Origin of the sequence: Teichococcus aerophilus, assembly GCF_014490485.1 — a bacterium.
Classification (GTDB): domain Bacteria; phylum Pseudomonadota; class Alphaproteobacteria; order Acetobacterales; family Acetobacteraceae; genus Pseudoroseomonas; species Pseudoroseomonas aerophila.
Genome location: NZ_JACTVA010000016.1, coordinates 1 through 56,460 on the forward strand (window position 1 = coordinate 1; position 56,460 = coordinate 56,460).

Below are 56,460 nucleotides of genomic sequence, written 5' to 3' on the forward strand. Positions count from 1 at the left end.
TCCGCCGGCACGTCCAGCGCGGCGGCCCAGCCCAGGGCGGGGCTGGCGTCCAGCGCCAGCCCGGGGCCGCCGTCGTGCTGCCCGGCCAGGAACGTCTCCATCCGGGTCAGCCAGCGGGACGGCACGGTGGGGGAGCCGGCGCGCTTGCGGGCGCGCGCCAGCACCGCCTGCGGGGCGGAAGCGGCGGCCAGCAGGAAATCGGCGGCGACGCGGCCGATGCGGGCCTCCGGCGCCGGCAGGCCGAAATCGGCGCGCATCGGCCGGCTCATCCACGGCCCCGGGTCGGTGGCCTGGGGCCAGACGCCTTCCTCCAGCGCCCCCAGCACCGCCAGGTCGAAATGCTGCAGCCGGGCTTCCAGCAGGCCGAGGATGGCGACGCGCGGATGCCGCCCGCCCTCCCGCCCCCGGCTGATGCGGATGCTGGGGGCCAGCGGCCCTTCCAGCGCCACGTCGAACAGCGCGGGCCAGGAGGCCGGGCTCATCGGCGCCAACTCGCGGAAGGCCGGCGGCAGGCTGGCGAGGTGCACGGCCAGCGGCTCACCCTCCTCGCCCGCATAGAGGCGCAGGCCGCCCGGGCGGGTGTCGGTGGAAGCCAGCGCCTCGGCGGCGATCAGGTGCGCGTCCAGCAGGTCGGCCGGCGGGCGGGCGGGGCTGTCCGGCAGCTCGCTGAAATCGGCGAGCGCGGCTTCCAGCGCGTCCAGCAGGCCGAGGGCGCTGGCCAGCAGCGCGGCATCCCGCTCCCGCCCCAGCGCCTCCAGCACGCGGGCACGCAGGCCGGGCAGGCCAGGGGCGGGGCGGGGGCCGCGCAGGGCCCGGCGTTCGATCAGCCGCACCGCCTCCATCCACGCCGCGCGCTGCATGCCGCCCGCAGCCAGCGGGTGCTTGATCAGTGCCAGCAGGGGCACGGGTGCGAACCCTTCCGCCACGGCGCGGGCCAGCAGGCGCAGGAAGGCGCCGGCCGGGGTCTCGCCCAGCGGCTGGCCGGCGGAATCGTCGGCCAGCACACCATGCCGCGTCAGCTCGGCGGCCACGCGCCGGCCGAGGTCGCGGTCCGGGGTGATCAGCGCGGCACGGGCGCCGGGCGTCTCCAGCGCCTGGCGCAGCAGCAGGGCGATGGCCACCGCCTCCGCCTGCACATCGGCGGCTTCCAGCAGCGACAGGCCGGCCAGCGCCGGCTTCCAGTAATCCGGCTGCCGGTCCAGCCAGGCGCCGATGCCGGCGGCCGGGCGCATGACGCGGCCCAACAGTTCCGCCCGCCGTGCCAGGCCAGGGTCCCCCACCGGCACGCCCGCCGGTTCCAGATGCGCGCCGCCCAGCCCGTGCCAGGGCCGGATATCCGCCGGCACCGCGCCCATGTCCTGCAACAGCCTGCTCTGGCCGAACAGCGGGTGGGTCGGGCTCTGGCAGATCGCCTCCCACAGTTCCGGCGTCATCTTCTCCATGCCGTCATGCAGCACCACGGCACCGCGCGGCAGGCCCGCGATCACCTTCAGCAGCGCCGCGGCGGCGGGAATGGTGCCGCCGGCGCCGATGCCGGCGGCGAAGACCGGGTCGGCCGGCGGGTTTTCCCGCCATGCCTCCGCCTGCGCTTCCAGCGCTGCGACGCGGCGGGGGCCGATATCCATCAGCCCCTGCTCCTCCAGCCACTGGTTCCAGGCATCCAGCACGCCGCGCAGGAAGGTGATGGTCACCTGCCAGTGGGTGGCGAATTCCTCCGGCACCAGGCCGGGCAGCGCCAGGGGGTCGCAGCCCTCCAGCGCCATCTCGTCCAGCAATTCGGCCAAGGCCGTCGCCAGCCGCCAGGCCTGCTCCGGGCCGCTCGGGCCGCCGTAACGGGGGGGCAGGCGCAGCACCAGCGCGGTCAGCACCGCCTGCCGGCGCGGCGCGTCCACCGCCGGCGGCAGGTCCAGCAATCCCGGCAAGGCCAGTTCGTCCGCATCCTCGACCGACAGGCCGGTCAGCGCCCGCATCGCCGGCAGCAGCAGGGTGCGGCCCCCGGCGGCGCGCAGGAAGGCCTCCCGCAACGCCATCGCCGCACGCCGTGTGGGCAACAGGATCGTCACGCGCGCCAGCGTCGCCGGGTCATCCCCCAGCCCGCCCATCTCCTCGATCACGCCCTGGGCCAGGGTGTCCAGGAAGGGCAGGTGCGCCGGGATGTTGTAGAGGCCGAGCACATGGCGCGGGCGGGGCGGGGCGCTGGGGTCCGTGCTCGCGGGGGCTTCGGCAGAGGCGGACGTGGAGGCGGGGGGAGAAGGCTGGGGAAGGAATTCCCCAGACCCCATCTTCTTTTCCTCGAGTTTTTCCGCATGCGCGGAGGACGGCGGCAGGTCTTCCTGGGCGGGGTTGCGCCGGAGATCTTTGGCCTGCGGCGGCTGCGCGTGCAGCCCACGTTGCCGCTTTGATGTTTTCGCGGCGCCGCCTTCAAGCGGCGCAGCCAGATCCTTCGATGTTCCGTCGGCCTGTCCCACCTCGGCCGCCCCCGATTCCAGCGCAGCTTTTTCTGGCAAAATGGAGGAAGGGGCCTGGGGAATTCCTTCCCCAGCCTTGCCGCTCGCCCTGCCAGCAGATGGCGGCGGCGACCCGAAATCCAGCTGCGGCTGCACGGCAGGGTCGGGCCGGGGGCCGCGTGGCATCAGAACAGAACCCGGGTCAGCCCGGTGGCCAGCGCCACTTCCGCCCGCCGCAGGTCGATGGGGCGGGAGAGGTGGAACCACGCGCCGTCATGCACCAGGCCGAACAGCCGCCCGGCCTCCATGGCGCGGGCCCAGGGCTGGCGCATGCTGAACGGGCCTTCCGTGCTGCCGTCCAGCAGGCGCGGATGCACGACCTGCAGCCCGCCGAAGACATAGGGGGCCACTTCCTTCTCCTTCGGCCAGCGCACGTGGCCCAGCGGGTCCAGCAGGAAGTCGCCGTTCCCGACCTCGGCATCCACCTGGGCGGAGCGCACCATCAGCAGCAGCGCGTCCATCTGCTCCGGGTCGAAGCGCCCGGCCAGGCGCTGGATGGTGGGCACGGGGCCGTCCAGCCAGAAGGCATCGCCGTTGACGACCAGGAAGGGCTGGGTGCCGAGCAGCGGCAACGCGTTCTTCACGCCGCCGCCGGTCTCCAGCGCCGTCTCCTCCCGCAGCACGGTGGGGGGGTGGGTGCGGGTGGCGCACACCTCCTCGATCAGGTCGGGGAACCAGTGGGCGTTGACCACCACGTTGCCGATGCCGGCATCCTCGATCCGGTCCAGCGCGTGTTCCAGCAGGGTGTGGCCGGCCAGCGGCAGCAACGGCTTCGGGCGTGCCTCGGTCAGCGGCCGCATGCGGGTGCCGAGGCCGGCGGCGAGCACCATCGCGGAAGCCAGGGGCGCCGGGTCCTGAAGGGTGGGGGAGGAAACGGTCAAGCAGCGTGTTCCTTGAGAGCGGCGGGGTTCTGGCGCAGCGGGAGCGGCACGTAGCGGTCGAGGAAGCGGGTCAGCGGCGCGGTGGAGGGATGATGCAGCGCCTGCGCCAGCAGCCCCCAGCAGCGCGGGCCGTGGCGCAGATAGCCGAACTTGCCATCCCGTTGCGCCAGCCGCACCCACAGCGAGGCGACGCGCAGATGCCGCTGCGCCGCCATCGCCGCCGTGGCGGCGGTGAAGGACGCGACATCCACATCGGGGCGGGCGGCGAAATAGGCTTCGGTGGCCGCCTGCCGCACCGCCGGCGCCACGTCGCGCCGGGCATCCTGCAGCAGGCTGACCAGGTCGTAGGCCGGATGGCCGCGCGCGGCATCCTGGAAGTCGATGATGCCGACGCGGCGCGCGCCCGGCCGCTGCGGCAGGTGCAGCAGGTTGGCCGGGAAATAGTCCCGGTGCACGAAGCCGCCGGCGCCCAGGAAGGGGTCCAGCATGGCGCGCATCGCCGCCTCGAATTCGTCCCGCACCTCCGGGCTGGCGGGGGTGCCGAAGGTCGCGGGCCACCACCAGTCCAGGAAGGTCAGCCCGGCCATCCGCGTCATGGTCGGCGCCTCGTAATCCGGCAGGCCGGCGGGGGGCGGGGCGGCATGCAGCGCCGCCAGTGCCTCCGCCGCGCCGACATAGAGCGGCAGCGGGTCGGCGCCGGCATCCAGCAGCGCGGCATGAGTGTCGTGGCCCAGATCCTCCACCAGCAGCAGGCCGTTGGCACGGTCCTCCGCCAGGATGGCGGGGGCGGACAGGCCCAGCCCGCCCAGATGCGCGGCGACGCGCAGGAACGGCACCAGATCCTCCTCCGGCATCAGCCCGACCTTGGCGGCATCAGTGCAGTCCATCAGCAGGGCAGGCCGAGGCACCGCGCCGGAGAGGCGGGTGTAGCGGCGGTGCCCGGCATCCTGCGGCAGGGCGGCGCGACTGGCCTGGGCGTAGCCCTGGGTGTCCAGGAAGGTGTCGATGGCGTTCATGCTGCGGCAGGTTCCTGGCGGCGGCGGGCGGTTTTGCCAAGGGAAGGTTGCATGTACCGGCGCGTCATGCCGCCAGCGCCTCCAACCGGCCGGCCCATCCGGTCAGGGTGGCGGTGCGCTGGTCGCCCTCCCCGGGCTCCAGCGCCAGGCACAACGCGTCCGTGGGGGCCAGGTGCTCCAGCCGCTGCGGCCACTCGACGATGACGATGCCGTCCCGCGCCTCGTCCCACCCCAGCTCGATCAGCTCATCCGGGCCGGAGAGGCGATACAGGTCGAAATGATGCGCCACGCCCGCCGGCAGCTCGTAGGCCTGGACCAGGGTGAAGCTGGGGGAAGGCACCTCCAGCCCCGAATCGCCGGCGGCGGCCCGCAGGAAGGCGCGGGCGAAGGCGGACTTGCCGGCCCCAAGCGGCCCCTCCAGCAGCAGTGCATCGCCCGGCCGGGCCAGGGCGGCGGCGCGGGCGGCCAAGGCCTCGGTCGCCGCCAGATTGGGCAGGGAAAGGGTCAGGACAGGGGGCGCGAGATCATGGGGCATCGGCCCCCCAATCTGCCCCGCCGCGCGCCCCGGCCACAAGGGCGGCGGCTTGTTTGCCTGACCAGGGCTTTGTGAGAGGGGCGGTGCCCCTCTCACGCTCTCCCCGCCAAAGGACTGAGGCCTTTGGAAACCCGGGTTTTGGCACGCGTCAGGGATGCCGGCTGCCTGTCGAGACAGATATTTATACAATTTCAGTGCGTTGATCCCTCAGCCTAGGACCACGGGCTTCGGCGCCTGTTCAGTTCATCTCAGGGACCAGGATCCTGTTCCGCCGACCACCGGCTTGCCGCCAGGCTGCAACCGGCGCTGTGCTATCCGACCGCCACCCATTCGCCAGGCGCGGCACCGCTCACCGAAACAGCGCACCCCTCCAACACCCGCAAACTGGCAGAAAAAAGGAAGGGGGTCCGGGGGAATTCATTCCCCCGGCCTTCACATACGCCCCGGTTCGCGTGGTGCATCGCGAAAGCGCGAGCATCCCGCAAGGCGCACCTTGCGCGGCCACCTGCCCCCCGTCTTAATCCGCGCCCCAGCGTTGCGAACCAGCAACGCCTGGTTCGGGAGGGAACAACCCATTATGCGCCTGCTGGCATCCACCTGCCTCGGCGGCTTTGCTGCTGCCTTCGCCCTGCTCGCCACCCCGGCCGCTGCCCAGCCAGCGACCGACGCGCTGGGTGCCATCCGCGCGCGGGGCGCCCTGGTCTGCGGCGTCACGCCCTCCACCGTCGGCTTCGCGACGCCCGGCAGCGATGGCCGCTTCCGCGGCATCGACGCCGATTACTGCCGCGCCATCGCCACGGCGATCTTCGGCGACCCTGACAAGGCGCGCATCGTCCCCACCACCACTCAGCAGCGCTTCACGCAGTTGCAGTCGGGCGAGATCGACGTGCTCTCCCGCGTCACGACCCAGACGCTGTCGCGCGAGGCCTCGCTGGGCCTGGCCTTCGTCGGCACCAACGTGTTCGACGGCCAGGGCTTCCTGGTAAAGAAGTCCCTCGGCATCTCTTCGGCGCGGGAGCTGAACGGCGCCACCATCTGCATGCAGCCGGGCTCCACCACCGAGCTGAACGCGGCGGATTGGTTCCGCGCCCAGGGGCTGACCATGACCCCGCTGCTGATCGAGGATGTGGAGGAAGTCCGCAAAGCCTTCTTCTCCGGCCGCTGCGACGCCTACAGCACCGATTCCACCACCCTGGCTGCGCTGCGCTACAACCAGGGCGCCAATGCCGACCAGTTCGTCGTGCTGCCGGAGATCATCTCGAAGGAGCCGCTGAGCGTGGCCATCCGCAAGGGTGACTGGCGCTTCTTCGACATCGCCCGCTGGACCCACTTCGCCCTGCTGACGGCGGAAGAGCTGGGCCTGACGGCGGCAAATATCGACAGCCACGCCAACAGCACCAACCCGGACATCCAGCGCTTCATGGGCCGCACCGGCGACCTGGGGAAGATGATGGGGCTGGAGCCGGACTGGGCCGTGCGCATCATCAAGGCACTGGGCAACTACGGCGAGATCTGGGACCGCAATCTGGGTCCGATCGGCATCCCCCGCGGCGTGAACAACCTGTGGACCAAGGGCGGCATCCAGTACGCGCCGCCGATGCGCTGAGCTGTACTGGGACTGAATGGGGGCAGGCCAGGGGGCACCGCCCCCTGGACCCCCGCCGGGGTGGAAAGTCCACCCCGGACCCCGCTGATCGTTTTGCCTTGGGTCTGGGTGTCTGGGCGATGCGGGGGTGAAGGCGGGCTCTCCGTGGATTTCCAAAGGGGATGCTTGCCCGGATCCGGGACGGTCGGCCTATGCATGGCGCTGTGCCGGGGCTCACCAGCGTCCCGTGAAGTTCGGGGATGTTTCTGGCCAAATGCATGCATGCTTCCGTTCGGCCTTCGGAACTACAAGGCGAAGCCTGGATCAACACAAAAGCCGCGCGAGCTGAAGCTTCGGCCGTCAGTGACAGGCGCGATCCCAGCCGGGCTTAAAGACGAAATCCGGCCAGGCCCACCGAAACTCATGCATTCGAGAAGGATCAAACCTGCAGGTTTGATCGGTGGCATTCCTTCTCGCCTGACTTGTCGCCTCTTCCTGGAACGTCGGCCAGCCGCCGTTCCAGGGAAACGCCTCCGCGGTCGCTGAGGCTCACGCCACCTCGACATCACCCATGGCTCTCTTGAACTCATGGCGGGGCCTGGGGTGGCCCTGCCACCCCAGCGGGGGCGTCCAGAGGGGCGGCGCCCCCTCTGGCCCCGGGCCACCACATCATCCCCCCGGTTCCGGCGCGGCGCGATATGCCCTATGCACTCGCCCCTCGACACGCGGAGAGAGACCCGATGGCCGACGCCACCCACCCCGCCGCCGTTGCGCATGAGGCCGCCATCCAGGCCGATGTCGCCGTCATTGGCGCTGGCCCGACCGGGCTGTTCGCCGTGTTCGAATGCGGCATGCTGCGGATGAAATGCGTAGTGATCGACACGCTGGAGGCCATCGGCGGCCAATGCGCCGCGCTGTACCCCGAGAAGCCGATCTTCGACATTCCCGCCCACCCCGCCATCGCCGGCGCGGAGCTGATCGCGCGGCTGGAGGAGCAGGCCCAGCCCTTCGCCCCCATCTACCTGATGGGCCGCCGCGTCGACGCACTGGCCGATGACGGCGAGGGCGGCTTCGTGCTGCGCACCAGCCAGGGCGAGCAGGTGCGCGCCAAGGCCGTCATCATCGCCGCCGGTGCCGGCGCCTTCGGCCCCAACCGCCCGCCCCTGAACGACCTGGAGGCCTACGAGGCCACCGGCGCCGTGCGCTACATGGTCTCCCGCCGCGAGGAACTGCGCGGCAAGCGCGTCGTCATCGCCGGCGGCGGCGATTCCGCAGTGGACTGGGCGCTGAGCCTGAAGGACATCGCCGCGCGCGTGACGGTCGTGCACCGGCGCCCCAAGTTCCGCGCCGCGCCCGAGACCGCCGCCCAGATGGAAGCCGCCGCCGAGAGGGGCGAGATCGACCTGGCGATCCCCTACCAGCTACACGGCCTGCAAGGCACCGACGGCAAGCTGGACCACGTGGTCCTGGCCACGCTGAAGGGCGAGGAGCGCAGCATCCCCGCCGACCACCTGCTGGCCTTCTTCGGCCTGTCGATGGAACTGGGCCCGATCGCGGAATGGGGGCTGGGCCTGGAACGCAGCCACATCACGGTGGACCCCGCCACCCTTTCCACCAACCGCCCGGGCATCCACGCCATCGGCGATATCGCCACCTATCCCGGCAAGCTGAAGCTGATCCTGCAAGGCTTCTCCGAAGCCGCCATGGCCGCCCACGCCATCCACCCCCGCATCTTCCCGGGCGAGGCGCTGCACTTCGAGTACAGCACGTCGAAGGGCGTGCCGGGCTGATTGCTCAAGGGAAGTGAAGGCCGGGGAAGGAATTCCCCGGGCCCCTTCTTTTTTCTGCGCGTTTGGCGGGGCGCCTTGCGGTGGAGGGACGCGCCGGAAGATGCCGTAGCGGCACCGCCGAACCAAAGGCCTGACGGATTCAGGCGTGACCGCAGCCAGCAGGCGCACCAGCCATCGTCAAAAAGGCCACGGGCGCTGAACCCTCAGTCGCCGAAGGTCCTAGACCTCTGGCGCGCCCCGGCCCTGTCTCCAACCAGACCGCCCCTCAACAGCCACAGCGACAAAAACTCGGAAAAGAAAAGAAGGGGCCCGGGGAATTCCTTCACCGGCCTTTCCTCGTCCTCACCCCAGGCGCGGCATCGCCCCACCATGCCGGCGCAGCACGGGCTGCGGCGGGGGCTCATCGTCCTCCAAGGCCGGCAAGGGCGGGGGTAGCGGTTCGGCCACGGTGAGGCGGACGGGGTCATCCGTCAGCGTCAATGGCGGGGCTTCGGCGATCATGGCCGGCTCCGCCGCATCGGGATCTCCTGTGCCGAGGTCGGGGCCGGCGAGAGTAGCGTCGGCGATGGTGGCGTCGGGCGGAGATTCTTCCTCCGGCTCCTCGGGGGCGCCAATGGCCTGGGCCAGCAGCTTCTTCAGGTCGACATCGCCCAGGTCCAGCGCGAAGCCAGGCACGCCGTTGGGGTCGTTATAGTTCCAGGCGTAGTCGGCCGGGCCGGTGAAGTCGCGGATGCCGGGGTCGGCGGCCCAGACGCGGCGCAGGGCGGCCTGGCGCAGCAGCGCCGGCACCTTGGCGTGCAGGAAGGCGGACAGGTCGCTGCCCGCGCCCAGGCTTTCCAGCGGCGGCAGGGTGGAGAGGTCGAACTCTTCCTCGGCAGGCGGTTGCGGGACGGCGGCGGCGGGCGGCGCTAGCGGCGCCGGGGCCTCCGGTTCCACGCCCCGCTTGCGGCGGGACCAGCGGCTGAGGAAGCCGTCGCTCATGAATCGTCCCGGGGGCGCTGCCGGCGGGCCAGGGCCTCAGGGTCCGCGCGGTCCCGCCGGCGCTTGTGGAAGCCGCGGTCCTTGTGGTGGCGGGCGATGAAATCCAGCGCCGGGGCGTGCAGGAAGGCGGGCAGGGGCAGGCTTTCCAGCGTGTCGTTGCCGACATCGGCGTAGAGATGCGCCTCGCCCGGGTCCAGCGTCACCAGGTGCAGCACCATGCCGGGCGCGGCGTCGGCGGGCCGCAGCACCACCCAGACGCGTGGGTCCGGGCCTTCCAGGTTGTGCTTGTAGTTGTCCGTGTCGGTGGGATGCAGGGAGAGGGTGGCGTGCCCGGCCAGGAACAGGGTGCGGCCGGCCTCCTGGCGCAGCTCGGTCCAGGGCGGCAGGGCGGGCGCGTCCTCCAGCACCTCCACCACGCGCCAGACATGGTCGATCCAGCGGCTGGTGGCAGGGCGGCGTTCCGCCACGACGGCCAGGTCGATGCGCAACGTGTCGGGGGTGCCGAAGGCGTCGCTCATGGCCGCGCTCCCAAAAGCAAGGTCGGGGGAATGAACTCCCCCGAGCCCCCTCCTTTTTCTGCCTGTTTGCCGCAGGCTTCAGTGGCACGCTTCGGTGCCGCGCGGAGGCCTACCTCCCGCGCAACCCAAAACTGACAAAAAGAAGATGGGGTTCGGGGAATTCCTTCCCCGACCTTGCGTGCCACCCCTGTCACGACGCGGCCTCCGCCTGCAGCAGCGGCAGGCCGGTCAGCAAGTTCTGCGGCTTCAGGCGTACCCGCTGCGCCGCGTCCATCGCCAGCGCCAGGTACACCGGCTGGCCGGCGGCGCGCGGCAGCACGCGGCTGGGCTCGGTGAACTCCAGCACGCCGAGCCAGAGGATGCGCGCCAGCCGGGTCTGCGACACTTCCTTGCCGTGCCAGAGGTCGTTGGCGAGGGCGGTGGCCTCGGTATCCAGCCCGACATGCCAGGACCAGTTCTGGTCCTCGATGACCATGGCGGGGCGGATGCTCACCTCCTCGCCCATCACATGCGCCAGGAAGCGCTCCAGGGCACGGGCCAGGGCGTGCTGGCCGGGGCGGGTCTCGGCGATGTCCAGCGCGTAGTCATGCGCATCGGCGCGGGCGGCGTAGGGGGCGGGGTCGGGCGCGCCCAGCACGTCCAGCTCCACCTCGCGCGGCGGCGAGCCGGCTTCGGCCAAGAGTTGGCCCAGCGTGCCGAAATCGCCATCCTGCGCGCGGGCATCGACGGTTTCCTCATCCGCCAGCAGCAGCGCGCCCTGGTGAATGGCGGCGCGCTGCGGCCGGAACAGGCATTCGGCGGCGCGCAGGACATACGCATCCTCCACCCCCTCCATCGCGGCGCGGGTGACGAGTTGCGTGAGCATCTGCAGGAACAGCGGCGGCACACCCTGCACGCCGGCGCGATACAGGCCGATCCAGGCAGCCTCCAGCGTCGGGTGCGCCATCACCCGGTCGCGGAAGCCGAGGAAGACCTGCCAGTTCTCGGCGGCATCGGGGTCGGCCAGGCGGGCCAGCGTGGCGGCGTCCACCGGCCGCAGCGGGTCCCGCAACAGGGCGGCGTGCAGCACGCGCTCGGCCTCGCAGGCTTCCTCCGGCGGCAGCAGTTCCGGCCGGGCCAGGAAGGCGCGCCACAAATCGGGCGTCGGCATCAGCCTTCCCTGCGCGTCCCGGTCGCAGAGATGATGGCCGGAGGCGACCCAGAAATCGGGCCACAGGGCGCGGGGAGAGGGAGAGGGAGAGGGAGAGGGAGGGGCGTTCATCGGCGCGCCATCGCGCTCAGGTCGGGGGTCTCCATCGGTTCGTCCTCTCCCTCCACCTCGACCACGCCGAAGACGGGCAGGCTGCCGAAATCATGATGCGGGTTCTCCCGCCGGTGCAGGGTGCGGAAGCGTTCCCGCACCGCGCCATCCTCGATGCTGCGTGCCAGCGCCAGCACGGTGCCGGGCGGATGGTCGCACAGCGATTCCGCGAAGCGGATCTCTTCCTGCGCGGCGGCCTCCGCCGCTGCGTCGTCCGGCGCGCCATAGGCCTGGCGGATATGGCTGGCCAGGGCGGCCACGGCCGCGGCGCGCTGGTCGGGAGTCGCCTCCGCCACCTCCACCAGCGTCGACCAGCCGAAGCTGCCGAGGCCGAGGAAGCCGGCGCGGAAGGCCTGCCGCCGCTTGCCGGCCAGGCCGGCCGGGTCCTCGTCCCAGAAAGCGAAGCCGCCGGGCACGGCCCACTCGCCGGGCTCGGCGGCGGCGTCGAACACCACGGCGTCCGAGGCATCGAGGCGCAGGGTACGGGGCAGGCGCGTCATGGGCTGGTCGCCTCCAATGCGTGGCGGCGGCGCTGGCCGTCGCGCTCCAGCAGCAGGGCGCCGGTACGGGGGTCCAGCGCCCGGCGGGCGCCCTCCATCCAATCCTCCGGCTCCAGCCTCGCCAGGGTCTTCTCGGCCAGGCGGCGGATGCCGTCGTCCTGCCACTCCGCCAGCCCGGCCATTAAATGGCGCGCCCAGGCGGCCACCAGTTCCGGCACCGGCACCTCGGTGAAGCCTTCCTCGCACAGCACGGTCCGGCCGGGGTGCAGGCCTGGCTCCGCCGCCTCCGCCTGCCGCATCCGCAGCCGGACGCCGACGACGATCCAGGCGGGCACAGCGTCCGCTGCCGCGCCCTGCGGCACGGCCAACACGGCCTCGCCGACCTGCCCACCATTCACCAGCAGCGTGGCGGGCCAGCGCAGCGTCACCGGGATTTCCGGTGGGCCGAGCACCACCAGCGCATCGGCCATGGCGTTGGCGGCCGCCAGCAGGGCGGGGTGGGCGGCCTCCAGCGGCGTTTCCGGCTCCAGCACCACCGCGGCGTCGATGCGCCCGGCGGAATCGGCCCAGACCAGGGTGCCGGCGCCATGGCGCGGCGCCATCGCCACAGCCTCGGCCACCGCATCGGCCGCCGCCGTCAGGGCGTGCGGGGTAAAGACGCTGGGCAGGGGCGGCAGGGTGGCGGACGGTTCCAGCGGCATCAGGCCGGCCCCTGGCTCAGAGACTGTTTCAGACATCGGCTGGCTAGGGGCGCGGTCGGGATTCTTCGTGCCGGCGCGGAGGCGGCGCCGGCCCAAGCAGTACCGGCCCGTTGCGCGGCGAGGCAGGGCAACGCCCCGGGGCGTTCCCGCCCCGGTTGTCCCGCTTTCCGGCTGGCGGCCCAAGGCGGCGTGGGCAGAGGCTGTCCTGGCGATCCGGGCATCCAAGCCATATATGCCCGGGTGCATCATCTCGCCACAGCGGCGTGGAAGGGTTCTGCACGATATGGATAACACCACGCGCCGCACGGTCTTCGCCTGCTCCTGCGAGGACACCATGCTGCTGGATGACGGCGCGCTGGCGAAGGGCTGCGGCGGCCGGCTGAAGACGGCCGAGCAATTGTGCCGCAGCCAGTTGGACCGCTTCCTGGCCGCCATGGGCACCGACGCGGTAACGGTGGGCTGCACCCAGGAAGCCCCCCTGTTCCGCCAGGAGGCCGAGACCGCCGGCCATACCGGCCAGCTGGACTTCGTGAATATCCGCGAGCAGGCCGGCTGGTCCGAGGACGGCGCCGCCGCCGGGCCGAAAATGGCCGCCCTGCTGGCCGCCGCCGCCGTGCCCATGCCGCCGACCCCTTTGGTGCCGCTGGCCAGCGAGGGCGTGACGCTGATCCTGGGCCGCGACGCCACGGCGCTGCGCCTGGCCGAGAAGCTGAAGGGCAGCCTGGACCTGACCGTGCTGCTGACCGGGGAGGAGGAGGTGGAACCGCTCCGCCAGGCCGACTACCCGGTGCTGCGCGGCCGCGCCCGCGCCGCCGCCGGCTGGCTGGGGCAGTTCGAGGTGACGGTGGATGGCCATGCCGCCGCCTCCCCCGCCTCCCGCGCCGCCTATCGCTGGGGGCGGGCGCAGGACGGCGCCGTCAGCCGCTGCGACGTCATCCTGGACGTGACCGGCCGGGCGCCGCTGTTTCCGGCCGACGAGGTGCGGCTGGGCTACCTGCGCGCCGCGCCGGGCGACGACGCCGCGCTGGAGCGCCTGGCGACCGAGGCCGCCACCCTGACCGGCGCCTTCGACAAGCCCCGCTTCGTCACCTTCGATGCCGGGCTGTGCGCCCATGCGCGCAACCGCCGCACCGGCTGCACCCGCTGCCTGGACCTCTGCCCCACCGGCGCCATCACCCCCGGCGCCAAGGGTCATTGGGACAGCGTGGCCGTCAGCGCCGAGATCTGCGCCGGCTGCGGCGCCTGTGCCGCCGTCTGCCCCACCAGCGCCATCACCTACGCCCTGCCGCCTTCGGACGCGCTGTTGCGCCGCGCCCGTACCCTGCTGCGCGCCTACCACGCCGCCGGCGGCACCGCCCCCACCCTGCTGCTGCACGGGGAGGACGGCGAGGCGATGTTCGACGCTCTCTCCCGCCACGGGCCCGGCCTGCCGGCGGACGTGCTGCCGCTACGCGTCGGCCAGGTGACGGCGATGGACCTGGCCATGCTGGTCGCCCCCTATGCCTGGGGCGCCGGCTGCGTGCGGGTGCTGATGCCGGGCCGCCGCCCGCATGGCGCCGACGGGTTGCTGGGCAACCTGGATACCGCCATGGCGCTGCTCGGCGGGCTCGGCCTGTTCGCCGGCCCCGGCGCCATCGAGACCGACGACCCCTTCACCCTGCTGGACGCCCTGCACGCCGGCCCCCGCCGCGTGCCCCTGCCGCGCGAGGCCGACTTCCTGCCCATGGGCACGCCACGGGAGATGCTGAAGGCCGCCATGGCCTCCCTGCGCGACGCCATAGCGGTGCCGGCCACCAGCATCGCCTTGCCCGCCGGTGCCGCCTTCGGTGCCGCGCATGTGGCGGATGGCTGCACGCTGTGCCTGGCCTGTACCATGGTCTGCCCCGCCGGCGCCTTCGCCGCCAACCCGGAACGGCCCGAGCTGTCCTTCCTGGAAGATGCCTGCGTGCAGTGCGGCCTGTGCGTCGCCACCTGCCCGGAGAAGGTCATCAGCCTGGAACCGCGCCTGAACCTGCTGCCGGAAGCCGGCGCCCGCCAGGTCGTGCGGCAGGAACAACCGGCGGAATGCGCCGCCTGCCACAAGCCCTTCGGCACCCGCGCCTCGATCGACCGGGTGAAGGCGAAGCTGCAGGCCACCGGCCACTGGATGTTCGCGGATGATTCCCGTCTCGCCCTGCTGGAACTCTGCGAGGATTGCCGCGTCCACGCGGCCACCGACGCCGCCATCGACCCCTATGCCGGCCCAGCCCGGCCGCGGCCCCGCACGGAGGAAGACTACCGGCGCGAGGCGGGCGAACAAGGCTGACGGAAGGCTTCGGGGGAAAGGGAAGGCCAGGGAAGGAATTCCCCGGACCCCTTCTTTTCTTTTTTCGAGTTTTGGGTGGGGGTGGTCTGGCTTGGCCGGCGGGGCGTTTGGGAGGTCCGGGGCTTCCTGCGACTGAGGGGCAACCCGCGTGAGATTTTTGGAAATGGCTGGTGCGTCTGCTTGCTGAGGGCGCGGTCGGAATGCTCGTGCCAGCACGCAGGCGAATGAGAGACATTGGTCCAAGCCACCGACAATGTTGGCGCCGAACGGGTCGTTGCAACCGACGCCACAGGCTTCTGAAACAGCTCCAAGAATTTTCCCGTGCCATGATTCGCCTGTCAGCGACGAATGGCGCTGCGAAACCTCCCCTCGCGCCACCCCTCCATCGTGAAGCGCAACGCCAAACTCGCAGAAAAGAGATGGGGTATGGGGAAATCCTTCCCCAGCCTTCCACCTTCCATCCCGGTCTCAACTCCGCAGGCCGGCCCAGGCGGAACCACCGTGGAAGGGCGCCATCACGCCGTCGCCGCCCGCTCAGCTTACGTCCGTTTCATCTGCGGACGTATCGCGAAACCGCTGGCTGGGGGTGCATGTTGTGCGCCTGTCCTTCAAGGCCCGCATCCCCGATGAACCCTTCCATGTTCTGGCCCCCGCTGCTGCTGGTGGGTTCCAACATCGTCATGACTTTCGCCTGGTACGGCCACCTGAAGCGTCCGGGCTGGGGCATGGCGACGGCGATCGTCATCAGCTGGGGCATCGCCTTCTTCGAGTACTGCCTGGCCGTGCCCGCCAACCGCATCGGGTATGAGAGCGGCGCCTATACGGGGCAGCAGCTCAAGGTGATCCAGGAGGTGATTACCCTGGCGGTCTTCGCCGGCTTCTCGGTGACGGTGCTGGGGGAGCCGCTGCGCTGGAACTATGGGGCGGCGATGCTGTGCCTGGTGGCGGCGGTGGGGTTCATCTTCCTCCCCGCGAAGTAACCGGCAGGGGCGGTCGGTTCTTGCCTGCTCATGCATGGGCAGCCGGTGGCCATGCCAACCCAAGGCATCGGTGGGCGGGGCGCCAATGCGGCCGGCGCCGCTTGTAGGCCAGCCAGCGACGGTGCTGGCGGTTGGCCGCCAAGGCATTCCGCTGGTCCGCCCCCTTGGCCTGCTTCCCGCCAGGCCGTATCCGTCTGCCCATGGCCCAGAATTCGCTCCGCATCGTCACCTGGAACATCAACTCCGTCCGCCTGCGCCTGCCGCTGCTGGCCGATCTGGTGCGGGACCTCGCGCCCGATGTCCTGTGCCTGCAGGAGACGAAGTGCCCGGACGAGTTCTTCCCGCATGAGGGGGTGGAGGCGCTGGGCTTCCCCTACCGCGCCATTCGCGGGATGAAGGGCTATAACGGCGTCGCCGTACTCTCCCGCATCCCGTTCACGGTGCGGCATGACGATCCGGACTGGTGCGCGCGGGGGGATTGCCGCCACCTGGGCGTGGACCTGGACGTGCCGGGCGGGCTGGAACTGCACGACTTCTATGTGCCGGCCGGCGGCGACATCCCGGACCGCGCGGTTAACCCGAAATTCGCCCACAAGCTGGATTTCGTCGCCGAGGCCACCGCCTGGAACCGCGAGCGCGGCCCGACGAAGCGCTCCGTGCTGGTCGGCGACCTCAACATCGCGCCGCTGGAATCCGATGTCTGGAGCCACAAGCAGTTGCTGACCGTCGTCTCCCACACCCCGGTGGAGGTGGAGGCGATGACGGAGTGGCAGAAGGCGGGGGCATGGCATGACGCCATCCGCCACTTCGTGCCGCCGCCGGAGAAGGTCTACACATGGTGGTCCTACCGCAACAAGGACTGGGAAGCCTCCAACCGCGGCCGGCGGCTGGACCATATCTGGGTCAGCGGCGACCTGGTGGGGAAGCTCTCCAGCCACCGCATCCTGAAGCCGGCGCGCAACTGGACGCAGTCCAGCGACCATGTGCCGGTGATGGTGGAACTGGCGCTCTAGGGATGCCTCGGCTGGCGCCGGGTTGATCTGAAGCGAGCGCCGCAGGCGGCGTGAGGGCGCCTTCCCGGACGCTCCGCCGCTTTTGGCAGGACGGCGCTGGCGGCGAGAGCACGTGCTTGCTGCCGCAGGCTCTGCGGGCGTGACGGAGCTCGCCGTTGGGAGGGAACGGGAGGCCCCGGCCTTGCTGCCGGTCCCAGTTGTCGATGGCTACCGACACCGACACCGACACCGACACCGGTTTCGGTCGTCAGATCTGCGTCCTTCGCCCCCGCCTCGGTATCAGCCCTGGCCGCTGGCTGAAGCAGAGCCACGCCAGCAAACGCGAGCCTCCCCTGCGGCAAAAGCCGCTTGCGAGCGGGCAGCGGGTCAGGCAATTGTTATGATATAACATGACTGGACACCACCCGATGCAACGTCGCGCCCTGCTGGCCCTTTCCCTCGCCACACCGTTCCTGGGCCGCGCGGCCCTGGCGCAAGCGGCGCCGCTGCCCGTGGTCGCCTCGTTCTCCATCCTGGGGGACATGGTGAAGCAGGTGGGCGTGGACCGCGTGGCGGTGCGGACCATCGCCGGGCCGGACGTGGATGCCCACAGCTTCCAGCCCCGCCCCTCCGACGCCGAGGCCGTGCGGCAGGCCAGGCTGGTCGTGCGCAACGGGCTGGGCTTCGACACCTGGCTGGACCGGCTGGTCCGCTCCTCCGGCTATCGCGGGACGGTCGCCACGGCCAGCCAGGGCGTCACCCCGCGCGCCATGCAGGACAGCGGCCATGGCGGCCACGGCCATAGCCATGCCCAGGACCCGCATGCCTGGCAGGATTTGCGCAACGGCCAGGCCTATATCCGCACCATCGCCGCCGCCCTGGCCGAGGCCGATGCCGCCGGTGCCGACACCTACCGCACGAATGCCGACGCCTACCTGGCCAGGCTGGCCGCGCTGGACGCCTGGGTACGCGCACAGGTGGATACGGTGCCGCAGCCCCGTCGCCGAGTGGTGACCAGCCACGACGCCTTTGGCTACTTCGCCGTGGCCTATGGCGTCGAGTTTCTGGCCCCGCAGGGCGTCAGCACCGAAAGCGAGCCCTCCGCCGCCGAGGTCGCCCGGCTGATCCGGCTGCTGAAGCAGCAGAATATCTCCGCCGTGTTCCTGGAGAACATGGCCAACCCCGCCACCCTGCAGCGCCTGGCCACGGAAGCTGGCATCACGGTGAAGGGCCGCCTGTTCTCCGACGCCCTCTCCACCCCCAGCGGCCCGGCCCCGACCTATGAGGCGATGTTCCGGCACAATGTCGGGCTGCTGATCCCGGCGATGAAGGGCTGACAGGCGAGGACAGGAAGGAAGGCCGGGGAAGGAATTCCCCGGGCCCCTTCTTTTCTTTTTTCGAGTTTTGGCTGACGTGGCTGTTGAGAGGTTGGTCAGCGTCTCAATGCGCCAGTTCGCGCCGGAGGTCCCAGACTTCAGCGCCTGACGGTTCAGCTCGCGTAGCCATTGTAAAAAAAGCCATCGAAGAGCATCGCTCTCAGGCCCAAGCCCAACGCCAAACGCGCAAAAAAGAAGAAGGGGTCCGGGGAATTCTTTCCCCGGCCTTCCCCTCCAACAAAAATCTTACCATTCCCTCATGTTGCGAGATCACATCGCCCCTCCGCCCATATGAAAGAGCGGGGCAAGGAGGCGCTGCCCGTCCGGCCAGGGCGGAGGGGGGGTTTCCGTGCCCCAGAGCTGCCCCAGTGCTGCGGCAAAGGGGCTGAAGCGAAAGGCCGTGGCCCGGGTGCGGCGGCGGCCTGGGCAACAGCCTGCCTTGCGGGCCTGGTACGGAAAGATTGACTGCGATGCTGACCAGCCTTCCAGACACGCTGCTGGCGACGGCCCTGCTGCTGATCGTCATCAGTGCCATCCAGCCGCTGGCCAGCCGCCTGATGTTGTCCAGCACCGTGTTGCTGGCGGTGGTCGGCGTCCTGCTGGGGGGTGGCGCCACGCTGGTGCTGAACACCTTCCACACCCAGGCGGTGGACGACGCGGCGAAGGTGCTGCTGCACTTTCCTATCAATGCCGAGGTGTTCCTCTACCTCTTCCTGCCGCTGCTGGTCTTCCACGGCTCGCTCTCCATCGACGTACGGCGCCTGGCGCGGGATGCGACGCCGGTGCTGGTCATGGCCGTGGTGGCCGTGCTGGTTACCACCGCCGCCATCGGCTTCGCCCTGGCGCCGATCGCGGAAGTGCCGTTGACGGTGTGCCTGATGCTGGGCGCCATCGTCGCCACGACCGACCCTTCCGCCGTCGTCGGCATCTTCCGGGAAATCGGCGCCAACAGCCGGCTGACGCGGCTGGTGGAGGGCGAGAGCCTGCTGAACGATGCCGCTGCCATCTCCATCTTCACCATCCTGCTGGCGCAGGTGGTCAACCACCAGCCGGTGGATGCGACGGGCGCGGTCAGTAACTTCGTCTTCTCCTTCGCCGGCGGCATCGCCGTGGGCTTCGTGCTGGCGCGGCTGATGGTGGCGGCGGTGCCGCTGCTGGGCGGCAACCGCACCGCGGAAGTCACGCTGACCCTGGCGCTGCCCTACGTGGCCTACATCGTCTGCCACCAGTTCCTGCATTCCTCCGGCGTCGTCGCCGCCGCCGTGGCGGGGCTGACGGTCAGTGCCATGGGGCCTTCCACCTTCCGGCCGCAGAGCTGGCAGTTCCTGCAGGATGTGTGGGCGCAGCTCTCCTTCTGGTCGAGCTCCATGGTGTTCATCCTGGCCTCGATGCTGGTGCCGAAGCTGCTGCTGGGGGCCACGCAGTGGGATGCGGTGCTGGTCGGCGTCGTCGTCATTGCCGCCATGGCGGCGCGCGCGGCGGTGCTGTTCGGCATCCTGCCGCTGCTGGAACGGACCAAGCTGGCGCAACGCGTGCCGACGCCGGCCAAGGCCACCATGCTGTGGGGCGGGCTGCGCGGCGCCATCACCCTGGCGCTGGCGCTCTCCGTCACCGAGAATTACGGCGTCCCCGCCAACGTGCAGCGCTTCGTCGCCATCCTGGCCACCGGCTATGTGCTGTTCACCCTGCTGGTGAACGGCACCACGCTGCGCTGGCTGGTGCGCGCGCTGAAGCTGGACCACCTCTCGGCCTCCGACCAGGCGCTGCGCAACCAGGTGGTCGCCATCGGCCTGGGCGAGGTGCGGGACAAGATGCGCCAGACGGCGGCCGAGTTCGGCTTCTCCGCCCCCGCCAGCAGCCACGCGCTGGAATCCTATGACCGCCGCATCAAGATGGAGACCGCCGCCAATACCTTCGATACCGCGATCGGGGACCGGGAGCGGGTGACGCTCGGCCTGATCACCTTCGCCAGCCAGGAACGCTCCGTGCTGCTGGAGATGTTCGAAGACCAGGTGCTCTCCCGCCGCGTCATGGAGAACCTGCTCTGGACCGCCGAGAGCATGATTGACGGCGCCCGGGCCGAGGGCCGCTACGGCTACATCCAGGCCGCCCGCCGCCGCCTGCAGCCGACGATGCGCTTTGTCTTCGCGCAATGGCTGCACAAGAAGTTCCGCATCGACACGCCGCTGATGCACTGCATGGCGGAGCGGTTCGAGACCTTGCTGCTCACCCACCTCGTCTCCGTCTCGATGAGCCGCTTCATGCACCGGAGGATGGAGCCTGTGCTGGGCCAGCGGGTGACCGAGGTGGTGGGCGACATCGTCGGCCGGCGGGAGGACCTGTTGCAGGACGCGATGGACGTGCTGCGCCTGCAATACCCGGGCTACGCCGAGGCGCTGGAATCCCGCATGCTGCGGCAGATCGGCCTACGGATGGAGGCCGAGGAATATGCCGGCCTGCGCCGCGAATCCCTGATCGGCGAGGAACTGCACGAGGAGCTGATGCGGGGCCTGGACATGCTGCGCAAGCAGATCTCCCGCCCGCTGCAATTCAACATCCAATCCGGCATCGACAACCGGATCAAGGAGTTCGAGGTGTTCAGCGGCCTGCAGGACGCGCTGATGCACGACCTGGCGATGAGCGTCTCCACCCGCTTCGTCGTGCCGGGGGAGCGCATCTATCGCGGCGGGCAGAAGGCTAACTCGGTCTTCCTGATCAGCCGCGGCATGGTGGCGGTGAAGCCCGGCGCCAGCAGCACCGAGGAAGTGGTGCTCGGCACCGGTGAGTTCTTCGGGGAGCGCGAGCTGCTGGACAGCCGCCCGCGCCGCGCCGGCCGCGCCCGCGCCGCCAGCTTCTGCCACCTGCTGGAGCTGAACGCCGCCGACTTCCTGCGCCTGCTGCACGAGGCGCCCGAGATCGCCGTACGCATGGAGCGCATCGCCATGAACCGGCAGCAAGCGGCGGCGGGCACGCCGGCGACGGGGCCGGAAAGCCGGGAATACATGAAGCTCGTCACCTTCGAAGGCGCCGCCCAGCCGGCCGTGCCGGCGCAGGGGGTGGAGACGCGGGCTTCGGCCGAGTAGGACCGGTTGAGAGGGGCGCTGCCCCTCTCAAACTCTCCCCGCCAAAGGCCTGAGGCCTTTGGAAACCCATTTTTTGGGTGCTGCGTGACACAGGTTTTCACGCGCTGACATCTTCGAGAGATCGACGTCGTGGGGGAGATGCGATGAGGACGCTCTCAAACCCTGTCAGGTTGCATGTCCTGCCGCGGCCAGAATCGATCGACCAGGATCGCGTCCCCACAGCCGTCGAGTCGAGCGCGCCTGCCGGCTAATGCCGCCGGCATCCTCTGAATTGTGGGTGCTCGGAACCTTGTCCCCTGCCGGGGGAATTTGAGAGGGCAGAGCCCTGTCTTGCCGCCCGGCGCCTCGAACCAGCCTGCCACACCGCCCATCTATGAAGGGGGCCGACCAGCGCCCCGGGCTGTTCCGCCCTCGCACCTCAGGCAAGGCCGCGCTGAAGCCTGGATGCAGACGAAGGCGGGGATTTCGTGTTAGCGTCGTTCAGGGCACTCCGCACGGGTGCCTCGAACTGGGCTAGAGGAGAGCCACATGGCCTATCGCCGGCTGCTGCTGCCACTGACCGGGACCGCTGCCGGGGAGGCGGCGCTCCATACCGCGCTGATGGTCGCCCGGATCTGGAACGCCCATGTGCATTGCCTGCACGTGCGCGTCGATGCCCGCGACGTGGCCCCGCTGGCGGGCGAAGGCCTCTCCGGCGCCATGATCGAGGAGATGATGGCGGCGACCGAGCGTGAGAGCGGCGAGCGCGCCAACCGCGTGCACGCACTGTTCGAGCGCTTCGTCCAGGGCCGCGACGTCACCATTGCCCTGAATGCCGAGAGCGCGCTGAAGGCCGAGGGCCCGACCCTCTCCTTCGAAAGCATCGCCGGGCGAGAAGAGGATGTGGTGGCGCAGCAATCGCGTCTCTACGACATGGCCGTGGTGCCGCACCCGGAGGCGGATGACGATGTCTCGTCCTCGGACGCGCTGCACGCGGTGCTGTTCGATTCCGGCCGCCCCGTGCTGATCGCGCCGCGCCAGCCGCCGGCCACCATCGGCACCCGCGTCTGTTGTGCCTGGAACGGCACGGCGGAAAGCGCCGCCGCCGTCGCCGCCGCGTTGCCGTGGCTGCACCGGGCGGAGCAGGTGCAGTTGCTGTACTCGGACGACTACCAGCGCCGTGGCCCCGCCGTGGAAGGCATCCAGGCCTATCTGCGCTGGCACGAGATCCAGTCCCAGGCCGTACCCTTCAAGCCGCAGACCCGCGAAGTCGGCGCCGGCCTGCTGGGCGCGGTGCGGGACTTCGATGCGGATTTGCTGTGCATGGGCGCCTATAGCCATTCCCGCCTGCGCCAGCTGATCCTGGGCGGCGTAACCCGGCATGTGCTGGAGAATGCGGACATCCCCGTGTTGATGTGCCGGTGAACTGAGCGTTACGGGCCCCGCACGGCGCGCGCTCTATAGGGCGGCGACATTCGCCGTACCACCCATGCCATGATGAAACGGCCCCGGATTCTAACCTCTCCGGGGCCGTTTCTATGGGAGCGACACGGATTTACGTTCACGTAAACAATCGACACGTTCCGCCTTGCAAATCACTTGTCACCTGCCATCCTGCAGTGCGGTAGCAGAGAGGCGGCGATGCTGACGGACGATGTGAGGTTGCGTGCGGATCATGCAGAACTTCGCTACGGACTGAACCTTCCGCCCGATGCCGCCATCTGGGCCATCCGCCTTCTATTGGGCCGTGAGCCGGAGAGTGACGACGAGGTGCGCCTCCTCTGCACCTGCCAGGATGCGGCAGAGTTGCGCGAGGCAGTGGGGCGCCTCTCCGCACCGGCGGATGTCGACCCCCAGGCGCCGGAGAAGCTGCTGTCAGCCGACCGACAGCACTGGCGTGACATGGCGGATTCACTGCACAGCCGTACCGGCTCACCCACTTCGCTCGACCAGGCAGCCTGGGCCATTCGACTGTTCCTGGACCGCGAGCCTCGGACCTTCGAGGAAATCCGCTATCACCGGCAGCACAAGGATGGCATGGCCCTGCGCCACGCCTTTCTGGACAGCCCTGAATTCGTCAACCGCCGCCTGTGGAAGCAGAAAAAGGATTTCCGCCTGCCGCTGTTCATGCTGCAGCCGCCGGAAGATAGCCGCATCCCCTGGCAATTCAGCCCGCCGACGATGGCGGCGCCCGTGACCCAGGTGGCCACCGAAGGCCAGTTTCACGAACCTGACTACAAGCGGCTAACGGCACTGTATCGAGTGGTTCCCAATCTGCACCGCAAGCAGTGGGAATTCATGTATATCCACCGGGTGCTGGAACAGGCTGGCATGTTGCAGCCCGGCCGAAGGCTGCTGGGCTTCGGCACGGGGAAGGAGCCGTTGCCCGCGGCTTTCACGGCCTGCGGTGCGGAAGTGATGGCGACCGACGCACCGGCGGAGGATGACAACCTGCAAGGCTGGTCCTCCACCAACCAGTACAGCACCAGTGTCGAAGACCTGTTCATGCCGCATCTCGTCTCGCGTGAGGTGTTCGACAAAGGCATCGATTTCCAGCCCGCCGACATGAACGCCATTCCGACAAACCTGCGTGGATTTGATGCCTGCTGGTCCGCCTGCGCCTTCGAACACCTGGGCTCAATCGAGCATGGCCTGCGCTTCTTTCAGAATAGCCTGGAGACGCTGAAGCCGGGCGGCATCGCCGTCCATACCACGGAGCTGAACTACAGCTCGAACGACGAGACATTGGAAAGTCGTGGCCTGTCCCTGTTCAGGCGCCAGGATTTTGAACGACTGCTATCCCGCCTGCTGGATGAGGGGCATGAGGTCGCACCGCTCAACCTGCATCCCGGGACCGGGCCAGCGGACCACCATGTTGATACGCCGCCATGGTCCCTGCCACATCTGCGCCTGGACGCAGGAAAATATGTGACAACGAGCATCGGCATCGTCGCGCGCCGTCGGCGCTAAAGGGACTTACGCTTTGCGGTAAACCCGCTTCAGGGCCGCATCACCCTGTAGCATGTCCGCCGCAAGCGAGCGCGGCGGACACCCCGTAAATGATGTGACCCACATCCCTGGCTGATCCCGCCTGACATCATCTGCAAGGCAGCCGGTTGACGGAAGGCGCGGGCAAACCCGCGCCCCCCTCCTCAACCCGAAGCAGCGGCGGTATCGATCCACCCCACATGCCCATCCGGGCGGCGATACACCACGTTCAGCTGCCCGCTGGCGCGGTTGCGGAACATCATCACCGGCTGCTGGCCCAGATCCAGTCGCATCACGGCCTCGCTGACGGTCAGGCGGGAAATCTCGGTCGGCGTCTCGGCGATGATGGCACCGCCGCCATCCTGCTTGTGCAGCAGGTCGTCATGCTCCTTCGCCGTCAGGCCATCGGCCACGGTACCGTCATCCGGGTGGGCTTCCACCAGCGCGTCGTCCTGGTCGTCCGGTTCCTCGATGGGGCCGGCCAGGATCACCTGGCGCGCGGTCTCGGCCGTCACCGGCAGGCGCTCATCGGCCATGTCGCGGGCATGCTCGTTCACCCGGCGTCGGTAGCGGCGCAGCCGCTTGCCGATATGCTCGGCCGCCACGTCAAAGGCACGGTGGGCATCGGGACCTTCACCCTCGCCCCGCACGCTCAGGCCACGGCCGGCGTGGACGTCGATGGCACATGTGAAGAAGGCTCGGTTCTTTGCAAAGGTGACGCGGGCTTCGAGGGCGTGATCGAAGTACTTCTTCGTCACGGCCTTCAGGCCATCGGAGACATGGACCTTCAGAGCGTCCCCGGTCTCGACCTGCTTCCCAGCGACAGTGATATGCATGGCGAGCTATCCCCTTTCCCAGATTGGGGAGGGGCCGCCCCGGAGGACGGCGAGCGGGCTCTTTCTCTGGCGCTGCACGCGCCCCAGCCCGCGCTCCGGATCAGGCCGGGACGGCCTTCTCCCGTTTGCGCTGCACCGAAGATGGAATGTGCAGCGCCTCTCGATATTTGGCCACCGTCCGGCGGGCGATGTCCACACCTTCTCTCTTCAACATGGCGACGATTGCGTCATCTGAAAGGATGTCGGCGGCAGATTCGGCATCCACCATGGTGCGGATACGGTGCCGGATGGCCTCCGCGCTGAAGGTTTCACCGCCGGTGCCGCCGATCGCCGTGGTGAAGAAGTACTTGAGCTCAAAATTTCCGCGAGGTGTCGCGATGTACTTGTTGGCAGTGACGCGGCTGACGGTGGATTCGTGCATCTCCACCGCCTCCGCCACATCGCGCAGAATCAGCGGACGCAGGTGCGAGACGCCGTGGTGGAAGAACGCGTCCTGCCGGCGGACGATCTCGGCCGAGACCTTCAGGATGGTATTGGCCCGCTGCTCCAGGCTCTTCACCAGCCAGTTGGCGGACTGGTACTGCTCCGCCAGGAAGGCCCGTACCTCCCGGTTGGCGCCGACCAGGGTACGGGCGTGGAAGCCACGGTTGACCAGCACGCGCGGCAGCGTCTCCGGGTTCAGCTCCAGGATCCAGTCAGGTGCATCGGGTTCGGGCGCGATGGGGGCGCGGCGCATCAGCACGTCCGGCACCAGCACCGGGGCGGGGTCGTCATCGAAGCCGGCGCCGGGCTTGGGGTCCAGCCGCTTCAGCTCGGCCACCATCTCGGCCATGTCCTCGGCGTCGACGCCGCAGATGCGCATCAACGCCCGCAGGTCGCGCCTTGCCAGCAGCTCGAGGTTGTCCAGCAGCGCCTGCATGGCGGGGTCCAGCCGGTTCCGCTCCGCCAGTTGCACCGCCAGGCACTCGGCCAGGCCGTGGCAGAACATGCCCACCGGCTCGAAGCGCTGCATGCGGGCGCGGATGGCGGCAACGCGCGCTTCCGCGCAGCCCAGCGCGGCGGCGATCTGCGCATCCGCCACGGAGAGCCGGCCGGCGGCATCCACCAAGGCCAGCAATTGGGCGGCGATCATCCGGTCGGCATGGTCGCGGAAGGTCAGCCGCACCTGCTCGGCCAGCTCCTCCCGCAGGTTGCGGCGGCGCTCTGCGGCCAGTTCGTCGATGCCGCGGTCGTCATCGGCGAAGTCGGCACGGCCGCCGCGCCCGGGGGCCTCGCTGCTGTCGTAGACATTGCTCCAGTCGCCGATATCCAGCGGCGCCTCGGCCTCCGCCGGCAGGGTGGCGGCGCCGGTGCTGTCATAGCTATCGGGCTGGGCGGGGGTGGCCACGGGCTGGGCCTCGCCGAAGGCTTCCCGCGCCCGCTGCTGCGCCTCGGCGCCCGGCTCGGCGGCGCCTTCGTCGCGCTCCAGCAGCGGGTTGCGCTCCAGCTCCTCCTCGATGAAGGCCGTGACCTCGATGTTGGAGGATTGCAGCAGCTTGATGGCTTGCCGCAATTGCGGCGTCATCACCAGCGACTGGGTGTGGCGCAGGTCCAGACGGGGGCCGATCGCCATCGTCGCAGCCCTCAGGGGCGGGGGGTCGCGGCCGCGCGGCGCGGCCCGACCCTGCTGCAGCATGACGGACAAGGGCGGAGGCGCCGGGAAGCCCGCATCATGCGATCACCCACGCGAGCGGCGTCTGCGGGGCGGCATCCCGGCCACCCTTACAGGCTGAACCGTTCGCCGAGGTAGACGCGGCGCACGCCTTCATGCGCCACGATATCCTGCGGCGTGCCTTCCATCAGCACCTGCCCGTCATGCAGGATGTAGGCGCGGTCGATGATCTCCAGCGTCTCCCGCACGTTGTGGTCGGTGATCAGCACACCGATGCCGCGGTTCTTGAGGTGCTTCACCAGGTCGCGGATCTCGCCCACCGCGATGGGGTCGATGCCGGCCAGCGGCTCGTCCAGCAGGATGTAGGCGGGGTGGGTGGCCAGCGCGCGGGCAATCTCGCAGCGCCGCCGCTCACCGCCCGAGAGCGCCAGGGCGGGAGCCCGGCGCAGATGCGCGATGCCGAATTCGGCCAGCAGAGAGTCCAGCATCTGCTCCCGCCGGGCGCGGTTCGGCTCCACCACCTCCAGCGCGGCGCGGATATTGTCCTCCAGGCTTAGGCCCCGAAAGATGGAAGCTTCCTGCGGCAGGTAGCCCAGGCCCATGCGGGCGCGGCGGTACATCGGCAGGGTGGTGACGTCCTGCCCGTCCATGAACACCCGGCCCTCATCCGGCCGGATCAGCCCGGTGATCATGTAGAAGCTGGTGGTCTTGCCGGCGCCGTTGGGGCCGAGCAGCCCGACCGCCTCGCCCCGCTTCACGCTGAGGGAGACGCCGCGCACCACCGGCCGCTTCTTGAAGCGCTTGCCGAGGCCGATCGCCACCAGGCCGGAATCGCCCGGCACCACCTTCAGGTTGGGGGCGGGCAGGGTGACGCCGGAAATGGTATCGCTCATCGGCTCTGGCCCTGCTGGTTCTGGCGTGGCTGGGCCCCCGGGGCCTGCAAGGCATCCCGGCTCTGCTGGTTGGGCACGATCAGGCCCTGCACGCGCTGGCCCGGCGTATTCACCAACCGGGCGACCCCGCTCCGCATATTCACAATGGCTTCCTGACCGTTCAGCTGGTTCTCGCCCCGGGTGATGCGCACGCCACCCAGCAGCCGCGCCATGCCAGTGACGGCGCTGTAGACACCCCGGTCGCCGCGCACGACTTCCGTGGGGGTGCGGATCTCAACATTCCCGAAGGCCTCGACACGCTCCAGCTGGCTGCCGGCGCCGGGTACCTGGCGGGGTGCGCCCGGGGTAGCGGCGGCATTCGCCGGGCGCTGCGCCGCGGCCGGGGCGGTCTGCCCCTGCTCCAGGAAATAGCCCACCAGCGTATCGGCCTGGATGCGTCGGTTGTCGCTGGTCACGACCACGGCGGCGCCGCGCGCGACGGACATGCGGCGGCCCGGCCAGTATTCCAGGCTGTCCCGCGCCGTCAGCACATCGGTCGGCGTGGTCAGCTTCAGGCCGTTGCCGGTCAGCACCATCACGCCCTGGTCCATGTCGTACACGGCGCGGTCGCCCACGGCGGTATCGGTCGCGGTGCTGATGCGGACATGGCCTTCCGCTTCCAGCCGCCAGATCTCGTTGCCGCCGCTCGGCCCCTCGGCCACGGCGGAAGGCGCGCCGGGTGCGGGCGCGGCCGGGTTCTGGCCGGCACGCGGGCGGTAGCGGGCGATCAGCCGGTCGCCCTCCAGCGTCACGCCCTCGCGGATCGCGCGGGCATTGCCGCGGGCGATGACGACCTGCTCGGCCTGCCGCCACTCGATGCCATCGGTGGAGGTCACGTCCACCGGGCCGCCCTGGGTCATGTCCAGCGCCTGCGCGGCAGCCGGGGCTGCCAGTGGGCCGGCCGCCAGCGCCATCAGCCCGGCGGCCAGGACAGGAGTGAGCAGGGGGGCAAAGCGGCGGGCCATCATTGGCGCCCTTCCAGGATCGCGTGGCTGCGGCCGGTGAAGATCACCACCTGGCCACGCTCCCGCAGCCGGAAGCCCTCGGCCTCCAGCGTGCCGAAGGGGCCCTGGGCGGTGGTCGGGCTGTCGCTGTCCGCCTCGGCGGCATGGACGTCGATATGGGCGGCTTCGGTCTTCATCGTGGTGCCGTTGTCATGCCAGAGCGTGACATTGCCCTGCAGGTTCAGCTGGCTCTGCGGGCGGTCGTACTGGCCCTGGTGGGATTCCAGCAGCATCCAGGCGCCGTTGGTCAGCAGGATGTCCGCGCGCGGCTGCGTCAGGTCGATCAGCCCGCTCTCATCCCGCTGCACGGCGGAGGTGGCGGTGACGTTGTAGGGGCGGTTCTGCTCGTCCACGCCTTGGTAGCGGGCGCCGGAAATCCGCATCGCATCCGCCGTGGTCTGGCTGACGCGGCGGAAGGCCATGCGGCCGCGATCCTCCGCGCTGTCGAACTCCGGCCACAGGGCGACCGCCGCCAGCAAAGCCAGCGCGCCGACCGGCAGCAGCAGCTTGGCCAGCTTCACCAGTGCGCGGCGGCGGGCGATGGCGCCCGTCGTCACCTGCACCCGCGCGCGGGACGGCAGCAGGGTGCGGCGGTTGCCGGAGCCACGCTCGATGCCGGGGGCGGCCAAGCTGTCACGCGGAGGGAAAGAGAGCTTCATGCACCTGGGCCAAGTGGCTTGGCCGGCGCGGCGGCGGAGGCCTGGCGGGGCCCACGCGGCACAGCTTGCGGCCAGCCGGAATGGAGAAGAGTAATCCTCACTCCCCCATGTATGGGGTCGCGGGTGGAGTGGGTCAACGCAGGAGTGGGCGCGGCCCTACCAAAAACCGTGCCAACAGTTTGACACAATCGGGAGTTGCGGAGGGTCGTCGGCACTTTGTCCCCGCATTGGCTGTCGGCTTTCTCGGGCCGTTCATGACAGGTCTCGACTACCGTCGTTAGGAAGAACGGCCTGGCGCCATTGAGGGGGCTCTGCTCCCTCAAACTCCCCTGGCAGGGGATACGATCCCTGCACCCGCGATCTGTTGAGGCGGTGCCGTGCTCAGAAGGCCATGCCCCGAGAACCATCACATCAGCCGCCGACCCAACTCGGCCAGACCAACCCAAACGGGTTTCCAAAGGCCTCAGGCCTTGGCCAGGAGACTTTGAGACGGGCAGCGCCCCTCTCAGGAGCGCGCCGGCCTGGCTCAGTGCGCGAAGATATCCGGGTCCTCGTAGCCCATTAGGTCCAGTTGCCCCCGTGCGGGCAGGAAGCGGAAGCAGGCCTCGGCCAGTTCCAGCCGTCCCTCGCGAATCAGCAGCCCTTCCAGGCGCGCCCACAGGGCATGCAGGTACAGCACGTCGGACGCCGCATAGGCCAGTTGCTCCGGCGTTAGTTCCGGCGCGCCCCAGTCGGAGGATTGCTGCTGCTTGGAGATATCGACGCCCACCAATTCCCGCAGCAGGTCCTTCAACCCGTGCCGCTCGGTGAAGGTGCGCACCAGCTTGGCGGCGACCTTGGTGCAGCGGACCGGCGCCACCTCCACCCCCAGCGCCTGCCGCAGGATAGCGACGTCGAAGCGGGCGAAGTGGAACAGCTTTACCTGATCGGGATTGGCCAGCAGACGCTTCAAGTTGGGGCAATCAGCGCCGCGCCCACCCAGCGTTTCGGGGATGATCTGCACGCAATGCGCGTTGCCATCTCCCGCCGAGAGCTGGACGAGGCACAACCGGTCCCGATGCGGGTTCAACCCCATCGTCTCGGTATCGATGGCGACGACAGGACCGAGGTCCAGGCCGTCCGGCAGATCATGTTTGTGGAGCTTGATCATGGTGCCTGACTTGGTGGCGTTGGGGGCGAAAAGGGTCTGTCCCATTCTCGCATTCCCTGCCTTCCAGTCGGCCCCTCATCAACTGGATGAGGGGAATATGCCCAGGAAAGGACTCGAACCTTCACACCCTTGCGAGTACTGGCACCTGAAGCCAGCGCGTCTACCAATTCCACCACCTGGGCAAGGGGTCGAATACGCCGTTTGGCGTGGACGGGCTTTTATGGGCGGCAAAGGCCGCCGTCAAGCGACCTCCGACAAAAATCTGCAACCTCATTCACACCGTCCATCACGGTCATGCAGGGCGCTGCATCGCAGGGCCGGAAGCGCCCGACTATCTGTGCTAGCGACACGCACAGGACACCCCACGCCATGATCGATATCCGCCCCTTCGCTAGCCTCGGCGCCGCCCGGCACGGCTGGCTGAACGCCCGCCACCACTTCGCCTTCGGCCAGTACCGGAACCCGGACCGGACAAGCTGGGGCCGCGTGCGCGTCTGGAACGATGACGAGATCGCCGCCGGCACCGGCTTCGACCCGCATCCTCACCGTGACATGGAAATCATCACCTATGTCCGCCAGGGCGCCATTACCCACCGGGACAATCTGGGCAACGAAGGCCGCATCGTCGCCGGCGACGTGCAGGTGATGAGCGCCGGCAGCGGCGTGGTGCATTCCGAATACAACCTGGAAGACGAGACCACCGCCCTGTTCCAGATCTGGATCATGCCGGACACGCTGGGCGCCAAGCCGCACTGGGGCACCAAGCCCTTCCCGCGCACCACCGGCCAAGGCTTCGTCACACTGGCCAGCGGCCAGCCCGATGCCGGCGACGCCCTGCCCCTGAACGCGGATGCCAACCTGCGCGCCGCCACCCTGGCCGCCGGCGAAGCCACCACCCTGGCCTTGCCCGCCGGCCGCGCCGCCTACCTGGTGGTGGCGAAAGGCGCAGCCACCGTGAACGGCCTACGCCTGGACGAACGCGACGCCGCGGCGATCGTGGCCGAGGCGACGCTGACCATCCTCGCGGACGCCGAGGGGGCCGAGCTGGTGCTGGTGGACACGGAGGAATAAGACAAAGAAAAGGCCGGGGAAGGAATTCCCCGGACCCCTTCTTTTCTTTTTCGAATTTTCGGACGTGGCTGTTGAAGGGGCGCGCCGGGAGATACGGTTGGGTGCGCCGGAGGTCCTAGACCTCCGGCGACTGACGTTTCAGCCCGCGTGGCCCATTATTAAAATCATCAGAAGAGCCCGTTCTCAGTCCTGAAGCGCCACGCCAAACTCGCAGAAAAAAAGAAGGGGTCTGGGGAATTCATTCCCCAGCCTTGCCGCTTCCTTGCCAACCCCCACGCTACCCCTCCACCGTCGCCCAGATCGGTTCTTTTAGCTTCGCGACGAACGCAGCGTGGGTGGCCAGTTCGGCCTCGGTGGGAATGATGGGGCGCGGGGTGCGGTGGACTGGCTCGGCTTCCAGCAGCACCGGGCCGGTGGTCTTGGCCATGCGGGCTGTCGCCAGTTCGAAGCCTGGCTGTTTGCCGCCCATCAGTTCCAGGTAGACCTGCGCCAGCAGTTGCACGTCCAGCAGCGCGTTGTGCGAGGTGCGCATGGAGTTGTCGATGCCGTAGCGCCGGCACAGCGCGTCCAGGCTGTTGGGCAGGCCGGGGAAGCGCTTCTTGGCCAGCATCAGCGTATCGACCATGCGGCTGCGCGGGATGGGCGGCCGGCCGGCGCGCTTGAACTCGTGGTCGAGGAAGTTGAAGTCGAAGCTGGCATTGTGAGCGACGATGGGGTCGTCGTCCAGGAACTCCAGCAGCGCGGGCAGGATCTCGGCGAATTTCGGCTTGCCGATCAGCATTTCGCGCGTGAAGCCGTGGATGCGGCTGGCTTCCTCCGGCACATCGCGCTCGGGGTCGATGACGACGTGGAAGGTCTGGCCGGTGGGCACCAGGTTGACCAGTTCCACCGCCGCCACCTCCAGCACGCGGTCTCCCGTGGCGGGGTCCAGGCCAGTGGTCTCGGTATCCAGGACCAGGGTGCGGCTCATCGCATTCTCCTCAACAACGCCAGGATGTGGCGACGGCTGGTATGGCGGGACAAGCCCGTATGGATCACGGCATCCGCCCGGGCCCGGCGCAGCCGGTCCGGCATCTGCCGCTTCAGGATGGAGGCCAGGCGGGCCTTGTTCATGTCCGGCCGGGCCAGCACCCGCGCCCGCTGGATGGAAGGGGGGGCGGAGACGACGACGACAGCATCGCAGCGCCGTTCGCCGCGTGTCTCGAACAGCAGGGGTATGTCCAGCACCACCAAAGGGCGGCGGCGGCGGCGGGCGGCGGCCAGGAAGCGGCGTTCCTCCGCCCGCACCAGCGGGTGCACGATACGCTCCAGCCGCCGCAGGGCAGCGCGCTGGCCGTGCGGGTCCTCGAACACCGCTTGGCGCAGGGCTTCGCGCACCACCACGCCGTCCCGCACCGCGTCCGGGAATGCGGCGGCGATCGGTGCCACGGCGCGGCCGCCGTGCGCCTGCAGGGCGTGCACGGTGGCATCCGCATCGAAGACCGGCACGTGGTGGCGGCGGAAGGTGGCCGAGGCGGTGGACTTCCCCATGCCGATGCCGCCGGTCAGCCCGAGCACCTTGACCACCGGGTGCTACCGGCCCCGGGGAATGTCGGCGGCGACGAAATGCCGCAACTCGGCGTCCACCACCGGCATCACGCCGAACCACTCGGCGAAGCCCGGGCGCGCCTGGTGCAGCAGCATGCCCAGCCCGTCCACACCGCGCAGCCCGCGTGCCCGCGCCGCCGCCAGCAGCGGCGTCTCCAGCGGTACGTAGACGGCATCCGCCACCACGGCACCCGCTGGCATGGGGGCGAGGTCGATCTCCAGCGGCGGCTGGCCTTCCATGCCCAGGCTGGTGCTGTTCACCAGCAGCATCGCATCCGCCAGCGGCGGGGTGGCGGAGACCTCGACCGGGCCATCCAGCCCGGCGGCCAGTTCCTCCGCCCGCGCCAGGCCGCGGTTGACGATGGTCAGCTTCGGGCAGCCGGCCTGCAGCAGCGCCACGGCAATGGCCCGCGCCGCGCCGCCAGCGCCCAGCAGCACCGCCGGGCCATCGGCCGCCCGCCAGCCGGGTGCCTGTTCCGCCAGGCTTTCCGTGAAGCCGAAGCCATCGGTGTTGGAACCGTGGATGCGCCCGTCCCGGAACACCAGCGTATTGGCCGCGCCCATGCGGCGGGCGATGTCATCCACCTCGTCGCACAGCGCGAAGGCGGCTTCCTTGTGCGGGATAGTGACATTGACACCGCGGAAGCCCAGCGCCACCAGGGCGCGCACCGCGCCGGCAAAATCCTCCGGCGCCACGGGCAGCGGCAGGTAGGCGCCATCGATGCCATGCCGGCGCAGCCAGAAGCCATGCAGGCGGGGGGAGCGTGAATGGGCCACGGGCCAGCCCAGCACCCCGGCCAGCCGGGCCTTGCCGGTCAGCATCGCGCCCACCGGTATCGGGCTGGCAGGCGCGGCATCACCCGCTCGCTGGCACCGAGCGGCCGCGCCGCCTTCCGCCAGGGCCGAAGCAGCAGGCGCCGGACCAGGAAGCCCAGGGTTCGGATCGGTCGTCATGACCCCATCCATTCGGCTGCCGGGCCGTCCGGGTCAACCGGCAACGCGCCGGGCCCGCCGGGCATTTTCACCCGCCGGCCGGAATGCGCCCCTGGCAATCCGCCGCCCGCGATGCCACCACTTCACCCGACGAAGAACTCACGAGGACCACCCATGACGCGTGCCTTGCAGGTCGCGGTCCAGATGGACCCGATCCAGAGCATCAATATCGACGGCGACAGCACGTTTGTTCTCATGCTGGAAGCGCAGTCCCGTGGCCACACCCTCTGGCACTACCACGTCAAGGACCTGACCCTGGCCAACGGCAAGGTCCTGGCCCGGATGCAGCCCGTGGAAGTCCGCCGGGAGAAGGGCAACCACTTCACCCTGGGCGAAGCACGGGAAGTGGACCTCTCCACCATGGACGTGGTGCTGATGCGCCAGGACCCGCCCTTCGACATGGCCTACATCACGGCCACCCATATCCTGGAGATGATCCACCCCAAGACCCTGGTGGTGAACGACCCGGCCAGCGTGCGCAACGCCCCGGAAAAGCTGTTCGTGATGCAGTTCCCGGACCTGATGCCGGACACCATCATCACCCACGACCCGCTGGAAGTGCGCAAGTTCCGGGAGAAGCATGGCGACATCATCGTCAAGCCGCTGTTCGGCAACGGCGGTGCCGGCGTGTTCCACCTGCGGCCCGAGGACAGCAACCTCAACTCCCTGCTGGAACTCTACGCGGAGAAATCGCGCGAGCCGCTGATGATCCAGAAATACGTCCCTGCGGTGCGGGAAGGCGACAAGCGCATCATCCTGGTGGACGGCGTGCCGATGGGCGCCATCAACCGCGTGCCCGCCGCCGGCGAGAGCCGCAGCAACATGCATGTCGGCGGCCGCCCGGAACAGATCGCCCTGACCGAGCGCGACAAGGAAATCTGCGCCCGCATCGGGCCGGAACTGAAGAAGCGCGGGCTGATCTTCGTCGGTATCGACGTGATCGGGGACTACCTGACGGAAATCAACGTGACCTCGCCCACCGGCCTCCAGGAAATCGCCCGCTTCGATGGCGTGCAGCTGGAGAAGGCGATCTGGGATGCGATCGAGGCGAAGCGGGCCTGATTGGCAGGGGTGGTAGGCTGGGGGCGCTGCCCCTAGACCCCCGCCGGGGTGGAAGGTCCACCCCGGACCCCGCTGTCAGTTTTCCCCCGAACTTGGCGATGGCGCGGTAGCGCATTCAGAAGGCCGCAGAGACGCTACCTCGGTGGCTAAAGGGCGGCGGCCCTGGGCAGGACGCGGGACCCAGGTGCAGTGAGCGGTGGCTGTGGCAGGCGCCGGAGCACACGCTATGATCCCGCTTTCCGTGTTCCTATACCTTGAGGCCTAGAGGCTGTTATGGACCACCCATAAACAGCTGAAATTGCTTGACTTTCTATATAAGGGCTCGGCGCGGAAAGCCTGCAAAATCAAGCTTCTAGCGGCAGGTCCATAACAGCCTCTAAGCGTTGTGCTGGCCGCAAGCGGGTTCAAAGTATTCCTAAAAGCTGCGCAGGCTACAGCGTCACTCGCCAAGAAATCCCGGTTCTTTGCGGACGCGCTTGTCTGAAACTGATGTCGGGGTCTGGGGTGGCACTGCCACCCCAGCGGGGTCCAGGGGCAGAGCCCCTGGCAGCGGCCGATTTGGAACTCCTGTCACTGACAGCTTCCACGGCCCCTCTCTGACGCCTGCGCAAGGAAGCCGCGCAGGCTGAAGCAGCAGCCTACCAACAATCACCGGCCTTCTGAAAACTGACGGCGGGGTCTGGGGTGGCACTGCCACCCTGGGGGGTCCAGGGGCAGCGCCCCTGGCGGATGCGCGCCCAGCGAATCAGCGCAGCACCGCCCCGTGTTGCCGCAGGAAATCCAGCAGGGGCAGCATCGGCAGCCCCAGGATGGCGGCGTGCTCGCCTTCCACCTTGCGGAACAGGTGCATCCCCAGCCCTTCCAGCCGGTAGGCGCCGACCGAGTGGGTGATGGCGTCGCCTTCTTCCGCCAGGTAGGCGTCGAGGAACTCGTCGGAAAACTCGCGCATCGAAAGGTGGCAGACCGCCGCGTGGTGCCAGATACGGCTGCCGTGGCGCCAGCAGACCACGGCGGAGATCAGCTCATGCGTCCGGCCGCGCAGGGCCTGCAGCTGGGCGCGGGCACCGGCCAGGCCTTCCGGCTTGTCGAACCACCGGCCTTCGCACACCACCAGGGAGTCCGCGCCAATCACCAGGGCCTCCGGCTGCTCCGCCAGCAGGCGGCGGGCGATGCGCTGGGCCTTGGCGTCGGCCAGCATCACGGCGGCCTCGGCCGGCGGCATCTGCTCGGCCTGGGCGGATTCCTTCAGGCTGGCTTCGTCCACCGCCGCCGCCCGGGCCTCGAAGGGCAGGCCGGCGGCGCGCAGCAGCGTGGCGCGGGTGGCGGAGGAGGAGGCGAGCACCAGCGGCGGTGCGCCCGGCGCCAACATCATGCGCCGATCCCCCCAACGGGCGGGCCGCCGGCGCCGCGGCGGGCATGCCAGGCCTCCATCAGCTGCAGCACCGTGGCGGCGGTTTCCTCTATCGAGCGGCGGGTGACGTCGATCACCGGCCAACCGTGGCTGGTGCACAGCCGCCGGGCAGCCAGGATCTCGGCCTTCACCGCCTCGTGGTCGATATAGTCGTTGGTGTCCTGCCGCACGCCCCCGGCGCCGATGATCTTCAGCCGGTGCCGGCGGATCTCAATCAACGCCCCCACGTCGATGGTCAGGCCGATCACCGGGCAGGGGCTGTCGTCCAGCTCCGGCGGCAGGGGGGAGGTCGGGACAATCGGCACATTAGCGGCTTTGACGCCGCGATTGGCCAGGTAGAAGCAGGTCGGTGTCTTGCTGCTGCGGGAGACACCGACGAGCACGCAATCGGCTTCCTCGATCCCGGCCACGCCCTGGCCGTCGTCATGCGCCAGCACGTAGTGCATGGCGTCGATCCGGCGGAAATAATCGGCGTCCATCACGTGCTGGGCGGCGCGCTTCTCCCGCGCCTGCTCGCCGATCTCGGCCTGCAGCAGGTCGATCACCGGGTCCAGCACCGACAGGCAGGTGACGCCCATCTGCTTGCAGACCTCCTCCAGCGAGTGGCGGAGCGAGCGGTCGACCAGGGTGAACATCACCGGCCCGGGCTCCGCCTTGATCCCCTCCAGCACCTGTTCCAGCTGGAAGCGGGACCGGACGAGGGACCAGCGATGGTACAGCACATGCGGGTCCGGGAACCGCGCCAACACGGCGCGCGCCATGGAGTTCAGCGTCTCTCCGGTGCTGTCGGAAACGAGGTGCAGGTTGAACGAGCGGTTCGGCATCGGCTTCCGGTCAGGCAGGTGTGGGAATCATGGGGACGGGGGTGGGAGTCGTGGACAACTTCTGGCCTATGAGGGGGTCCCTGGGTGAGTCGGGGATGGAAAGCACATTCTGCTCCCCCTGGGGGTTTTTGTTGGGAACGGTCGGTTCGAATCTCCCATAACCGGCGCAACCCCGCGGAAAAGCTGGGTTTTCTAGTGAGCCTCGCCTGTGGAGGAGACTGTGGATGAAATGCGCCGCCGATTGCGTCCCCCTTATCCACAGGGTCTATCTACCCCCCCACTTTTCTTAAAGACTCTTTTTCTATGAAAGAGGGCCCATGGACCCTGTGCAAAAGCCCCTCCTGCGTGCCCTGACCGGGGAGGCCGTCTGGCCCCCGCCCTTCTGGCTGATGCGCCAGGCAGGCCGCTACCTGCCCGAGTACCGCCTGCTGCGTGCCCAGGCGGGCGATTTCATCGCCCTCTGCACCACGCCCGAGCTGGCGGCCGAGGTGACGCTGCAACCGCTGCGCCGCTACGGGATGGATGGCGCCATCCTGTTCAGCGACATCCTGATGCTGCCCTGGGCCATGGGGCAGGGGCTACGCTATGCAGAGGGGGAAGGCCCGCTGTTGGACCCCATCCGCGACGCCGAAGGCCTGGCGCGGCTGGACCCCGCCGGCATGGGCGCGCGCATCGCCCCCATCATGGAAACCGTCGCCCGGGTGAAGGCGGGGCTGGAGCAGGAAGCACCGAAGACCGCGCTGATCGGCTTCGCCGGCAGCCCGTTCACCGTCGCCTGCTACATGGTGGAAGGCCGGGGGGGTGGCGAGTTCATGACCGCCCGCCGCCTGGCCTATTCCGACCCGGCGCTGTTCGGCCGGCTGATCCGGCTGCTGGTGGACACCACCGTCGAATACCTGCTGGCCCAGGCCGCGGCGGGCGCCGAGGCCCTGATGCTGTTCGACAGCTGGGCCGGCCTGCTGCCCCCCGGCCAGTTCCGCCGCTGGAGCATCGAGCCCTCCGCCGCCATCGTCCGAGGCATCCGCAAGGTGCTGCCGGATATCCCGCTGATCGGCTTCCCGCGCCTGGCGGGGCCGTTGCTGCCGGAATACGCGCTGCGCACCGGCGTCAGTACCGTGGCGATGGATACCGGCATGGACCCGCGCTGGGCCGCCGCCAACGTGCCGGCGGAATTCGGCCTGCAAGGCAACATGGACCCGCAGGTGCTGGTGGCGGGCGGCGCGGCAATGGAAGCGGAAGCGCGCTCCATCCTGGCAGCGATGCGCGGCCGGCCCTTCGTGTTCAACCTGGGCCACGGCATCGTGCCGCCGACGCCGCCGGAACATGTGGCGGCCCTGGCGCGCCTCTTGCGGATGGGGTGAGGCAGGGCGGCTGGGGCCGGGCCACCAGGGGCGCTGCCCCTGGACCCCGCTAGGGTGGCAGGGCCACCCCAGACCCCGCCGTCAGTTTTCTCAGGTGCCGGTTCGTTGAGGGGTTGGTGACCCTGGCGACTTAGAAGCTGTTTTAAGAGCCTTCCGGGTCGGTCAAAGCGGGCTTCTTCGCGCCAGCTTTATCGGTGGCTTGGCCCATTATCCCTGCATGACCTCAGTGCTGGCACGAAACATTCCAGCAGCGCCCTCAGCCAGCAGACTTCTGAAACAACGTCTAAGAGACTGTTTTAAAATCCTGTTTGGTCGGGCGCGCTGGTCCTTTCCAAGTCGGCAGCTTGGCCTGCGTTTTGCAGCGCCTGCGTGCTGGCACAAGATTTCTACCATCCCACCAGCAGACTGCTGAAGAAGCCCCGGGGCCGCAGCGCGCGTCGTTTCATAGAATTCTTTGAACGCGCTCTTGGCCCAGCGCCGCACCAGGGCAACAAGCCCCGGAAAAACTGGCAGCGGGGTCCGGGGTGGACTTTCCACCCCGGCGGGGGTCCAGGGGGCAGTGCCCCCTGGCAGCGCGACGCTCCTTAGCGAACCCGCGCCGTGGTGGCGTCGGGTGGCGCGACCGCGTTGAATTCATCCGAGAAGATGTCGCGGTCCTTGGTTTCCGGCACGAAGAAGACGCCGATCACCACGGTCGCCAGCGCAATGACCACGGGGTACCAGAGCCCGTAATAGACGTCGCCGGTCTGTGCGATCATGGCGAAGGAGGTGGCTGGCAGCAGCCCGCCGAACCAGCCGTTGCCGATATGGTAGGGCAGCGACATGGAGGTGTAGCGGATGCGGGTGGGGAACAATTCCACCAGCGCCGCCGCGATCGGGCCGTAGACCATGGTGACGAAGATCACCAGGATCGTCAGCACGAAGATGGAGACGATGACCTGTTCCCGGAACAGGTCGAACGGGTGCGCCATCTTCACGACGGACGGGTTGGAGGCCGGCGGGTAACCGGCGGCGGTGACGGCTGTGCCCAGGGCCTGGACGAAGTTGGGCGTATTGGCCGGGATGGCGGTCTGGCCGATCCGCACCGTGGCGACGCTGCCGGCGGGCGCGTTCTCGACCGTGTAGTTCACCGAGAGGCGCGCCAGCGCGGATTTGGCGATGTCGCAGCTATTGGTGAAGCGGGCGGTACCGACCGGGTTGAACTGGAAGGAGCAGTCGGCCGGGTCCGCCGCGACGACCACCGTGATGTCCCGGTGTGCGGCATGCAGGGCCGGGTTGGCCTCGGCGCTGAGCAGCTTGAACAGCGGGAAGTAGGTCAGCGCCGCCAGCAGGCAGCCACCGAGGATGATGGGCTTGCGGCCGATCTTGTCCGACAGCCAGCCGAACAGCACGAAGCCGCCGGAGCCGAGCAGCAGGCCCCAGGCGATCAGCAGGTTGGAGGTGTAGCCATCCACCTTGAGGATCGTGTTGATGAAGAACAGCGCGTAGAACTGCCCCGTGTACCAGACCACCGCCTGGCCGGCGACGAGGCCGAACAGGGCGATGATGGCCACCTTGGCGTTCTTCCACTGGCCGAAGGCCTCCGTCAGCGGGGCCTTGGAGCCGGTGCCTTCCTCCTTCATTTTCTTGAAGGCAGGGCTTTCGTTCAGCTGCAGCCGGATCCAGACCGAGATGCCAAGCAGCAGGATCGAGACCAGGAACGGGATACGCCAACCCCAGTCCAGGAACGCCGCCTCACCGAGCGCGGAGCGGGTGAACAGGATCACCAGCAGCGAGAGGAACAGGCCACCCGTGGCGGTGACCTGGATGAAACTGGTATAGAAGCCGCGGCGGCCATTGGGTGCGTGCTCGGCCACATAGGTCGCGGCGCCGCCATACTCGCCGCCCAGCGCCAGGCCCTGGAGGCAGCGCAGGACGATCAGGATGATGGCGGCGGAGATGCCGATCTGGTCCGAGGTCGGCAGGATGCCGACGATAAAGGTGGAGGCACCCATGATCAGGATGGTGATCAGGAAGGTGTACTTACGCCCCACCAGGTCCCCCAGCCGGCCGAACACCAGCGCGCCGAAGGGCCGCACCAGGAAGCCCGCCGCGAAGGCCAGCAGGGCGAAGATGTTGCGGGTGCCCTCGGGGAACTGGCTGAAGAACTTGGCCCCGATGATCACGGCCAGTGAGCCGTAGAGGTAGAAATCGTACCACTCGAAGACAGTGCCGAGGGAGGAGGCGATGATGACCTTCCTCTCCTCGCGCGTCATGGGCCGGGTTGCGGCCGCGGCGGTTGCGGATGGCATTGGTCGAACGAGTCCCTGCCCTGTCCCGGTATCTGTGCCCGGGATCGTGTTGACGGTCTTTGTCAGCGCGCCCGCGTCTGCGGCGGGTCGGGGCCCTGGCCGGTGCCAGTGGAACTTGTCCGATGACGAGACGAGCCGGGCCTTGAGCGGAGTGTGACGCTGCCTGTGGGCCGGGCGGAATCATTGATGCAACGCGGAACGAAATATCACAAACTTGTGATGTCGATCTCCGGGCGATTCATCTGGGAAAGACGGATTTGCACGCAAGTCACCGGCAACGCTTCTCCTCCGCGCAAGTTGGCCCATATGATTATCCTGAAGCCTGGCGAGGCCGAGGGATGGAAAGGACTGGCATCCTGTCCGTTCCAGCGGCAGCATCGCCGGGTATGGGGGCCTCCATGGACACGCTCCGCAGTCTTGCCGACCACACCATCCGGCGCGCCATGGGCTGCGCCGCCTTCAGCATTGCCCTGGTGATGCTGATGCTCGCCGGGCGCCCGCTGCTGGCGATGCAAAGTGGTGCGCTGATGACGGCGGCGTTGTGGCTCGGCCTGTGGGCGGCGGCGCTGCGGGTACCGCGTATGGACCTGCGCGGCACGCGGCTCTGGCCCGTGCTGGCCGGGGAGAATGCCCGCAAGTTGCGTGGCCCGGAGGGCCAGCGGAAAATGGCGGCGATCCTGGCTGAGCGGTTGATGTGGCACGCGGACCGCGCCGGCATGGTCGCGCTCGGCCTCGGTGGGCTGACGCTCGCGATGTTCGGCTTCCGCTTCCTGCCGGGCTAACTGTGCCGGGCTGACCGGGCGACCGGCCGGCCTGGACGACACAGCAGGGCCCCATCCCTGCGCCGGACATGGTGCTTCTGCTGACCTGCCCTTCCTGGCATCCATCGACACAGAGGCTCACACCCGTTTCCGCCATGGGTTACGCGAAAAAACCTGTCATCGCCGCCGGCCTGAAGCTGCTTCCAAATCCGGCCACGCCGGCGGCGGAGCCAGGCCCTGGCTGGTTGACGCGACCCCCCCAGTTGCGGAAGGTGGAACCGAACTGCGGAGAGGCTGGGGGCATGAGTCAGGCGCTGCTCACGATGATGCCGGATGCCATCGAGCCGGAGCGCGCGCCCCTGCCGTCCTACCGACTGGACGAATCGGTCGGCCATCTGCTGCGCCGGGCGCACCAGCGCCACGCCGCGCTGTTCCAGGACCGCGGCACCGCGGGCGGCCTGACCTCCACCCAGTTCGCCACGCTGGTCAAGCTGGCGGAGCTCGGCCGGGCGACGCAGAACGCGTTGGGCCGGGCCGTGGCGCTGGACCCCGCGACCATCCAGGGCGTCGTCGCCCGCCTGCGGGACCGTGGGCTGGTGGCTGTGGGCCGGGACCCGCTGGACCGCCGGACCCTGGTGCTCTCCCTCTCCGAGGCCGGTGAAGCGGCGCTGGAGGATGCGGTGCGCCAGGGCGCCACGGCCAATGACCGCCTGCTGGCCCCGCTGACCGGCGAGGAACGCAAGGCCCTGATCCGTCTGCTGCGGCGCCTGCTGGGCTGACGGAGCGTTTGCGCGTAAAGAGACCCCCATGACCCAGACCACGGATTTCGGCTTCCGCACCGTTGACCGCGAGAGCAAGGCCTCGATGGTGCGGGAGGTGTTCGACAGCGTCGCGCCCAAATACGACGTCATGAACGACCTGATGTCGCTCGGCCTGCACCGCGCCTGGAAGCACGCCTTCGTCGCCGCCATCGGCGCCGGGGCGTCGGACACGCTGCTGGACCTGGCCGCCGGCACCGGGGATGTGGCCTTCCTGGCCAAGAAGCGCGGCGCCGGAAAGGTCATCCTGGCCGATATCAACGCCGCCATGCTGACCGTGGGCCAGGGCCGCGCGCTGAAGAAGGGCCTGGCCGAGGGGCTGGAATTCATCTGCTGCGACGCCGAGAAGATCCCGCTGCCCTCCGGCAGTGTCGAGCGGGTCTCGATGGCCTTCGGCCTGCGCAACTGCACGGACAAGGACGCGGTGCTGCGGGAGGGCTTCCGCGTGCTGCGCCCGGGCGGCCGCATGTGCGTGCTGGAATTCTCCAACCTGGAGATTGAGGCGCTCAAGCCGCTCTACGATACATGGTCCTTCAAGGTGCTACCGGCCATCGGCGGCCGCATCGCCCAGGATGCCGACAGCTACCAGTACCTGGCCGAGAGCATCCGCATGTTCCCCGACCAGCCAACCCTGGCCGGCATGATGGAACGCGCCGGGTTCGAGCGGGTGAAGTGGCAGAACCTCTCCGGCGGGATCGTGGCGATCCATAGCGGCTGGAAGTTCTGAAGCGTTGAAGACTGGGGGAAGGCTTTCCCCCCAGGCCCCCTTCCATTTTTACGGTTTTGGTTTTTGCGGCCTTCGGGCTGCGGTGCTGTGACCGAGCCATGTGTGAGCCGGTGTTCCAGGCGGAGCTGCGGGTCCCACTTGGCGTAGCCCGTCAATCTCATCACCAGATGCGCGTAGGCGCCCATCGGCGTCGGTGTGAACCAAGCCGGATCGATATTCGGTCTTGGACAGGAAAGGCCGGGGAAGGAATTCCCCGGACCCCATCTGTCTTCTGCGAGTCTTTCGGTCTGGCCGATGCGGCGTCGGCCTTTCCAGACCAATGGTGGGGTGACGCCGGAGGCTGATGGTTGAGCCCAGTGGCCCGTGACCTTTCTCACGGCCACGCCTGCCGACCCAAAGCCGCATGCCAACTGACAGGAAAAGATAAGGTTTCAGGGAAATTCCTCCCCCTGATCTTCTCACCCGAATGTCGATCGGTCGTAGAGCCTCCGTCAGTGGCCCATCCCGCGAAACAGCGCCAAAGGCCCACCCGAAAACTCGAAGAAAAAAGATGGGGGTCCGGGGGAATTCCTTCCCCCGGTCTTGAAGCCGGTTTCAGGCCGCCCGGCGGCGACGGCGGCGCAGGAACTCCCGCAGGTCGAAGGCACCCAGGGCCATGGTGGCGCCGAAGTAGCTGACCAGCCCTAGCCCAACCAGCCCGCCAAGGCCCAGGAAGCGCCACAGGCCCGTGGCGGGGAAGATGACGGCCGCCAGGCCCCACAGGATGGCGCCCATGGCCACGGCAGCCCCCAGCAGGCGCCAGGCGTTGCGGCGCAGTTGGCGGTCCGCCACCCACTGCCCGCGGCGGGCCAGCATGAAGGCCAGCATGCCCGCATTGGCCCAGGAGGAGAGCGAGGTGGCCAGCGCGATGCCGACATGCTGCAGATGCGGCGTCAGCAACAGGTTGAGGCACAGATTGAACGCCACGGTGATGATGCCGATCTTCACCGGCGTCGCCGTATCGCCACGGGCGAAGAAGCCGGGGGCCAGCGACTTGATCAGCACGAAGGCCGGTAGCCCGGCGGCGTAGGCGGCCAGGGCCGGCGCGGTCTGCGCCACCTTCTCCGCCGTGAAGGCGCCGCGCTGGAACAGCACGGCGATGATCGGCTCCGCGGTCACGATCAGGGCGATGGCGGCCGGCAGCGTCAGCGCCAGGGACAACTCGATCCCGCGGTTCATGCTGCGGTGGGCGGAGAGCGCCTTGCCCGAGCGCAACTGGCGGGAGAGCACCGGCAGCAACGCCGTGCTCATCGCGGCACCGACGACGCCGAGCGGCAGCTGCGCCAGCCGGTCCGCGTAGTTCAGGTAGCTGATGGCGCCCGCCGGCAGCCAGGAGGCGATGAACATGTCGATGGCGAGATTCAGCTGCGTCACGCTGGCACCCAGCACCCCCGGCACCATGCGGCGCAGCACCTGCTTGGCGTCCTCGGTGATGCGCGGGAAGGACACCAGCGGGAAGCCGAGCCCGACCTTGTAGGCGGCCCACACCACCACGCCGAGCTGCAGGATACCGGAAACCATGGTGCCCCAGGCCAGCGCGTGCGCCGGCGTCGCCACGAAAGGCGTCAGCGCGAAGAGCGAGACGATGGCGCAGAGGTTGAACAGCAGCGGCGCCCCGGCGGCGAGGGCGAACTTGTCCGCCGCGTTCAGCACGCCGGAGACCAGCGCCGTCAGGCAGATGAACAGCAGATAGGGGAAGGTGATGCGCGACAGCTCCACCACCAGGTCGAAGCGCAGCGGCTCGTCCACCAGGCCGGGGGTCAGCACGGTCATGATCTGCGGCATGAACAGCATGCCCAGCACCACCAGCAGGGAAAGCCACATCGCCATCAGCGTGGACATGCGCGCGGCCAGCATGCGCGCCTTGGCCGGGCCATCCAGCGTCAGCGCAGCCGTGAAGGCGGGGACGAAGGCGGCGTTGAAGGCACCCTCGCCGAACAGGCGGCGGAACATGTTGGGCAACCGCAGCGCCAGGAAGAACGCATCGGCAATCGGCCCCGCACCCAGCATGGCGGCGATCAGCATGTCCCGCGCGAAGCCCAGGATGCGGCTGGCAAAGGTCCAGCCACCGATGGTCAGGATATTGCGGAGCATGGGGTGGGCGAGGTCCTGCTTCTAACGGGATGGTCAGCCCGGGAAGGGCCCTGCCCCTTGGAACCCCGCCAGGGTGGAAAGTCCAGCCCGGACCCCGCTTGGTCGGATGTCCTGGCTGGTGTGCTGGCAAGGCAGCAGTGGGGGAAGGCCGGGGAAAGAGTTCCCCGGACCCCTTCTTATCTTTTTACGAGTTTGGCGTGGTGCTGCAGGGCTGAGAGCGGACGCTGCTTGATGATTTTATCGATGGGCCACGCGGGCTGAACCCTCAGTCGCCGGAGGTCCTGGACCTCCGGCGCACCCAGCCGTGTTCCAGACCAAACCCCTCCGAAGCCACACAGGCAAAACGCGCAGAAAGAAAAGAAGGGGCCTGGGGAATTCTTTCCCCAGTCCTTCTTCCTCGGCTCTCGAGCCCGCCATCGCATCAGGCGTCCGGTAAAACTCGCAAAAAGAAGATGGGTTCGGGGAGCGCCTTCCCCGGCCTTTTCGCTCTGAGGCAGCAGGCTCAAGGGGGCTGACGACCCCCTTGGAGCCCGCCCCGTCACATCAGGCGTTGGCGACCGGCGCGCCGGCGGCCGAGTTCTGGCCGCGGCGGCTCTGCCACAGGGCCACGAAGTCGATGGGGGAGAGCAGCACGGGCGGGAAGCCGCCGTCGCGCGTCACGTCCGCCAGGATGTTGCGGGCGAAGGGGAACAGCAGGCGCGGGCATTCCACCAGCAGCAGCGGCTCCACCATGTCGGGCTGCACGTTCAGGGTGAAGATGCCGCAATAGACCAGCTCGGCGATGAAGGCGGTCTGGCTGGCGCCGTTGATGTTCGCCTGGGCGTCGGCGCGGATCTGCAGCGACACCTCGTAGACATTGGCGCCTTCCTGCAGCGGGCGGGCCTGCACGTCCAGCGCCAGGTCGATGCGCGGCTGCTCGCGCAGAGTGGTGAAGATCTCCGGCGCGCCCGGCACCTCGAAGGAGAGGTCCTTGGTGTATTGCAGGTTCATCAGCAGCGGGCCGACGGGCTGGCCCTGGTTCGGCTGGCCTTCGAGAGCGCCGTTGACGCCATTGGGAAGCTGGTTCTGGTTGTCGGACATGCGGGCCTCGCGGGGTCGGATGAGGGATGCGGTCGGATCAGGCGCGCGGGGTAGCACGCCCTCGGGCCGCTGTCAGGGATGCTTCCAGGAAATGGCCTCGGGCTCCGGCCCCGTCGGGTCGCAGCGCAGCCACTGGCCGTTGGCGACCGATTGCCCGGTCATGGAGAGGATGAAGCCCCAATGGGAGACGACGACGGTATGCGCCCAGTCGTCCAGCGCGCTCATCTCCTGCCGGAACAGGCGGGCGCGGGCTTCCACCTGCTCGGCCGGTTCCTCGATGGCGGGCCACCAGACCTCGTCGATATGCGCCAGGTCGTGGTCCGGCCATTCCAGCGCCAGGGTGGTGCGGGGGGTGCCGATGTCGCAGGCGAAGGCGTAGCGCTCCCGCACCAGGGGCTGGATGGTCACGGGCAGGCCCAGCCGGCGGGCCAGGGGTGCCGCGGTCTGCATGGCGCGGGTGTAGGGGCTGGCGACGATGCGGCGGATCTCGCCGCCCGTCTCCGCCATCAGGGCTTCCGCCGCGGCTTCGGCCTGCTGGTGGCCGAGGTCGGTCAGCTTCGGGTCCTTGATGCCCGGGTCCCGGCGCGTCGCGGTGAAGTGCAGGTTGAATTCGCTTTGGCCGTGCCGCAACAGGATCATGGCAACTCCTCCGGTCTCTGCGGGTAGAGCAGATCAGGGGCGGGCGGAACAGCCCGCGGGCCTGGATTCCAGCGGCTGAAGCTGGGCATAACGGTGCGATTCCGCCTTTACGGCGTTACACCTGGGATGATCCGTCAACGGATGGCACCCTGTGCCGTTGCGGATGCGGGGTACGCGCCCTAAGTGTCGGAACATGAGGAGATTGCAATGTCGGGCGCCTTTCCGGTCGATCTGATCCTGTTCGCGATGATCGCGGCCTTCCTGGTGCTGCGGCTGCGCAGCGTGCTGGGGCGCCGCCAGGGCTTCGAGCGGCCGCCGCAGGAGCAGCGTGCGCAGGCCGATGCGCTGCGCCCGGTGCCACGCGCGGTGCCCGATGCCATGCCGGCTGCCGCGGCCCGTGGCGTGCCGGATGCCCGCACGCCCGCCGGGCAGGGCCTGGCGCGGATCCGCCAGCAGGACCCGTCCTTCGACCCCTCCGCCTTCCTGGGCGGTGCCGAGGGCGCCTTCCGCATGATCGTGGAAGCCTTCGCCAACGGGGACCGGGAGACGCTGAAGAACCTGCTCTCCACCGAGACCTATGGCGGGTTCGAGCAGGCCATCTCGTCGCGGGAGGCCGCTGGTGAGCGCCAGCGCACCGAGATCCGCACGATCCAGGACATGGCGATCGAGGGTGCCGAGCTGCGTGGCTCGGTGGCTGAGGTGACGGTGCGCATCGTCTCCGACCAGATCAACATCACCACCGGCCCCGATGGGCAGGTGACGGCCGGGCATGATGGCGTGACCGAGATCATCGACGTCTGGACCTTCCAGCGCGACCTGCAGACCCAGGACCCGACCTGGAAGCTGGTGGGCACCGGGGCGGCTTGATCCGCCCCGCTTTCGCCGCCGCCCTGCTGCTGGGGCTGGCGGCCTGCACCGAGCCGGCTCCCCGGACTGTTTCCGAACTTCCGGGTTGGGCCGAGGATGATCTGGCGGCCGCCGTGCCGCCCTTCCTCGCCGGTTGCCGCCCGCCCGCCATGCCCGCCGCACTCTGCGCCGAGGCGCGGGCCCTGCCGCCCGGTGACAACGCCGCCGCCCGCGCCTTCTTCGAGCGCCGCTTCACCCTGCGCCTGGCCGGCGAAGGCCTGATGACCGGCTACTACGAGCCGGAGATGCGCGGCGCCGCCGCCCCCTCCGCCACTTACGCCATTCCACTGCACACTCGCCCGGCCGACCTCGTCGAAGTCGATCTCGGCCAGTTCGCCACGGATCTGCGTGGCCGCCGCACCGCCGGCCGCGTGCGGGATGGCCGGCTGGTGCCCTATGACGACCGTGCCGCCATCGAGGCCGGCAACGGCCCAGCCCTGCTCTGGCTGGCCGACCCGGTGGATCGGTTCTTCCTGCAGATCCAGGGCTCCGGCCGCGTGGTGCTGCCGGATGGCGGCGTCCGCCGCGTGGGCTTCGACGGGCAGAACGGCCGCGCCTATGTCCCCATCGGTCGCATCCTGGCCGACCAGGGCGAGATCCCGCGCGAGCAGGTCTCGATGCAGACCATCCGCGCCTGGCTGGAAGCCGCCGGCCCGGAACGCGCCCAGGCGCTGATGGACCAGAACCCCTCCTACGTCTTCTTCCGCGAGGTGCCGGCCCGCGCCGACCAGGGCCCGACCGGCGCCCAGGGCGTGCCGCTGACGCCAATGCGTTCCATCGCCGTGGACCGGACGGAGATCCCGCTGGGCAGCCCGGTCTGGATCGTCACCCGCCACCCGCTGACCGGGCAGGCCATGCGCCGGCTGGTCATGGCCCAGGATACCGGCGGCGCCATCCGCGGCCCGGCCCGCGCCGACCTGTTCTGGGGCTGGGGCGACACCGCCGGCCATGCCGCCGGGCCGATGAAGGAACCCTCCACGCTGTATGTGCTGGTGCCGGTCGGGTCCTGAACGGCGCTGTTGGTGGGGGGCAGGGGAAGGCCGGGGAAGGAATTCCCCGGTCCCCTTCTTTTTTCTGCGAGTTGGCGTTGGCGCTTCAGGACTGAGAGCGGACGCTCTTCGGTGACTTAAGATATGGGCACGCGGGCTGAACCCTCAGTCGCGGGAGGTCCAGGACCTCCGGCGCACCCAGCCGTCTCTGAAACGCACTGCTTCAACAGCCACGCCAACCAGAAACTCGAAAAGAGAAGATGGGGTCCGGGGAATTCCTTCCCCGGCCTTCAGCCAGCTTCGGCGCGCAGCGTCACTCGGCGGCGGTGCCCCAGGGCTTGCAGCCCCTTCAGGACACCGTAGGCCAGCAGGGCCACCTGCACGCAGCCACCGATGATGATGGCGACCAGCGCGCCGGGCGGGGCCAGCAGCCACAGCAGGGGCGGCATGGCGATGGCGCAGGTGATGGCGCCGCCGACTTCGGCGATGGCCAGGGAACGCAGCCGGGCCAGGGATTGCAGCCCGGCCAGCCCGGCGACCCAGAAGCAGCTGATGGCCATGACCACCGACCACAGCAGCACCACGTTCTCCAGCCCGGCATAGCGGCCGGCGTAGAGCCAGGCACTGACCCACGGCCACAGCGCGGCGATGAGGCCGCCGAGCACCAGGGTGATGATGGCGGGCGCCGTGCCGCCCAGCACCAGCAGCTTCAGGAAGCCATGGGTGTCGCCGGCGTGGCGGCGGGAGGCCAGTGGGCCACGGGCGGCGGAGCCGAAAGCGCCTGCCAGAAGGGTGGCAGGGCGCAGCATGGTCTGCGCGGCGGTCAGCGTCGCCAGGGCCGGGGCGCCGAACCAGGCGAAGACCATGAAGATGTACAGGCGGGTGAAGGTCTCGTTGGCCATGCCGGCCAGCAGGGACCAGCCGGAGCGCCGGGCCAGCACCCGCCAGCGCCGGCGAGCGGAGGCGCTGAAATCAGCAGCGCCGGGGCCACAGAGGCGCAGGATGATGACGATGCCGGCGACGCCCTGGGAGAGGCCGTTGACCAGCAGCAGCAGCGGCACCGACGGCGGCGCGCCCAGCCAGGCCTCGGCCACCACCACCGCCAGGACGGCGACGAAGGGCACAGCGGAGATGGCGGCGGCGGAGCCCATGTCCCCCCGTGCCGTGGCGACGGCGCGGGCATGCAGGCCGATGACGATGCCGGGCACGAAGGCGGCGGCGGCGTAGAGGCCGAGCGGATGCCCCAGCAGCGGCACCACGGCGAGGGTGAGCAACGCGGCCAGCGCCGCCATGGTGAGGTTGGCGGAGAGGATGGCGCGTTCGGTGGCATAGCGGCCGGAGGTCGGCGGCAGGCGGTAGATATGCACCGAGGTGAAGGCGGTGATGAAGGTGCCGATGACCAGCACCGTGTTGGCCCAGAACACATAGGTGCCAAGCTGCTCGGCCGAACCGCGGCGGATCAGCCACAGCGTGACGCCGAGGGAGAGCAGCGCGTTCAGCCCCTGGTCCGCGAAGGCCAGCACGTAGCGCAGCCCGCCTTTGCGGAAGAGCCGGGCGATCATGTCGCGCGGCCCATGGCGGGCGTGGCCCCGGGCGGAAGGGATGACAGCTTCGCCGTGCCCGACGGGGCCGGGCGGGTCATGCGGGCGGCCGTGGCCGCCTGGGGGGCGCCGCCCGCCATGCTCAGGGGTTGCTGCCCGGGTTGTTGCGGTTGATGGCGTAGGAGAAGGAGCGGGAGAAGGGGACGATCCGGTTGATCGCCTGGTCCACCCACTGCCCGACCTCACCCAGGCGGGACCGTGGCACGAAGACGATGTCGCCCGAGGCCAGCGGCACGTCGGCTGCCAGGTCGGTGCCGGACATGAAGGCCTGCAGGTTCACCGTGCGCAGCATCGGCTGGTCGGTGGGGGAGCGGCGGATCAGCACGATCTGGTCCATGCGGGCGGATTCATCGACGCCGCCGGCCCGGGTGATGATCTCGGCGATGCCCTGGCGCCCGGTGAGCGGATAGGCGCCGGCCCGCTGCACGGAGCCGCCGACATACACGACGGCGGAGCCCGCTTCCTCCAGCCCCGTGGTGACGATCGGGTTGGTCAGCACGCGGCGGGAGGCGGTAGAGACGGCCTGCTCCAGCTCCTCCGTCGTCAGGCCAGAGGCGACGACGCGGCCGGCGACGCGCAGGGACATGGCGCCGTCCGGGGCGATCAGGGAGGTCTCGTTCACTTCCGGCGTCAGCAGGAACTGCACCTTCACCCGGTCGCCCGGCCCGAAGCGGTAGGGGGCCGGCGCGTCCGTCCAGGTCGCGAAACCTTCCGGCATGCGCTCGGTGATGCGGATGGACTGGGTGGTGGAGAAATTGTCGGTGCCGGACGCGCAGGCGGAAACCGAGAGCATCGCGGCAAGCAGAAGAAAGCGCATCAGGACACCAGCTTGGCGAGGAAGCGGGGCAGGACCCGCCGCTCGCTGGACATCACGAAGCCGACCATGCGGCCACCGGCGGCCAGTACGGCGTTACGGGCGGCGCGGGCCACGCCCTTGTCGGTGCGTTCGGCGCGCAGGGCCAGCAGGTTCACATCCACCATCGCGGTCAGGCGCCGCATGGCGTAGCTGTCGGCCGCCGTGGGCGCCACCAGCACCACCACATCCAGTTCCCGCCGCAGCCGGTCCAGCAGGGCGCGCAGGCGGTCGATGCCGGCATGCGGGTCCCCCAACACGCTGTCCCGCGCCTCATAGGCCACCCAGAGGTTGGGGATGACGGTGTTGAAGGCCAGCAGCTTGTCCGGGTCCTTCGCCTCGTGCACGGGGTGGGAGCCCATGGCGCTCATATAGGCGCGGCCATCGGTCTCCAGGTCCACCAGCAGGGTGCGCAGGCCGCGCGCGCGGGCGATCTCGGCCGCGACGGCGAGAGCGACGGCGCTGCGGCCATCGTCCTTCCCGGTCGCGACGAACTGGACGAGGGAAAGCCGCTCGCCACTGGCACGGGCATCCAGCAGCATCGCCGCCAGGTCGGTCACCGGCGGAATGGTCTCGCCGGCATCCAGCTTCGCCCGGGGCGGGATGGAGGCGAGGCCCGGCAGGCTGAGGCCGCGCTCCGCCTCATCCGTCGTGGCGAAGGTACGGCGGAACAGGGTGAGCAGGATGGCCGAGGCCATGGCGGCGACGATGGCGCCGAACAGCCCGGCCGCCACCAGGGCGGGGCGGATATCGCGCGGCTTGGCCGCCGCCTCGGGCGGCTGGGCGACGATGACGGAGGGGGAGCGGGAGCGCTGCGCATCCTCGGCGATGCGCGCCCCGGTCTCCCGCCCCGCGATCTGGCGGTAGGAGGCTTCCAGCGCGTCCCGCCGGCGGGTCAGGTCGCGCAGCGTGGCCTCGGCCTGCAGCAACTGGCTGGCGCGGGCCTGGGCTTCCTGCTGCTGCGCCTCCAGCGCCTCCATCTGCCGGCCAGTCGAGGCGGCCTCCACCTCCAGCGACGCCATGTGCAGGGAGAGCTGGTTGATGGCGGGGTTGCGGATCTCCCGCACCGTCTCGAACCGGTTGCGGTTGGCGGCGGTGATGTTCTGCCGCAGCGTGGCGATGCGCGAGTCCAGCTCCCGCAACGGCGGCCAGTCGGCCGCGTACTGGGACGCCATCCGCCGCCGCTCCAGGATCAGCTGGGAGAGTTCGTTGCGGGTGGTGTCGTTGGGGGCCAGGTTGGTGGTCTCGGCCTCCGCCACCACGCGGCTGGGGTATTGGGCCAGGCGCTCCCGCCCCGCCGCCAACTGGGAATCCGTGATCGCCTTGCGCTCGCGCAGCGCATCGATGCGGCCGGTGACGCTGGCGAGGCGGGCGCTGGCCACCGTGATGTCGTTCGGCAGGTCCAGGATGCGGTTCTCGGCCCGCAGCCTGGCGATCTGGTCGTCCAGCTCGTGCAGGGCGGTGGCCATGCGCTCGGTCTCGGCCAGCAGCAGGCGCGAGTCACCCTGGACGAAGATGTCCTGCCGGTGGGCCATGTAGGCCGCCAGCACGGCATTCAGCGCCGCGATCGACTGTTCCGGCGTGGCCAGCGAGGCGCTGAGCCGCAGCAGGTTGGACGTGTTGGAGGACAGCACCAGCAAGGCGCTGCGCAGCTTCGCCGCCTGCGCCGGTATCGATTCCTCCTGCGCCGGCAGCAGGCCGAACAAGCGTGGCTCCGCCGCCGGGAAGAACGTGCCGGGCGGGGCGGAGGAGACGGCGCGGCGCAGCACGACATCGGAGAGGATCATGTCCACCTCCGACTGCACCAGCTTCGGCATCTCGACACTGACGATGGTGGGGCCGGTGCCGGTCAGGTCCGAGGCGCCGGCGGCCTCCCGGCTCACCTGCACCAGCAGCAGGCCCTCGGCCGACCATTTCACCGGCAGCACCGCGGCGGCGGCGATGGAAATGGCGGCCGGCACCACGAAGGCCAGTGCGATCAGCTTCTTGCGGACGAAGATGGTGGTCAGGATGTCGCGTGGCGTCAGCGACATCGATGGGTCGGGCGGCGGCGCCTGCGGCAGGGGCGGGAAGGGCTCGGCCTGGGTTGTTGCATGGCGCGTAACTGGAACGAGGTTCATGAACGGCTTAACCCCATGCCTTCAGCGCCCGGGCGGGGCGGAAACGCCGTGGCCAGATGCCTCAAGAACGCTTCGAAGTGGTTCACCCGCACCAGCACCCCGCCAAGCACCGGGACGTTCTAGCAAGCCCCGGCGTCAAGTTTGGTTAACACGCCCCTGGACAGGAGCAAATCAGCAAATGCGCCACGCTGTAGCTTCACTTTCCAGCGGAAAGCTGGGTTTCCGCCCGATATCGGCCGCAACCGACCCTGGTTGCGGGGCAGGTACGATGTAACATGTGGGGCATGACCGATCCTGTCCTCGTTCTCGGCGCCGGTGGCTTCATCGGCGATCACATGTTGCATGGCCTCGCCCGGCAGGGCGTACGCGTTATCGCGGGCATGCGCAGCCCGCGCGCTGTGCCGGACGGTATCGAATTGCGCCAAGTGAATGCGCTGGACGCCGGCTCCATGGCCCAGGCGCTGGAAGGCGTCGGCGCGGTGGTGAACTGCGTGGCGGCGTCGCCCGAGGACATGGGCAAGGCCACCCAGGTGCTGGCCCAGGCCGCCGGGCCGCGCCGCATCGTCCATCTCAGCACCATGTCCGTCTACGGCGCGGCCACCGGGCTGGTAATGGAAGACAGCCCGCTGCGCCCCGAAGGCGCCTATGGCGAGAGCAAGGCCGAGAGCGAGGCGCTGCTGCGCGCCCACGCTGCCCAGGGTGGCTCCGTCATCATGCTGCGGCCCGGCTGCGTGCACGGCCCCGGCTCTGAAAGCTGGACCGCCCGGCCGGCGCGGCTGTTGCGCGCCGGCCGGCTGGGTGACCTCGGCCCCGCTGGGGATGGCATCTGCAACCTGACCTCGGTCGCCGACCTCGTCTCCGCCGCCGCCGCGGCGCTGCGGGTGAGCGACGGCACCGGCCAGGCCTTCAACGTCTCCGACCCCGAGCCGGAGGAATGGAACGCCTATTTCACGAAGCTCGGCCGCGCCATCGGCGCCACGCCGGTACGCCGCCTCAGCGGCCGGCGCATGAAGGTCGAGAAACTGGCGGCCTTCCCGCTGAAGGCGATGGAGATCCTCGGCCGCAAGGCCAAACTGCGCACGCCGGACCCGATGCCGCCCTCCCTGCTGCGGCTGTTCCAGCAGGACATCGTGCTGGACCATCGCCAGGCCGATGCCGGCCTGGGCTTCCGCCGCACCCCACCCGCCGAAGCCCTGGCGGACGCCGCCTCCTGGGCGATGAAGGCGGCCTGACCCGGGAGGTTCGCCCTTCGTTGGATGGGAGGGAGAAGGCCGGGGAAGGAATTCCCCGGGCCCCATCTTCTTTTTGCGAGTTTGGTGGTGCGCTTTGGGTTCGGGGGCGGAGGTGGGTGGGCCGGTTGCCGATGTCACGCCGGCTTCGGCGGTCATTGCTCTGATGGCTGGGAAGGCTGGGGAAAGAATTCCCCAGACCCCATCTTTTTCTGCGAGTTTGGCGGCGCGCTGCAGGTTTGAGAGCTGTCGCTGCTTGATGATCATTGAAATGGGCCATGAGGGCTGAACCCTCAGTCGCCGGAGGTCCAAGACCTCCGGCGCACCCAGCCGTCTCTCAGTCCCGCCCCAACAACAGCCACACGCAAAAACTCGAAAAAAGAAAAGACGGGGTCTGGGGAATTCTTTCCCCAGCCTTCTTCCGCCTTGAGCCCGACGCCAGAACCAAGGTGTGGGCCTCAGCCCTGGACAACCGCCTCGGGCTTGGTGGCCTGGGAAGGCTGCCCCATGTCCCGCTTCAGTTGGGCTGCCATTCGCAGGGCCAGGGCCACGATGGTCAGGGTGGGGTTGGCCTGGCTGGAGGTGGGGAAGACGGCGGCGCTGGCGACCCACAGATTGTGCATGCCGTGCACGCGGCAATCGGCGTCCACCACGCCAGTGGTGGGGCTGGCGCTCATCCGGGCGGTGCCGATGTGGTGGCCGCCATAGGCGCCGTCCCGCAGCATGTCGTGGGCGATCTCCTTGGGGTCGAAGTCCAGCGAGCCCTTGCCCCATTTTGCCAGCTCGGTGGCGAGCAGGCCGTAGGTGGCTTCGGCGGTCCGCAGGTCGCCGGCGGCCCAGCGCCAGTCCACCCGCAGGCGGGGCATGCCCAGCGCGTCCTGGCTGTTGGCCAGGGTGACGCGGCTGTCCGGGTTCGGCTCCTGCTCCCCATGGAAGTCGAGGGAGAAGACGTTGCCGGGCGGCCGGACGATGATGGAGGGGAATTTGCGCGCGGAGAGCTTGCGCTTGCGCAGCATGGTCCAGGCGAAGTCCATGGCGCTGAACGGGTCTGACACCATGTTGCGCAGGTGGCGCAGGGTGGGGCCGACGCCCTCGCCCTCCGTGCCGGCCAGGCGCTTGCGGTATTCGTAGGGCAGCAGCCAGCGCATCAGGTACAGGCCGGAGAGCACGCTGCTGCCGTGGCTGGGGTCCGGGATGCGGGGGAAGTGCAGCCGCATCACCGCGTTGCCGACGCCCAGGCGCTCCTGCGCCTCCGGCGTCAGGCTGAGGCGGCGGCGGATATAGGTGCCGTCCCACGCTACTTCGTAGCCGTGCTGCACGGCGCCGCGCGGCAGGTTGAGCCGCAGGCGGCCGGAGGTGCCGGCGATGTGGCACATGTAGTAGCGGCCGACGAGGTCGTGCGCGTTGCCCAGCCCGTTCTCATGCCCCGGGCCGCGGGCGGCCAGCAGCAGCCGCGGCACTTCCAGCCCGCCGGTGGCCAGCACCACGCGGGTGGCGGCGATGGTGGCGTCCCGGCCGGAGAGGGTGCGCAGGCGCAGGGTCTGCACCGTGGTGCCGTCCGCCGAGCATTCGATGCCGGTGCAGCTGGTGCCCATCAGCACCTTCACATGCGGGCTGGCTTCCAGGCGGTGGCCGTAGCGGGCGCCAAAATTCGTGGGCAGGGAGAAGCGCTCGATCCCCTCGGCGCTGAAATCGGCGGGGGTGAAGCCGGCGATCATCGGCTTCATGCCACCGGGCATGGCGGTGCGGGCGTCG

Annotated in this window: 46 protein-coding genes and 1 tRNA gene (1 of these 47 only partly in view); 18 read left to right on the forward strand and 29 right to left on the reverse strand. The window is 69.3% G+C overall.

The window, feature by feature from the left end; all coding sequences use genetic code 11:
• The 4 genes from addB to tsaE all read right to left on the reverse strand — a co-directional run.
• Positions 1-2,282: double-strand break repair protein AddB (addB, locus tag IBL26_RS10770; RefSeq protein ID WP_241749252.1), on the reverse strand; the 2,282-nt coding region annotated here is incomplete at its 3' end.
• A 350-nt stretch (positions 2,283-2,632) separates the two neighbouring features.
• Positions 2,633-3,337, reverse strand: coding sequence for a nucleotidyltransferase family protein (locus IBL26_RS10775; RefSeq protein ID WP_187784551.1), 705 nt, complete (start codon positions 3,335-3,337; stop codon positions 2,633-2,635).
• 47 nt (positions 3,338-3,384) lie between these two features.
• Positions 3,385-4,404 carry an aminoglycoside phosphotransferase family protein gene (locus IBL26_RS10780; RefSeq protein ID WP_187784491.1) on the reverse strand — a complete coding sequence of 340 codons (1,020 nt, stop codon included), beginning with the start codon at positions 4,402-4,404 and terminating at the stop codon, positions 3,385-3,387.
• Between the two features lie 64 nt (positions 4,405-4,468).
• Entirely contained in the window at positions 4,469-4,939 is a 471-nt protein-coding gene (tsaE, locus tag IBL26_RS10785) for a tRNA (adenosine(37)-N6)-threonylcarbamoyltransferase complex ATPase subunit type 1 TsaE (protein ID WP_187784492.1), read from the reverse strand.
• Positions 4,940-5,516: 577 nt separating this feature from the next.
• Here tsaE and IBL26_RS10790 point away from each other — a divergent pair.
• Positions 5,517-6,545: an amino acid ABC transporter substrate-binding protein gene (locus IBL26_RS10790; RefSeq protein ID WP_187784493.1), complete on the forward strand. Its 1,029-nt coding sequence runs from the start codon at positions 5,517-5,519 to the stop codon at positions 6,543-6,545.
• 719 nt (positions 6,546-7,264) lie between these two features.
• Positions 7,265-8,314 (forward strand): NAD(P)/FAD-dependent oxidoreductase, encoded by a 1,050-nt coding sequence (locus IBL26_RS10795; protein ID WP_187784494.1) that lies wholly within the window; start codon positions 7,265-7,267, stop codon positions 8,312-8,314.
• 342 nt (positions 8,315-8,656) lie between these two features.
• Here the strand turns inward: IBL26_RS10795 and IBL26_RS10800 are convergent, their stop codons facing one another.
• The 5 genes from IBL26_RS10800 to IBL26_RS10820 form a co-directional block, all read right to left on the reverse strand.
• On the reverse strand, positions 8,657-9,295 hold the full coding sequence (locus tag IBL26_RS10800) for a DUF3306 domain-containing protein (RefSeq protein WP_187784495.1): 639 nt from the start codon (positions 9,293-9,295) through the stop codon (positions 8,657-8,659).
• A complete protein-coding gene (locus IBL26_RS10805; protein ID WP_187784496.1) occupies positions 9,292-9,813 on the reverse strand; it encodes a DUF3305 domain-containing protein in 522 nt (173 codons plus the stop codon). Before IBL26_RS10805 ends, IBL26_RS10800 begins: the two co-directional genes overlap by 4 nt.
• Before the next feature lie 190 nt (positions 9,814-10,003).
• Positions 10,004-11,074, reverse strand: a complete 1,071-nt coding sequence (locus tag IBL26_RS10810) for a DUF6352 family protein (RefSeq protein WP_187784497.1) — start codon at positions 11,072-11,074, stop codon at positions 10,004-10,006.
• Positions 11,071-11,613, reverse strand: coding sequence for a DUF6505 family protein (locus tag IBL26_RS10815; RefSeq protein WP_187784498.1), 543 nt, complete (start codon positions 11,611-11,613; stop codon positions 11,071-11,073). The genes IBL26_RS10810 and IBL26_RS10815 overlap by 4 nt, the downstream gene beginning before the upstream one ends.
• Positions 11,610-12,314, reverse strand: coding sequence for a biotin/lipoate--protein ligase family protein (locus tag IBL26_RS10820; RefSeq protein WP_187784499.1), 705 nt, complete (start codon positions 12,312-12,314; stop codon positions 11,610-11,612). Before IBL26_RS10820 ends, IBL26_RS10815 begins: the two co-directional genes overlap by 4 nt.
• A gap of 283 nt (positions 12,315-12,597) precedes the next feature.
• Here IBL26_RS10820 and IBL26_RS10825 point away from each other — a divergent pair, with 283 nt between their 5' ends.
• From IBL26_RS10825 to IBL26_RS10855, 7 genes are all read left to right on the forward strand, one after another.
• Entirely contained in the window at positions 12,598-14,619 is a 2,022-nt protein-coding gene (locus IBL26_RS10825) for a 4Fe-4S binding protein (RefSeq protein ID WP_187784500.1), read from the forward strand.
• Positions 14,620-15,257: 638 nt separating this feature from the next.
• A complete protein-coding gene (locus IBL26_RS10830; protein ID WP_241749255.1) occupies positions 15,258-15,599 on the forward strand; it encodes a DMT family protein in 342 nt (113 codons plus the stop codon).
• Positions 15,600-15,799: 200 nt separating this feature from the next.
• Positions 15,800-16,612 (forward strand): exodeoxyribonuclease III, encoded by an 813-nt coding sequence (locus tag IBL26_RS10835; protein ID WP_187784502.1) that lies wholly within the window; start codon positions 15,800-15,802, stop codon positions 16,610-16,612.
• Between the two features lie 407 nt (positions 16,613-17,019).
• Complete coding sequence (locus tag IBL26_RS10840; protein ID WP_187784503.1) at positions 17,020-17,928, forward strand: metal ABC transporter solute-binding protein, Zn/Mn family; 909 nt, start codon at positions 17,020-17,022, stop codon at positions 17,926-17,928.
• Positions 17,929-18,437: 509 nt separating this feature from the next.
• The gene (locus IBL26_RS10845) at positions 18,438-21,050 is read left to right on the forward strand and encodes a cation:proton antiporter (RefSeq protein WP_187784504.1); all 2,613 of its coding nucleotides are present in this window, start codon (positions 18,438-18,440) and stop codon (positions 21,048-21,050) included.
• Positions 21,051-21,578: 528 nt separating this feature from the next.
• Positions 21,579-22,454: a universal stress protein gene (locus IBL26_RS10850; RefSeq protein ID WP_187784505.1), complete on the forward strand. Its 876-nt coding sequence runs from the start codon at positions 21,579-21,581 to the stop codon at positions 22,452-22,454.
• A gap of 216 nt (positions 22,455-22,670) precedes the next feature.
• Entirely contained in the window at positions 22,671-23,999 is a 1,329-nt protein-coding gene (locus tag IBL26_RS10855) for an SAM-dependent methyltransferase (RefSeq protein ID WP_187784506.1), read from the forward strand.
• Positions 24,000-24,181: 182 nt separating this feature from the next.
• Here IBL26_RS10855 and hpf read toward each other — a convergent pair whose 3' ends face one another.
• The 7 genes from hpf to IBL26_RS10890 form a co-directional block, all read right to left on the reverse strand.
• On the reverse strand, positions 24,182-24,853 hold the full coding sequence (hpf, locus tag IBL26_RS10860) for a ribosome hibernation-promoting factor, HPF/YfiA family (protein WP_187784507.1): 672 nt from the start codon (positions 24,851-24,853) through the stop codon (positions 24,182-24,184).
• 100 nt (positions 24,854-24,953) lie between these two features.
• Positions 24,954-26,465 (reverse strand): RNA polymerase factor sigma-54, encoded by a 1,512-nt coding sequence (gene rpoN, locus IBL26_RS10865; protein ID WP_187784508.1) that lies wholly within the window; start codon positions 26,463-26,465, stop codon positions 24,954-24,956.
• 149 nt (positions 26,466-26,614) lie between these two features.
• Positions 26,615-27,397, reverse strand: coding sequence for an LPS export ABC transporter ATP-binding protein (lptB, locus tag IBL26_RS10870; RefSeq protein ID WP_187784509.1), 783 nt, complete (start codon positions 27,395-27,397; stop codon positions 26,615-26,617).
• Positions 27,394-28,401 carry an LptA/OstA family protein gene (locus tag IBL26_RS10875; RefSeq protein WP_408901918.1) on the reverse strand — a complete coding sequence of 336 codons (1,008 nt, stop codon included), beginning with the start codon at positions 28,399-28,401 and terminating at the stop codon, positions 27,394-27,396. The genes lptB and IBL26_RS10875 overlap by 4 nt, the downstream gene beginning before the upstream one ends.
• Positions 28,401-29,099: an LPS export ABC transporter periplasmic protein LptC gene (gene lptC / locus IBL26_RS10880; protein ID WP_187784510.1), complete on the reverse strand. Its 699-nt coding sequence runs from the start codon at positions 29,097-29,099 to the stop codon at positions 28,401-28,403. The genes IBL26_RS10875 and lptC overlap by 1 nt, the downstream gene beginning before the upstream one ends.
• 526 nt (positions 29,100-29,625) lie before the next feature.
• Positions 29,626-30,294: a ribonuclease D gene (locus IBL26_RS10885; RefSeq protein WP_187784511.1), complete on the reverse strand. Its 669-nt coding sequence runs from the start codon at positions 30,292-30,294 to the stop codon at positions 29,626-29,628.
• Between the two features lie 53 nt (positions 30,295-30,347).
• Positions 30,348-30,431: transfer RNA gene (locus tag IBL26_RS10890), tRNA-Leu, on the reverse strand.
• Positions 30,432-30,618: 187 nt separating this feature from the next.
• Here IBL26_RS10890 and IBL26_RS10895 point away from each other — a divergent pair.
• Positions 30,619-31,320 (forward strand): pirin family protein, encoded by a 702-nt coding sequence (locus IBL26_RS10895; protein ID WP_187784512.1) that lies wholly within the window; start codon positions 30,619-30,621, stop codon positions 31,318-31,320.
• Between the two features lie 277 nt (positions 31,321-31,597).
• Here the strand turns inward: IBL26_RS10895 and dnaQ are convergent, their stop codons facing one another.
• Genes dnaQ through IBL26_RS10910 form a run of 3 tightly spaced genes read right to left on the reverse strand, consistent with a single transcriptional unit; the run spans position 31,598 to position 33,729 of the window.
• On the reverse strand, positions 31,598-32,290 hold the full coding sequence (dnaQ, locus tag IBL26_RS10900) for a DNA polymerase III subunit epsilon (RefSeq protein WP_187784513.1): 693 nt from the start codon (positions 32,288-32,290) through the stop codon (positions 31,598-31,600).
• Positions 32,287-32,886 carry a dephospho-CoA kinase gene (gene coaE, locus IBL26_RS10905; RefSeq protein ID WP_367615411.1) on the reverse strand — a complete coding sequence of 200 codons (600 nt, stop codon included), beginning with the start codon at positions 32,884-32,886 and terminating at the stop codon, positions 32,287-32,289. Before coaE ends, dnaQ begins: the two co-directional genes overlap by 4 nt.
• A 6-nt stretch (positions 32,887-32,892) precedes the next feature.
• On the reverse strand, positions 32,893-33,729 hold the full coding sequence (locus tag IBL26_RS10910) for a shikimate dehydrogenase (RefSeq protein ID WP_187784514.1): 837 nt from the start codon (positions 33,727-33,729) through the stop codon (positions 32,893-32,895).
• A gap of 285 nt (positions 33,730-34,014) precedes the next feature.
• On the opposite strand from IBL26_RS10910, the gene gshB reads away from it, so the two are divergent.
• Complete coding sequence (gene gshB / locus IBL26_RS10915) at positions 34,015-34,962, forward strand: glutathione synthase (protein ID WP_187784515.1); 948 nt, start codon at positions 34,015-34,017, stop codon at positions 34,960-34,962.
• A 745-nt stretch (positions 34,963-35,707) separates the two neighbouring features.
• On the opposite strand, the gene IBL26_RS10920 is transcribed toward gshB, so the two are convergent.
• Positions 35,708-36,334, reverse strand: coding sequence for a Maf family protein (locus IBL26_RS10920; RefSeq protein WP_187784516.1), 627 nt, complete (start codon positions 36,332-36,334; stop codon positions 35,708-35,710).
• Complete coding sequence (locus IBL26_RS10925) at positions 36,331-37,197, reverse strand: pyruvate, water dikinase regulatory protein (RefSeq protein WP_187784517.1); 867 nt, start codon at positions 37,195-37,197, stop codon at positions 36,331-36,333. The genes IBL26_RS10920 and IBL26_RS10925 overlap by 4 nt, the downstream gene beginning before the upstream one ends.
• Before the next feature lie 317 nt (positions 37,198-37,514).
• Between IBL26_RS10925 and hemE the strand changes: the two genes are divergently transcribed.
• Positions 37,515-38,558: a uroporphyrinogen decarboxylase gene (gene hemE, locus IBL26_RS10930; RefSeq protein WP_187784518.1), complete on the forward strand. Its 1,044-nt coding sequence runs from the start codon at positions 37,515-37,517 to the stop codon at positions 38,556-38,558.
• 584 nt (positions 38,559-39,142) lie between these two features.
• Here hemE and IBL26_RS10935 read toward each other — a convergent pair.
• Positions 39,143-40,813, reverse strand: a complete 1,671-nt coding sequence (locus tag IBL26_RS10935) for an MFS transporter (protein WP_187784519.1) — start codon at positions 40,811-40,813, stop codon at positions 39,143-39,145.
• A gap of 434 nt (positions 40,814-41,247) precedes the next feature.
• Here IBL26_RS10935 and IBL26_RS10940 point away from each other — a divergent pair, with 434 nt between their 5' ends.
• From IBL26_RS10940 to IBL26_RS10950, 3 genes are all read left to right on the forward strand, one after another.
• Positions 41,248-41,631 (forward strand): hypothetical protein, encoded by a 384-nt coding sequence (locus IBL26_RS10940; RefSeq protein ID WP_187784520.1) that lies wholly within the window; start codon positions 41,248-41,250, stop codon positions 41,629-41,631.
• Between the two features lie 281 nt (positions 41,632-41,912).
• Positions 41,913-42,389: a MarR family winged helix-turn-helix transcriptional regulator gene (locus IBL26_RS10945; protein WP_206684192.1), complete on the forward strand. Its 477-nt coding sequence runs from the start codon at positions 41,913-41,915 to the stop codon at positions 42,387-42,389.
• Positions 42,390-42,417: 28 nt separating this feature from the next.
• Positions 42,418-43,155, forward strand: a complete 738-nt coding sequence (locus IBL26_RS10950; RefSeq protein WP_187784521.1) for a class I SAM-dependent methyltransferase — start codon at positions 42,418-42,420, stop codon at positions 43,153-43,155.
• Between the two features lie 594 nt (positions 43,156-43,749).
• On the opposite strand, the gene murJ is transcribed toward IBL26_RS10950, so the two are convergent.
• From murJ to IBL26_RS10965, 3 genes are all read right to left on the reverse strand, one after another.
• Entirely contained in the window at positions 43,750-45,288 is a 1,539-nt protein-coding gene (gene murJ, locus IBL26_RS10955; protein ID WP_187784522.1) for a murein biosynthesis integral membrane protein MurJ, read from the reverse strand.
• A gap of 543 nt (positions 45,289-45,831) precedes the next feature.
• The gene (secB, locus tag IBL26_RS10960) at positions 45,832-46,368 is read right to left on the reverse strand and encodes a protein-export chaperone SecB (protein WP_187784523.1); all 537 of its coding nucleotides are present in this window, start codon (positions 46,366-46,368) and stop codon (positions 45,832-45,834) included.
• A 72-nt stretch (positions 46,369-46,440) separates the two neighbouring features.
• Positions 46,441-47,007, reverse strand: a complete 567-nt coding sequence (locus tag IBL26_RS10965; RefSeq protein ID WP_187784524.1) for a histidine phosphatase family protein — start codon at positions 47,005-47,007, stop codon at positions 46,441-46,443.
• 207 nt (positions 47,008-47,214) lie between these two features.
• On the opposite strand from IBL26_RS10965, the gene IBL26_RS10970 reads away from it, so the two are divergent.
• Positions 47,215-47,874, forward strand: coding sequence for a Tim44/TimA family putative adaptor protein (locus tag IBL26_RS10970; protein WP_187784525.1), 660 nt, complete (start codon positions 47,215-47,217; stop codon positions 47,872-47,874).
• Complete coding sequence (gene mltA / locus IBL26_RS10975) at positions 47,871-48,923, forward strand: murein transglycosylase A (RefSeq protein WP_187784526.1); 1,053 nt, start codon at positions 47,871-47,873, stop codon at positions 48,921-48,923. Before IBL26_RS10970 ends, mltA begins: the two co-directional genes overlap by 4 nt.
• A 269-nt stretch (positions 48,924-49,192) precedes the next feature.
• Here mltA and IBL26_RS10980 read toward each other — a convergent pair whose 3' ends face one another.
• From IBL26_RS10980 to IBL26_RS10990, 3 genes are all read right to left on the reverse strand, one after another.
• Positions 49,193-50,464, reverse strand: coding sequence for a polysaccharide biosynthesis protein (locus IBL26_RS10980; protein WP_187784527.1), 1,272 nt, complete (start codon positions 50,462-50,464; stop codon positions 49,193-49,195).
• A gap of 121 nt (positions 50,465-50,585) precedes the next feature.
• Entirely contained in the window at positions 50,586-51,320 is a 735-nt protein-coding gene (locus IBL26_RS10985; protein WP_187784528.1) for a polysaccharide biosynthesis/export family protein, read from the reverse strand.
• A complete protein-coding gene (locus IBL26_RS10990; protein ID WP_187784529.1) occupies positions 51,320-53,476 on the reverse strand; it encodes a GumC family protein in 2,157 nt (718 codons plus the stop codon). Before IBL26_RS10990 ends, IBL26_RS10985 begins: the two co-directional genes overlap by 1 nt.
• Before the next feature lie 284 nt (positions 53,477-53,760).
• Between IBL26_RS10990 and IBL26_RS10995 the strand changes: the two genes are divergently transcribed.
• Entirely contained in the window at positions 53,761-54,708 is a 948-nt protein-coding gene (locus IBL26_RS10995; RefSeq protein WP_187784530.1) for an NAD-dependent epimerase/dehydratase family protein, read from the forward strand.
• Positions 54,709-55,163: 455 nt separating this feature from the next.
• Here IBL26_RS10995 and IBL26_RS11000 read toward each other — a convergent pair whose 3' ends face one another.
• Positions 55,164-56,460, reverse strand: partial view of a GMC oxidoreductase gene (locus IBL26_RS11000; RefSeq protein WP_367615412.1) — the 3' portion only. The gene runs 419 nt beyond the window's last position; 1,297 of the gene's 1,716 nt are visible here — the last part of the coding sequence; its start codon lies beyond the right edge, outside the window; it ends in the stop codon at positions 55,164-55,166.

What these genes read in the sequence shown, in the direction of transcription:
- IBL26_RS10775 (WP_187784551.1), bottom strand. Translation starts at nt 3,337, where the DNA reads ATGGTGCTCGCCGCCGGCCTCGGCACCCGCATGCGGCCGCTGACCGAG.
- IBL26_RS10780 (WP_187784491.1), bottom strand. Translation starts at nt 4,404, where the DNA reads ATGAACGCCATCGACACCTTCCTGGACACCCAGGGCTACGCCCAGGCC.
- tsaE (WP_187784492.1), bottom strand. Translation starts at nt 4,939, where the DNA reads ATGCCCCATGATCTCGCGCCCCCTGTCCTGACCCTTTCCCTGCCCAAT.
- IBL26_RS10790 (WP_187784493.1), top strand. Translation starts at nt 5,517, where the DNA reads ATGCGCCTGCTGGCATCCACCTGCCTCGGCGGCTTTGCTGCTGCCTTC.
- IBL26_RS10795 (WP_187784494.1), top strand. Translation starts at nt 7,265, where the DNA reads ATGGCCGACGCCACCCACCCCGCCGCCGTTGCGCATGAGGCCGCCATC.
- IBL26_RS10800 (WP_187784495.1), bottom strand. Translation starts at nt 9,295, where the DNA reads ATGAGCGACGGCTTCCTCAGCCGCTGGTCCCGCCGCAAGCGGGGCGTG.
- IBL26_RS10805 (WP_187784496.1), bottom strand. Translation starts at nt 9,813, where the DNA reads ATGAGCGACGCCTTCGGCACCCCCGACACGTTGCGCATCGACCTGGCC.
- IBL26_RS10810 (WP_187784497.1), bottom strand. Translation starts at nt 11,074, where the DNA reads ATGAACGCCCCTCCCTCTCCCTCTCCCTCTCCCTCTCCCCGCGCCCTG.
- IBL26_RS10815 (WP_187784498.1), bottom strand. Translation starts at nt 11,613, where the DNA reads ATGACGCGCCTGCCCCGTACCCTGCGCCTCGATGCCTCGGACGCCGTG.
- IBL26_RS10820 (WP_187784499.1), bottom strand. Translation starts at nt 12,314, where the DNA reads ATGCCGCTGGAACCGTCCGCCACCCTGCCGCCCCTGCCCAGCGTCTTT.
- IBL26_RS10825 (WP_187784500.1), top strand. Translation starts at nt 12,598, where the DNA reads ATGGATAACACCACGCGCCGCACGGTCTTCGCCTGCTCCTGCGAGGAC.
- IBL26_RS10830 (WP_241749255.1), top strand. Translation starts at nt 15,258, where the DNA reads ATGTTCTGGCCCCCGCTGCTGCTGGTGGGTTCCAACATCGTCATGACT.
- IBL26_RS10835 (WP_187784502.1), top strand. Translation starts at nt 15,800, where the DNA reads ATGGCCCAGAATTCGCTCCGCATCGTCACCTGGAACATCAACTCCGTC.
- IBL26_RS10840 (WP_187784503.1), top strand. Translation starts at nt 17,020, where the DNA reads ATGCAACGTCGCGCCCTGCTGGCCCTTTCCCTCGCCACACCGTTCCTG.
- IBL26_RS10845 (WP_187784504.1), top strand. Translation starts at nt 18,438, where the DNA reads ATGCTGACCAGCCTTCCAGACACGCTGCTGGCGACGGCCCTGCTGCTG.
- IBL26_RS10850 (WP_187784505.1), top strand. Translation starts at nt 21,579, where the DNA reads ATGGCCTATCGCCGGCTGCTGCTGCCACTGACCGGGACCGCTGCCGGG.
- IBL26_RS10855 (WP_187784506.1), top strand. Translation starts at nt 22,671, where the DNA reads ATGCTGACGGACGATGTGAGGTTGCGTGCGGATCATGCAGAACTTCGC.
- hpf (WP_187784507.1), bottom strand. Translation starts at nt 24,853, where the DNA reads ATGCATATCACTGTCGCTGGGAAGCAGGTCGAGACCGGGGACGCTCTG.
- rpoN (WP_187784508.1), bottom strand. Translation starts at nt 26,465, where the DNA reads ATGGCGATCGGCCCCCGTCTGGACCTGCGCCACACCCAGTCGCTGGTG.
- lptB (WP_187784509.1), bottom strand. Translation starts at nt 27,397, where the DNA reads ATGAGCGATACCATTTCCGGCGTCACCCTGCCCGCCCCCAACCTGAAG.
- IBL26_RS10875 (WP_408901918.1), bottom strand. Translation starts at nt 28,401, where the DNA reads ATGGCCCGCCGCTTTGCCCCCCTGCTCACTCCTGTCCTGGCCGCCGGG.
- lptC (WP_187784510.1), bottom strand. Translation starts at nt 29,099, where the DNA reads ATGAAGCTCTCTTTCCCTCCGCGTGACAGCTTGGCCGCCCCCGGCATC.
- IBL26_RS10885 (WP_187784511.1), bottom strand. Translation starts at nt 30,294, where the DNA reads ATGGGACAGACCCTTTTCGCCCCCAACGCCACCAAGTCAGGCACCATG.
- IBL26_RS10895 (WP_187784512.1), top strand. Translation starts at nt 30,619, where the DNA reads ATGATCGATATCCGCCCCTTCGCTAGCCTCGGCGCCGCCCGGCACGGC.
- dnaQ (WP_187784513.1), bottom strand. Translation starts at nt 32,290, where the DNA reads ATGAGCCGCACCCTGGTCCTGGATACCGAGACCACTGGCCTGGACCCC.
- IBL26_RS10910 (WP_187784514.1), bottom strand. Translation starts at nt 33,729, where the DNA reads ATGCTGACCGGCAAGGCCCGGCTGGCCGGGGTGCTGGGCTGGCCCGTG.
- gshB (WP_187784515.1), top strand. Translation starts at nt 34,015, where the DNA reads ATGACGCGTGCCTTGCAGGTCGCGGTCCAGATGGACCCGATCCAGAGC.
- IBL26_RS10920 (WP_187784516.1), bottom strand. Translation starts at nt 36,334, where the DNA reads ATGATGTTGGCGCCGGGCGCACCGCCGCTGGTGCTCGCCTCCTCCTCC.
- IBL26_RS10925 (WP_187784517.1), bottom strand. Translation starts at nt 37,197, where the DNA reads ATGCCGAACCGCTCGTTCAACCTGCACCTCGTTTCCGACAGCACCGGA.
- hemE (WP_187784518.1), top strand. Translation starts at nt 37,515, where the DNA reads ATGGACCCTGTGCAAAAGCCCCTCCTGCGTGCCCTGACCGGGGAGGCC.
- IBL26_RS10935 (WP_187784519.1), bottom strand. Translation starts at nt 40,813, where the DNA reads ATGACGCGCGAGGAGAGGAAGGTCATCATCGCCTCCTCCCTCGGCACT.
- IBL26_RS10940 (WP_187784520.1), top strand. Translation starts at nt 41,248, where the DNA reads ATGGACACGCTCCGCAGTCTTGCCGACCACACCATCCGGCGCGCCATG.
- IBL26_RS10945 (WP_206684192.1), top strand. Translation starts at nt 41,913, where the DNA reads ATGAGTCAGGCGCTGCTCACGATGATGCCGGATGCCATCGAGCCGGAG.
- IBL26_RS10950 (WP_187784521.1), top strand. Translation starts at nt 42,418, where the DNA reads ATGACCCAGACCACGGATTTCGGCTTCCGCACCGTTGACCGCGAGAGC.
- murJ (WP_187784522.1), bottom strand. Translation starts at nt 45,288, where the DNA reads ATGCTCCGCAATATCCTGACCATCGGTGGCTGGACCTTTGCCAGCCGC.
- secB (WP_187784523.1), bottom strand. Translation starts at nt 46,368, where the DNA reads ATGTCCGACAACCAGAACCAGCTTCCCAATGGCGTCAACGGCGCTCTC.
- IBL26_RS10965 (WP_187784524.1), bottom strand. Translation starts at nt 47,007, where the DNA reads ATGATCCTGTTGCGGCACGGCCAAAGCGAATTCAACCTGCACTTCACC.
- IBL26_RS10970 (WP_187784525.1), top strand. Translation starts at nt 47,215, where the DNA reads ATGTCGGGCGCCTTTCCGGTCGATCTGATCCTGTTCGCGATGATCGCG.
- IBL26_RS10980 (WP_187784527.1), bottom strand. Translation starts at nt 50,464, where the DNA reads ATGATCGCCCGGCTCTTCCGCAAAGGCGGGCTGCGCTACGTGCTGGCC.
- IBL26_RS10985 (WP_187784528.1), bottom strand. Translation starts at nt 51,320, where the DNA reads ATGCGCTTTCTTCTGCTTGCCGCGATGCTCTCGGTTTCCGCCTGCGCG.
- IBL26_RS10990 (WP_187784529.1), bottom strand. Translation starts at nt 53,476, where the DNA reads ATGAACCTCGTTCCAGTTACGCGCCATGCAACAACCCAGGCCGAGCCC.
- IBL26_RS10995 (WP_187784530.1), top strand. Translation starts at nt 53,761, where the DNA reads ATGACCGATCCTGTCCTCGTTCTCGGCGCCGGTGGCTTCATCGGCGAT.